General features: G+C 70.3%; 55 protein-coding genes, 1 pseudogene and 1 riboswitch (2 of these 57 running past the window's edge). Of the genes and pseudogenes, 25 read left to right on the top strand and 31 right to left on the bottom strand.

The features are described 5' to 3' along the window. The 12 genes and pseudogenes from ACLNEE_RS08940 to ACLNEE_RS08995 form a co-directional block, all read right to left on the bottom strand. On the bottom strand, positions 1 to 356 hold the 5' end (the start) of the coding sequence (locus ACLNEE_RS08940; protein WP_411421460.1) for an ABC transporter substrate-binding protein. It extends 652 nt beyond the left edge of the window; only the first 356 of its 1,008 coding nucleotides appear in the window; it begins with the start codon at positions 354 to 356; the stop codon falls past the left edge of the window. A 105-nt stretch (positions 357 to 461) separates the two neighbouring features. Next, a complete protein-coding gene (gene glnT / locus ACLNEE_RS08945) occupies positions 462 to 1,874 on the bottom strand; it encodes a type III glutamate--ammonia ligase (protein WP_412007005.1) in 1,413 nt (470 codons plus the stop codon). After that, positions 1,871 to 2,593, bottom strand: coding sequence for a hydrogenase nickel incorporation protein HypB (gene hypB, locus ACLNEE_RS08950; RefSeq protein WP_411421495.1), 723 nt, complete (start codon positions 2,591 to 2,593; stop codon positions 1,871 to 1,873). The genes glnT and hypB overlap by 4 nt, the downstream gene beginning before the upstream one ends. 5 nt (positions 2,594 to 2,598) lie before the next feature. Beyond that, a complete protein-coding gene (locus ACLNEE_RS08955; protein ID WP_411421462.1) occupies positions 2,599 to 3,000 on the bottom strand; it encodes a hydrogenase maturation nickel metallochaperone HypA/HybF in 402 nt (133 codons plus the stop codon). Between the two features lie 3 nt (positions 3,001 to 3,003). After that, positions 3,004 to 4,194: an agmatinase gene (gene speB, locus ACLNEE_RS08960; protein ID WP_411421463.1), complete on the bottom strand. Its 1,191-nt coding sequence runs from the start codon at positions 4,192 to 4,194 to the stop codon at positions 3,004 to 3,006. A 32-nt stretch (positions 4,195 to 4,226) separates the two neighbouring features. Then, positions 4,227 to 4,348, bottom strand: a riboswitch (guanidine-I (ykkC/yxkD leader). A gap of 69 nt (positions 4,349 to 4,417) precedes the next feature. Further along, positions 4,418 to 4,639 (bottom strand): hypothetical protein, encoded by a 222-nt coding sequence (locus ACLNEE_RS08965; protein ID WP_411421464.1) that lies wholly within the window; start codon positions 4,637 to 4,639, stop codon positions 4,418 to 4,420. A 112-nt stretch (positions 4,640 to 4,751) separates the two neighbouring features. Beyond that, positions 4,752 to 6,167: a class II fumarate hydratase gene (gene fumC, locus ACLNEE_RS08970; protein ID WP_411421465.1), complete on the bottom strand. Its 1,416-nt coding sequence runs from the start codon at positions 6,165 to 6,167 to the stop codon at positions 4,752 to 4,754. Then, complete coding sequence (locus tag ACLNEE_RS08975; protein ID WP_412007006.1) at positions 6,167 to 6,766, bottom strand: thylakoid membrane photosystem I accumulation factor; 600 nt, start codon at positions 6,764 to 6,766, stop codon at positions 6,167 to 6,169. The genes fumC and ACLNEE_RS08975 overlap by 1 nt, the downstream gene beginning before the upstream one ends. Before the next feature lie 71 nt (positions 6,767 to 6,837). Continuing rightward, complete coding sequence (locus ACLNEE_RS08980; RefSeq protein ID WP_411421467.1) at positions 6,838 to 8,478, bottom strand: DUF3685 domain-containing protein; 1,641 nt, start codon at positions 8,476 to 8,478, stop codon at positions 6,838 to 6,840. A gap of 36 nt (positions 8,479 to 8,514) precedes the next feature. Then, a complete protein-coding gene (locus tag ACLNEE_RS08985) occupies positions 8,515 to 8,994 on the bottom strand; it encodes a Fur family transcriptional regulator (protein WP_411421496.1) in 480 nt (159 codons plus the stop codon). Between the two features lie 160 nt (positions 8,995 to 9,154). Next, a complete protein-coding gene (hisA, locus tag ACLNEE_RS08990; RefSeq protein WP_411421497.1) occupies positions 9,155 to 9,928 on the bottom strand; it encodes a 1-(5-phosphoribosyl)-5-[(5-phosphoribosylamino)methylideneamino]imidazole-4-carboxamide isomerase in 774 nt (257 codons plus the stop codon). 27 nt (positions 9,929 to 9,955) lie between these two features. Continuing rightward, positions 9,956 to 10,144: pseudogene (locus ACLNEE_RS08995) on the bottom strand (TIGR02450 family Trp-rich protein); the annotation flags it as partial. Between the two features lie 48 nt (positions 10,145 to 10,192). Here ACLNEE_RS08995 and ACLNEE_RS09000 point away from each other — a divergent pair. The 3 genes from ACLNEE_RS09000 to ACLNEE_RS09010 all read left to right on the top strand — a co-directional run bounded on the left by ACLNEE_RS09000 (position 10,193) and on the right by ACLNEE_RS09010 (position 13,137). Next, a complete protein-coding gene (locus ACLNEE_RS09000) occupies positions 10,193 to 11,098 on the top strand; it encodes an AEC family transporter (protein WP_411421468.1) in 906 nt (301 codons plus the stop codon). Between the two features lie 180 nt (positions 11,099 to 11,278). After that, positions 11,279 to 12,124, top strand: coding sequence for an EAL domain-containing protein (locus ACLNEE_RS09005; RefSeq protein ID WP_411421469.1), 846 nt, complete (start codon positions 11,279 to 11,281; stop codon positions 12,122 to 12,124). Positions 12,125 to 12,216: 92 nt separating this feature from the next. Beyond that, positions 12,217 to 13,137: an NAD-dependent epimerase/dehydratase family protein gene (locus ACLNEE_RS09010; RefSeq protein WP_411421470.1), complete on the top strand. Its 921-nt coding sequence runs from the start codon at positions 12,217 to 12,219 to the stop codon at positions 13,135 to 13,137. Positions 13,138 to 13,146: 9 nt separating this feature from the next. Here ACLNEE_RS09010 and ACLNEE_RS09015 read toward each other — a convergent pair whose 3' ends face one another. After that, positions 13,147 to 13,647 carry a CDP-alcohol phosphatidyltransferase family protein gene (locus tag ACLNEE_RS09015; RefSeq protein WP_412007007.1) on the bottom strand — a complete coding sequence of 167 codons (501 nt, stop codon included), beginning with the start codon at positions 13,645 to 13,647 and terminating at the stop codon, positions 13,147 to 13,149. Positions 13,648 to 13,713: 66 nt separating this feature from the next. Between ACLNEE_RS09015 and ACLNEE_RS09020 the strand changes: the two genes are divergently transcribed. After that, positions 13,714 to 14,178, top strand: coding sequence for a CBS domain-containing protein (locus ACLNEE_RS09020; RefSeq protein WP_411421472.1), 465 nt, complete (start codon positions 13,714 to 13,716; stop codon positions 14,176 to 14,178). Here ACLNEE_RS09020 and pdeM read toward each other — a convergent pair. Beyond that, the gene (gene pdeM, locus ACLNEE_RS09025) at positions 14,135 to 14,824 is read right to left on the bottom strand and encodes a ligase-associated DNA damage response endonuclease PdeM (RefSeq protein ID WP_412007008.1); all 690 of its coding nucleotides are present in this window, start codon (positions 14,822 to 14,824) and stop codon (positions 14,135 to 14,137) included. The genes ACLNEE_RS09020 and pdeM overlap by 44 nt on opposite strands. A 496-nt stretch (positions 14,825 to 15,320) precedes the next feature. On the opposite strand from pdeM, the gene ACLNEE_RS09030 reads away from it, so the two are divergent. Beyond that, positions 15,321 to 17,459 (top strand): 4Fe-4S binding protein, encoded by a 2,139-nt coding sequence (locus tag ACLNEE_RS09030; RefSeq protein WP_411421475.1) that lies wholly within the window; start codon positions 15,321 to 15,323, stop codon positions 17,457 to 17,459. A 7-nt stretch (positions 17,460 to 17,466) separates the two neighbouring features. Here the strand turns inward: ACLNEE_RS09030 and ACLNEE_RS09035 are convergent, their stop codons facing one another. From ACLNEE_RS09035 to ACLNEE_RS09055, 5 genes are all read right to left on the bottom strand, one after another. Next, positions 17,467 to 17,769 carry a hypothetical protein gene (locus ACLNEE_RS09035; RefSeq protein WP_411421476.1) on the bottom strand — a complete coding sequence of 101 codons (303 nt, stop codon included), beginning with the start codon at positions 17,767 to 17,769 and terminating at the stop codon, positions 17,467 to 17,469. 29 nt (positions 17,770 to 17,798) lie between these two features. Further along, entirely contained in the window at positions 17,799 to 18,176 is a 378-nt protein-coding gene (locus ACLNEE_RS09040; RefSeq protein ID WP_412007009.1) for a gamma-glutamylcyclotransferase family protein, read from the bottom strand. A 169-nt stretch (positions 18,177 to 18,345) separates the two neighbouring features. Next, positions 18,346 to 20,322, bottom strand: coding sequence for a sensor domain-containing diguanylate cyclase (locus ACLNEE_RS09045; protein ID WP_411421478.1), 1,977 nt, complete (start codon positions 20,320 to 20,322; stop codon positions 18,346 to 18,348). A gap of 38 nt (positions 20,323 to 20,360) precedes the next feature. Further along, positions 20,361 to 22,937 carry a ligase-associated DNA damage response DEXH box helicase gene (locus tag ACLNEE_RS09050; protein WP_411421479.1) on the bottom strand — a complete coding sequence of 859 codons (2,577 nt, stop codon included), beginning with the start codon at positions 22,935 to 22,937 and terminating at the stop codon, positions 20,361 to 20,363. Positions 22,938 to 22,951: 14 nt separating this feature from the next. Further along, positions 22,952 to 23,161: a DUF350 domain-containing protein gene (locus tag ACLNEE_RS09055; protein WP_411421480.1), complete on the bottom strand. Its 210-nt coding sequence runs from the start codon at positions 23,159 to 23,161 to the stop codon at positions 22,952 to 22,954. 93 nt (positions 23,162 to 23,254) lie between these two features. Here ACLNEE_RS09055 and ACLNEE_RS09060 point away from each other — a divergent pair, with 93 nt between their 5' ends. From ACLNEE_RS09060 to ACLNEE_RS09075, 4 genes are all read left to right on the top strand, one after another. Then, positions 23,255 to 24,340: a hypothetical protein gene (locus ACLNEE_RS09060; protein ID WP_411421481.1), complete on the top strand. Its 1,086-nt coding sequence runs from the start codon at positions 23,255 to 23,257 to the stop codon at positions 24,338 to 24,340. Between the two features lie 16 nt (positions 24,341 to 24,356). Further along, positions 24,357 to 24,587, top strand: a complete 231-nt coding sequence (locus ACLNEE_RS09065) for a hypothetical protein (RefSeq protein WP_411421482.1) — start codon at positions 24,357 to 24,359, stop codon at positions 24,585 to 24,587. Further along, on the top strand, positions 24,584 to 26,125 hold the full coding sequence (locus tag ACLNEE_RS09070; protein WP_411421483.1) for a polyamine aminopropyltransferase: 1,542 nt from the start codon (positions 24,584 to 24,586) through the stop codon (positions 26,123 to 26,125). Before ACLNEE_RS09065 ends, ACLNEE_RS09070 begins: the two co-directional genes overlap by 4 nt. A gap of 77 nt (positions 26,126 to 26,202) precedes the next feature. Then, the gene (locus ACLNEE_RS09075; protein ID WP_411421484.1) at positions 26,203 to 26,790 is read left to right on the top strand and encodes a DUF4178 domain-containing protein; all 588 of its coding nucleotides are present in this window, start codon (positions 26,203 to 26,205) and stop codon (positions 26,788 to 26,790) included. Positions 26,791 to 26,809: 19 nt separating this feature from the next. Here the strand turns inward: ACLNEE_RS09075 and ACLNEE_RS09080 are convergent, their stop codons facing one another. The 6 genes from ACLNEE_RS09080 to ACLNEE_RS09105 all read right to left on the bottom strand — a co-directional run bounded on the left by ACLNEE_RS09080 (position 26,810) and on the right by ACLNEE_RS09105 (position 33,147). Beyond that, positions 26,810 to 27,889, bottom strand: a complete 1,080-nt coding sequence (locus ACLNEE_RS09080) for a mechanosensitive ion channel family protein (RefSeq protein WP_411421485.1) — start codon at positions 27,887 to 27,889, stop codon at positions 26,810 to 26,812. 67 nt (positions 27,890 to 27,956) lie between these two features. Beyond that, positions 27,957 to 29,648, bottom strand: a complete 1,692-nt coding sequence (locus ACLNEE_RS09085; RefSeq protein WP_411421486.1) for an ATP-dependent DNA ligase — start codon at positions 29,646 to 29,648, stop codon at positions 27,957 to 27,959. After that, positions 29,627 to 30,214, bottom strand: a complete 588-nt coding sequence (locus ACLNEE_RS09090) for a DUF4334 domain-containing protein (protein WP_411421487.1) — start codon at positions 30,212 to 30,214, stop codon at positions 29,627 to 29,629. Before ACLNEE_RS09090 ends, ACLNEE_RS09085 begins: the two co-directional genes overlap by 22 nt. Further along, entirely contained in the window at positions 30,214 to 31,104 is an 891-nt protein-coding gene (locus ACLNEE_RS09095; protein ID WP_411421488.1) for a DUF547 domain-containing protein, read from the bottom strand. The genes ACLNEE_RS09090 and ACLNEE_RS09095 overlap by 1 nt, the downstream gene beginning before the upstream one ends. Next, positions 31,101 to 32,435 carry a glycosyltransferase family 87 protein gene (locus tag ACLNEE_RS09100; RefSeq protein ID WP_411421489.1) on the bottom strand — a complete coding sequence of 445 codons (1,335 nt, stop codon included), beginning with the start codon at positions 32,433 to 32,435 and terminating at the stop codon, positions 31,101 to 31,103. Before ACLNEE_RS09100 ends, ACLNEE_RS09095 begins: the two co-directional genes overlap by 4 nt. A gap of 4 nt (positions 32,436 to 32,439) precedes the next feature. Beyond that, on the bottom strand, positions 32,440 to 33,147 hold the full coding sequence (locus tag ACLNEE_RS09105; protein ID WP_412007010.1) for a glycosyltransferase family 2 protein: 708 nt from the start codon (positions 33,145 to 33,147) through the stop codon (positions 32,440 to 32,442). Positions 33,148 to 33,304: 157 nt separating this feature from the next. Between ACLNEE_RS09105 and ACLNEE_RS09110 the strand changes: the two genes are divergently transcribed. Beyond that, the gene (locus ACLNEE_RS09110) at positions 33,305 to 33,832 is read left to right on the top strand and encodes a hypothetical protein (RefSeq protein ID WP_411424032.1); all 528 of its coding nucleotides are present in this window, start codon (positions 33,305 to 33,307) and stop codon (positions 33,830 to 33,832) included. Positions 33,833 to 33,850: 18 nt separating this feature from the next. Then, positions 33,851 to 34,417, top strand: a complete 567-nt coding sequence (locus ACLNEE_RS09115; RefSeq protein WP_411424033.1) for a PAP/fibrillin family protein — start codon at positions 33,851 to 33,853, stop codon at positions 34,415 to 34,417. A gap of 9 nt (positions 34,418 to 34,426) precedes the next feature. On the opposite strand, the gene ACLNEE_RS09120 is transcribed toward ACLNEE_RS09115, so the two are convergent. Next, positions 34,427 to 35,992 (bottom strand): serine hydrolase, encoded by a 1,566-nt coding sequence (locus ACLNEE_RS09120; RefSeq protein WP_412007011.1) that lies wholly within the window; start codon positions 35,990 to 35,992, stop codon positions 34,427 to 34,429. A gap of 148 nt (positions 35,993 to 36,140) precedes the next feature. On the opposite strand from ACLNEE_RS09120, the gene ACLNEE_RS09125 reads away from it, so the two are divergent. The 3 genes from ACLNEE_RS09125 (at position 36,141) to ACLNEE_RS09135 (ending at position 40,029) form a co-directional block, all read left to right on the top strand. Beyond that, the gene (locus ACLNEE_RS09125; RefSeq protein WP_411424035.1) at positions 36,141 to 37,826 is read left to right on the top strand and encodes a SulP family inorganic anion transporter; all 1,686 of its coding nucleotides are present in this window, start codon (positions 36,141 to 36,143) and stop codon (positions 37,824 to 37,826) included. A gap of 25 nt (positions 37,827 to 37,851) precedes the next feature. Then, entirely contained in the window at positions 37,852 to 38,523 is a 672-nt protein-coding gene (locus ACLNEE_RS09130; protein ID WP_411424036.1) for a phosphoribosylanthranilate isomerase, read from the top strand. Positions 38,524 to 38,607: 84 nt separating this feature from the next. Beyond that, a complete protein-coding gene (locus tag ACLNEE_RS09135; RefSeq protein WP_411424037.1) occupies positions 38,608 to 40,029 on the top strand; it encodes an NAD(P)/FAD-dependent oxidoreductase in 1,422 nt (473 codons plus the stop codon). Positions 40,030 to 40,074: 45 nt separating this feature from the next. Here the strand turns inward: ACLNEE_RS09135 and ACLNEE_RS09140 are convergent, their stop codons facing one another. From ACLNEE_RS09140 to ACLNEE_RS09150, 3 genes are all read right to left on the bottom strand, one after another. Further along, positions 40,075 to 40,425, bottom strand: a complete 351-nt coding sequence (locus tag ACLNEE_RS09140; RefSeq protein ID WP_411424038.1) for a hypothetical protein — start codon at positions 40,423 to 40,425, stop codon at positions 40,075 to 40,077. After that, entirely contained in the window at positions 40,422 to 41,045 is a 624-nt protein-coding gene (locus ACLNEE_RS09145) for a hypothetical protein (RefSeq protein ID WP_412007012.1), read from the bottom strand. The genes ACLNEE_RS09140 and ACLNEE_RS09145 overlap by 4 nt, the downstream gene beginning before the upstream one ends. Before the next feature lie 180 nt (positions 41,046 to 41,225). After that, positions 41,226 to 42,008, bottom strand: a complete 783-nt coding sequence (locus ACLNEE_RS09150) for a hypothetical protein (RefSeq protein WP_412007013.1) — start codon at positions 42,006 to 42,008, stop codon at positions 41,226 to 41,228. Between the two features lie 193 nt (positions 42,009 to 42,201). Here ACLNEE_RS09150 and ACLNEE_RS09155 point away from each other — a divergent pair, with 193 nt between their 5' ends. Beyond that, positions 42,202 to 43,416: a M20 aminoacylase family protein gene (locus tag ACLNEE_RS09155; protein ID WP_411424041.1), complete on the top strand. Its 1,215-nt coding sequence runs from the start codon at positions 42,202 to 42,204 to the stop codon at positions 43,414 to 43,416. On the opposite strand, the gene ACLNEE_RS09160 is transcribed toward ACLNEE_RS09155, so the two are convergent. Then, complete coding sequence (locus ACLNEE_RS09160; protein WP_412007014.1) at positions 43,364 to 44,662, bottom strand: MSMEG_0569 family flavin-dependent oxidoreductase; 1,299 nt, start codon at positions 44,660 to 44,662, stop codon at positions 43,364 to 43,366. The two genes, ACLNEE_RS09155 and ACLNEE_RS09160, sit on opposite strands and share 53 nt — an antisense overlap. A 187-nt stretch (positions 44,663 to 44,849) precedes the next feature. Between ACLNEE_RS09160 and ACLNEE_RS09165 the strand changes: the two genes are divergently transcribed. From ACLNEE_RS09165 to ACLNEE_RS09195, 7 genes are all read left to right on the top strand, one after another. Further along, positions 44,850 to 45,332: an MSMEG_0572/Sll0783 family nitrogen starvation response protein gene (locus tag ACLNEE_RS09165; RefSeq protein ID WP_411424043.1), complete on the top strand. Its 483-nt coding sequence runs from the start codon at positions 44,850 to 44,852 to the stop codon at positions 45,330 to 45,332. Positions 45,333 to 45,368: 36 nt separating this feature from the next. Beyond that, positions 45,369 to 46,358 (top strand): Nit6803 family nitrilase, encoded by a 990-nt coding sequence (locus ACLNEE_RS09170; protein WP_411424044.1) that lies wholly within the window; start codon positions 45,369 to 45,371, stop codon positions 46,356 to 46,358. Further along, positions 46,351 to 47,478 carry an MSMEG_0568 family radical SAM protein gene (locus ACLNEE_RS09175; protein WP_411424045.1) on the top strand — a complete coding sequence of 376 codons (1,128 nt, stop codon included), beginning with the start codon at positions 46,351 to 46,353 and terminating at the stop codon, positions 47,476 to 47,478. The genes ACLNEE_RS09170 and ACLNEE_RS09175 overlap by 8 nt, the downstream gene beginning before the upstream one ends. Positions 47,479 to 47,495: 17 nt before the next feature. Beyond that, positions 47,496 to 48,128 (top strand): MSMEG_0567/Sll0786 family nitrogen starvation N-acetyltransferase, encoded by a 633-nt coding sequence (locus ACLNEE_RS09180; RefSeq protein WP_411424046.1) that lies wholly within the window; start codon positions 47,496 to 47,498, stop codon positions 48,126 to 48,128. Then, the gene (locus ACLNEE_RS09185; RefSeq protein ID WP_411424047.1) at positions 48,125 to 49,132 is read left to right on the top strand and encodes a sll0787 family AIR synthase-like protein; all 1,008 of its coding nucleotides are present in this window, start codon (positions 48,125 to 48,127) and stop codon (positions 49,130 to 49,132) included. Before ACLNEE_RS09180 ends, ACLNEE_RS09185 begins: the two co-directional genes overlap by 4 nt. A gap of 64 nt (positions 49,133 to 49,196) precedes the next feature. Further along, positions 49,197 to 49,475, top strand: a complete 279-nt coding sequence (locus tag ACLNEE_RS09190) for an MSMEG_0570 family nitrogen starvation response protein (protein WP_411424048.1) — start codon at positions 49,197 to 49,199, stop codon at positions 49,473 to 49,475. A gap of 72 nt (positions 49,476 to 49,547) precedes the next feature. Further along, positions 49,548 to 50,015 carry a nuclear transport factor 2 family protein gene (locus ACLNEE_RS09195; protein WP_411424049.1) on the top strand — a complete coding sequence of 156 codons (468 nt, stop codon included), beginning with the start codon at positions 49,548 to 49,550 and terminating at the stop codon, positions 50,013 to 50,015. Between the two features lie 7 nt (positions 50,016 to 50,022). Here the strand turns inward: ACLNEE_RS09195 and ACLNEE_RS09200 are convergent, their stop codons facing one another. Further along, a complete protein-coding gene (locus ACLNEE_RS09200) occupies positions 50,023 to 51,156 on the bottom strand; it encodes a serine hydrolase domain-containing protein (RefSeq protein WP_411424050.1) in 1,134 nt (377 codons plus the stop codon). Positions 51,157 to 51,322: 166 nt separating this feature from the next. On the opposite strand from ACLNEE_RS09200, the gene ACLNEE_RS09205 reads away from it, so the two are divergent. The 3 genes from ACLNEE_RS09205 to ACLNEE_RS09215 all read left to right on the top strand — a co-directional run. Next, positions 51,323 to 52,087, top strand: coding sequence for a patatin-like phospholipase family protein (locus tag ACLNEE_RS09205; RefSeq protein WP_411424051.1), 765 nt, complete (start codon positions 51,323 to 51,325; stop codon positions 52,085 to 52,087). A 40-nt stretch (positions 52,088 to 52,127) separates the two neighbouring features. Further along, a complete protein-coding gene (locus ACLNEE_RS09210; protein ID WP_412007015.1) occupies positions 52,128 to 53,420 on the top strand; it encodes a DUF3376 domain-containing protein in 1,293 nt (430 codons plus the stop codon). A 147-nt stretch (positions 53,421 to 53,567) separates the two neighbouring features. Beyond that, positions 53,568 to 53,886, top strand: the 5' portion of a protein-coding gene (locus ACLNEE_RS09215; protein ID WP_412007016.1) for an HPP family protein. It continues 200 nt past the right edge of the window; the window shows 319 of its 519 coding nt (coding positions 1–319); its start codon is at positions 53,568 to 53,570; the stop codon falls past the right edge of the window.

Genomic DNA, 53,886 nt, shown 5'->3' on the forward strand with positions numbered 1-53,886 from the left:
CCGGTGGAGTTGTCGTTGGTCAGCACCACCTGCAGATCCGCCCCGCCGGCGATCGAGCTGATCGTGTCGTTGAGGGTCTGGCTGTTGCAGTCCAGCTGGCCGGCGTTGAGGGCGTTGATCGAGTCGAGGTAGCCGTCGAACCACTGCAGGGTCACCGGGATGCCGAACAGGCCCTTCTCCTCGGTGACCTTCCAGGGAATCCAGCCGGGCCAGGCGCTGTAGCCGACCCGCACCGGGGTGTCGGAGCTGCCGCCGCCCTGCTGGCTGCAGGCCGAGAGGGCACCGGCACCCAGGCCGAGCAGCAGCAGGGTGGCGAGCAGGCGTTGGCGGGTTCGGGGCTTTCGGGTTGGGGTCATTGGAGGGGGATGGGAAAAAGGTTGGAGAGGGAAAGGTGGGGGCGCGGCAGGCGGGGCCGGAAGCGCTCAGGGGGGAATGGGGCGGCGGAACCTGGGGGCCATGGCTCAGAACAGCTCCAGGTAGCGCTCGGTTTCCCAGCGGGAGATGGTGCCGTGGTAGCTGGCCCATTCCTCGCGCTTGAAGGCGATGAAGGCGTCGGCCATGGCCTCGCCGAACACCTCGCGGGCGAGCGGATCCACCGCGAACGCCTCGATCGCCTCGCCCAGGGTCCGAGGCAGGGTGGTGAGGCCCCGGCGGGCGCGTTCCTCGGGGCTCAGCCGGTAGGCGTTCACCAGGTTGGGTTCGCCCGGATCCAGCTCCTCCCGGATGCCCTCCAATCCGGCCGCCAGCAGCAGGGCGGCGGCCAGGTAGGGGTTGCAGGCGCTGTCCGTGGCCCGGCACTCCACCCGGCTGCCCGCACCGGGGATGCGGAGCATGTTGGTGCGGTTGTTGTTGCCGTAGCAGATGAACACCGGTGCCCAGGTGAAGCCCGACATGCTTCCCTGCACCACCAGGCGCTTGTAGCTGTTCACCGTGGGGGCGATCACGGCACAGATGGCCGGGGCGTGGCGCAGGATGCCGGCGATGAACTGGCGGCCCAGGGGGCTCACCCAGCCGGCCCGTCCGTCCTCGGGGGTGAACAGGTTGCTGCCGCTGGCCAGGTCTGCCAGGGACATGTTGAAGTGCGCCCCACTGCCGGTGCGGTCGCCGAAGGGCTTGGGCATGAAGCTGGCGATCAGGCCATGGCGGCGGGTGATCTCCCGGGCCATCAGCCGGAAGAAGGTCACCCGATCCGCGGTGATCAGACCGTCGGCGTAGCCGAAATCGGTCTCGAACTGGCCGTTGCCGTCTTCGTGGTCGAAGGAGTAGACGCCCCAGCCCAGGCCGTTCATGGCCCGCACCAGCTCATCGAGCCAGTCGAGGTTGTCGAGCAGGCCGCGTAGGTCGTAGCAGGGTTTCTCGAGGGTGTCGGCCGCGCTGGCCGGCATCAGTTCGCCGTCGGGGCCGCGCCGCAGCACGAAGAATTCCGTCTCCACGCCGAGGTTGAAACGCAGGCCCATGCGTGCCGCCTGGTCGCGCACCCGGCAGAGGATCGTGCGGCTGCAGGCCTCGAAGGGCTGGCCGTGGAGCTGGAGGTTGCTGGCCATCCACACCGTGTCAGGCCGCCAGGGCAGCACGGTGGCCGAGCTCAGATCGGGCAGGGTGGCGACTTCGTCGTCGCTCACGTCCTGAGGCACCCCGTCGAGGGCGGCGCCGGTGAACAGTTCCGAGCCGGCCAGCATGGCGGGCAGGTGGTCGATCGGCACGGCCTTGGCCTTGCACACCCCGTGCAGGTCCACGAAGCTGGCCAGGGCATAGCGAACGCCCTGGGCCTGCAGCTGGGCCTGGGCCTCCTCGCCGGTGAGGCCGGCCCGAAGCTGCAGGGCCGGCAGGGGGGGCAGGGCCGTGGCTCCGCCCGGTACGCCGCCGCCGCTCATGACGCCACCAGGACGGGGACCGCGCCCTCCGCCTGCCGTGCGCTCCGGAGCATCTCCAGCTGCTGGTTCAGCCAGGCATGCCACGCCTCGAGGCCCTCGCCGCTGGTGGCGGAGACCCGGATCACGGCACAGCGCGGATTCACCTGGCGGATGTGGGCCTCGATCCGCTCCACGTCCACCGGCAGGTAGGGGAGCAGGTCGGTCTTGGTGATCAGCACGCAGTCGGCCTCCCGGAACATCACCGGGTACTTGAGGGGCTTGTCTTCGCCCTCGGTGACGCTGAGCAGGGCCACCTTGCGGTGTTCGCCCACCGCGAATTCGGCCGGACAGACCAGGTTGCCGACGTTTTCCACCCAGAGCACATCGAGGCTGGCGGGATCCAGCCGTTGGCGCAGCAGCCGCAGCCCCCCGCTCACCATGGCCGCGTCGAGGTGGCAGGCCCGCCCGGTGGTGATCGGCACCACGGGCACCCCCACCGCTTCGAGCCGTTCCGCATCGAGCTGGGTGGTCATGTCACCTTCCAGCACCGCCATGGCGTGGCTGCCGGCGAGCTGCGCCAGGGAGCGCTCCAGCAGGGAGGTCTTGCCGGCACCGGGGCTGCTCATCACATTCAGGCAGAGCAGATCCCAGCCATCGAAGTGTTCGCGGTTGTGGTCGGCCTGGTGCTGGTTCGCGGCCAGCAGGTTGAGGCCGAGGGTGTCTTGCAGGGGCATGTGCATGGCGATCAGCAGCAGGGGGACAGGGAGGGACTGGCGGGTTCGAGGCTGCAACCCTCGAGGCTGTAATCGACGGAGCGGATCTTCAGTTCCCGGCCGCTCACGATCTCTTCCATCGGGTGCTGGCAGCAGGGTGAGCGGTAGGCCTCTTCCGCGCTGGGCTGGTAGGTGGCGTTGCAGGCCACGCAGCGGCCCACCAGGGCGACCGGTTCGATGGCGAGTTCGGCCCCGGCCAGCCAGGTGTTCTGCACCGCGGCCTTCCAGGTGAAGACCAGCTGGTCGGGTTCGACGCAGGTGAACGCACCCACCAGGAGATGCACGGTGCCCACGCGGGGAACCGCCGGGCTGTGCCGACGCTTCCAGTCCTCCATCGCCAGCAGCAGACATTTGGTCATGTCGACTTCGTGCATGGCTCACCTCCAGGCCTGGTCGACCTGCATGTTGCAGGTGCTGCTGATCCAGGACGGCAGCGCTTTGCGGGGCAACTGGCCGCTCACCACCAGGTGGGCCATGGTGTCGCAGATCACCCGGGTGGCCATCAGGGAGGTCATGTCGCTGATGTCGTAGGGGGGGGAGACCTCCACCACTTCCAGGCCACAGACCGGCACGTTGCGCACGATCAGTTCCAGCAGTTTCAGCGCTTCCCTCGGCAGCAGCCCGCCGGGCTCAGGCCAGCCTGTGCCGGGGACGAAGCCGGCGTCGATGCAGTCGATGTCGAAGGAGATGTACACACAGTCGGTGCCATCGGTGGCGCGTTCGATCGCGAACTTCGCCGCCGCCTCCAGGCCCATGTCACAGATGTCGGTGACGGTGAGCACGTTGGTGCCCCGCTCCCGGCAGACCTTGACGCCCTCCCGGGGAACCTGCCAGCCACCGATGCCCAGTTGCACCAGGTTGGGGGCCGGCGCGTTGGCCATGTTGGTGGCATGGAACCACGGACAGGTGTGCATCCGCTCGTCCAGGTCGATCTCCTGGGTGTCGACATGACGGTCGAAATGGATGATGCCCACCTTCTTGTCACCCAGATGGCGGCAGACGCCCCGCACGGTGGGAAAACCGATCGAATGGTCGCCGCCGAGGATGATCGGGAAGGCGCCGCTGCTGAACACGTGGGCGACCCCCTTGGAGATCTGGTCGAAGCTCTTCTCGTTGTTGGCGGGAATGGTGAAGATGTCGCCCACGTCGCAGAGCTTGATCTGCTCGCGCAGATCCACGCCCATTTCGTAGTTGTAGGGGGTGTAGAGCGCCGAGATGCGGCGGATGCCCTGGGGGCCGAAGCGGGTGCCTGGCCTGTAGGTGGTGCCGGAATCGTGGGGCACCCCCAGGATGGCCACGTCGAACTCCCCGACCCGGTTCACATCCTCGATGTACGGGGCCTTCATGAAGGTGTTGATGCCCGCGTAGTGGGGCAGCTCACCGCGCGAGAAGGTGGAGATGCGGCGATCCACGATGCTGTCGGCCGCTTCCAGGCCGTAGCGGTGGGCCTGATCCACCTCCTGCTGCCAGCCGGTGAGCGGGAGCGCACGCTCCTTCTCAAGGGCACGCATGCCCTCCGTGGGATGCAGCCGTTCGAAAGCGCCGTCGGCGCCTGAGGAGGAGGTCATGGGGGGTGCCTGGAGAGTCTGGAGATGGAGCGGTCTCCCGGGCTTTTGTCCCTCCGTGCACCGGCGTGGCCGGTGGGGCTCTCTTGGACCAGTCGCCCTGGCACCGGGTGGAGAACCACCGCGGTGACGGGCCGGAACCCTAGAACCTGTCCGCTCGTGAAGTGTGTGCGAAGCGGGCTCGGCGCTCGGTGCCGATGACTACCAACTCCGCAGCTGACGGGTTTCAGTGCTGGTGATCGTGCCCGTGCTCAGCGCTGTTCTGCCCTTGGTGGGAGCTGTTCTGGCCCTGCTGGGTGGGCTGGTGATGGTCCGGGTGGGCCAGGGCGGAACCGGCCTGCAGGCCCAGCAGACCCAGGGCGGCCAGCAGGACCATGACGCTCTGGCCCAGGGGACGACGACGGGCGAGGGGCCGGGTGTGGGCCCGGAGGTGGGGCGATGGGGTCATCGGAAGGGGCATCGGGGCAGGGGGACCCAAGGACCGTATCCAGCGCCGGGGGGCATCCCGGTAGCCGACGACACCAAGCGCAGGGCAGGGCGGCGCAGGGCGGTGGCCAGGCTCAGGCTCCGCCCGGCGGTTCCACCATCCGCTCGGGTTGCACCCACTGGTCGAACTCCTCGGCGCTCAGTTCCCCCAGCACCAGTGCGGCCTCCCGCAGGCTGAGCTGGTGGTGGTGGGCATGCTTGGCGATGGCACAGGCCCGGTCGTAGCCGATGGCCGGGGTCAGGGCGGTGACCAGCATCAGGCTCTGGTCCAGCAGGGTCTCGATGCGGGCCTCGTTGGCCTGCAGCCCCTCGATGCAGTGCGTGCGGAAGCCGGTACAGGCGCCGCTGAGCAGCTCGATGCTCTCCATCACGTTGTGGGCGATCAGCGGCTTGAACACGTTCAGTTCGAAGTTGCCCTGGCTGGCGGCCATCTGCACGGCACCGTTGTTCCCCATCACCTGCACGGCCACCATGGTGAGGCTCTCGCACTGGGTGGGATTCACCTTGCCGGGCATGATCGAGGAGCCCGGCTCGTTCTCGGGGAGCACCAGCTCGCCCAGCCCGCAGCGGGGGCCGCTGGCCAGCCAGCGGATGTCGTTGGCGATCTTCAGCAGGGATCCGGCCAGCACGGTGAGCGCCCCGTGGGCGGCGGCCAGGGGTTCATGCCCCGCCAGGGCCTGAAACTTGTTCGGGGCACTGGTGAAGGGGAGAGCGAGGCGCTCGCGCAACCTGGCGGCCACCGCCTCGCCGTAGCCGTGGGGTGCATTGAGGCCCGTGCCCACCGCCGTGCCCCCGATGGCCAGCTGGTGCACCTGGGGAAGGGTGGCGAGCAGGCTCTCGAGACCTAGCTGCAGCTGGGCGGCATAGCCGCCGAATTCCTGCCCCAGGCTGAGCGGAACCGCATCCTGCAGGTGGGTGCGGCCGATCTTGATGATCCGGCTGAAGGCCCTGGCCTTGGTGCTGAGGGCCTCGATCAGGGCCGTGACGGCGGGAATCAGTTGCCCATCCAGCGCCACGGCGACCGCCAGGTGGAGGGCAGCGGGAAAGGTGTCGTTGCTCGACTGGCTGAGGTTGACGTGGTCGTTGGGATGCACCGGCTGCTTGCTGCCCAGCACCCCGCCGACCGCCGCGATCGCCCGGTTGGCGATCACCTCGTTGACGTTCATGTTGGTCTGGGTGCCGGACCCCGTCTGCCAGATCCGGAGGGGGAACTCGCCATCCAGCTGGCCCGTGGCCACCTCTTCGGCCGCCGCCACGATCAGGTCCGCCAGCTGGGGGTCGAGCCGCCCCTTGTCCCGGTTCACCTCGGCGCAGGCGGCCTTGAGCTGGCCGAAGGCATGGATCACCGCCAGGGGCATGGCCTGGCCGAACGGGAAGTGGTGCAGGGAGCGTTGGGTCTGGGCGCCCCAGTAGTGGTCCGCCGGCACGGCGACCGCGCCCAGGCTGTCGGTCTCCCGGCGGGTGGGCGGCGCAGGATCGGCGGGCGTCATCAGCGGCTCACCACCTCCGTGTTGAGCTCGTTGAAACTCATGGTGCCGCTGGTCTTGAACCCCTCCGGCAGGGGGATGCCCGTGGCTGTGCTGACGGCGTCATTGATCCGCTCGATCGCCACCTGCCCCTCGGCATCCAGCAGCACCTGGCCATCGCCGTCGAGCACCACCACCTGGGGCACCCGTCCATGCCAGTAATGGGCCGGGTCGCGGGCCCCCCCGTCGCCCCTGTTCTGCAGCGGGTCGGTCACCAGGGGGATCAGCTCGACGCTGTTGCCCCAGAGGCGCTGCAGCTCCGAGACCACCGGGGAGAACTGCTTGCTGCCCGCATCGTCATCCAGGTAGAAGACCAGCAGGGCAGGTCGGTGTTCCTCCAGGGTCTGGGCCAGGGACGCGCGCGGCGGGACGAGGGACCCGTTTCCGGCATAGAGGGCGTAGATGTTGCCGTCGTAGGTGTTGTTGGTGAGGGCGGCGGCGGCGGGCTGGCTGCACAGCCCGAGCGCCAGCAGGAGAGCCAGAACGGGCATCAGCCGCGCCCGCCAGCGCCGGATCAGGGACAACGGCGCCCTGATCGGCGACCTGTTCGCGGTGCAGCCCATGCCCTTCGCCTCAGCCCTTGCCTGGTGGCGCCATTGTGCAGCCAAGCCCCGCCGGCCTGGCGTGCCGGCATCTAGGGACGGCTCACGCCGCGGCCCAGCCCCTGCAGGATGCCCCGCCCGATCAGGCCGATGGCCCGCCCCACCACCTGGGTGAGCAGCACCACCACCAGGTTCCCCACCCCCTGGATCAGCTGGCGCAGCTGGGGGGCCAGGGCGTCTCGGGTTTCCAGCGCCAGGGTCACCAGCTGCTGCAGGGGGCGCAGGCGGCGGAGTTCGGCATCGCGGGGTTCCAGCAGGTTCACCGCACCGATGGTTCCGGCATCGACGCACAGCAGCCGGCGGCGGCTCTCGTAGAGCGCGATCGGCCGCTCGAACCAGTCGCTCCAGCGCTGCTGGGCGTTCAACTGGTTGCGCAGCCGTTCCAGATTGCGGGTCGAGAGCAGGTCGGCCCTGAGCAGGTAGCGGCGCAGCTCGGGCCAGGGGCCGCAGCAGGCCAGGACCTCGGCGGCCAGCAGCTCAGCGGTGCGCACCAGCCAGTTCGCCACCAGCCGCTCCAGCTGGAGGATGGCCCGCAGTTCGTCGGCGGCCAGCAGCTGCCCGTCCACCAGCAGGGGTTGGGCCATCACGAGCGTGGCCAGCATCGGCTGGGCATCGGGAAGTTCCGGATCGTCGACCGCCAGATCGCTGGATTCGATCAGCGTCCTGGCCACGGGCTGGAGGGCTCCCTGTCGGGGCAGCTGGACATAGGGGCTGGCCATGGCCCGCAGGGCCTGCTCACGGAGCTGGGGCTGGAGGGAGACCCAGCGCTCCCTCAGCACCGCCGGCGACGCCGGCTCGGCGGCCAGCTGGGCCCGCAGCCCTTCCAGCTGATCGAGCAGGGCCAGCAGCAGATCGGCGCAGCGGGCGGGGCTCAACCCTTCGATGGCCAGCAGTTGTCCGCTGTGGTTGGCCAGCCCTGCCGCGATGGAGCTCTCCAGCCGGCCGCGGACCGCCAGCCAGATTCCCTCGGCGTTGCGCTGCTGCAGGGTGAGCTGGGTGCCCCGGGACGCGTCGGCAGGATCGTGGGCGGGCGCAGGGCTGTCCTCGGGCAGCCCCCAGGCGAGGCTGAGCGGCCCCCAGAGCAGCAGGAGCAGTTGGCGGGCGCAGGCCAGTTCCCGCAGCCGACCTTCGAGCATCCACTGGTGAAGGGGATTGGCGGGCGGCGGGTCGAGCAGGCGGCGGCACTGGGCGCGGACGGTCTCGATCTGCTCCAGCCCGCCCACCAGCAGCCACTGGCCGAGGCCGACGCCGGACGCGGGGGGAGGGGGGGACGGGGAGGGGGTGCCGGGGGAGCACAGCTGCACCACCCGGCCGCCGGAGCGGAGGGTGGTGACGGCGTCGATGATCTGCTCCGGGCTGGGGGCCTCCAGCAGGCCATGGGCCGGAAGATCCAGAAGGGCGGAGGCCGCGAACCGGTGCCCCGGCGGCAGCAGGATCAGCAGGGGAGCGGGTTGCCACCGCTCGCGCAGCAGCAGGGCCTCGCGGCGCAGCACGCTGGCATCGCTGCCGTTCTCAGGGCGCCAGATCTCCGGGCGCCAGATCACCAGCTCGGGGGCACCCTGCAGCGCCGACGCGGCCGAAATCACACCCATCCCCTCGAGCTGATCCTCGAGCAGGCGCTTCAGCCCGTTCGCCACGAGCGGTTCAGCGAACAGCAGAAGCTGCGGACTCACACACCCAGGCCATGGTGATGGCCCAAGGTAACGAGCTCAGGCGGGTTTCTCCAGCTCGGATGTGACGGGGCGTCCGCTGAGGTGGAGGGTGTACCCCTCGATCCGGTAGCCGGTGCTGCGCTCGATCTGGCGGAGCAGGTCCGCAGGCAGGGCCACGTCGAGGTCCTGGATGGCGCCGGAATCGAGACAGGTCAGGTGGCTGTGGGGGTCGCTGCGGTACCCGTAGAGGCGGCCATTGGCGCGGTCGAGGCACTCGATCACCCCAGCTGACTGGAGCGCCTCGAGGTTCTGGTAGACGGAGGTGTGGCCGATGTTGCGGCCCAGGTTGTTCAGCTTTTCAAAGATGTCGCGCGCACTGAGGTGGCTCCTCTCGGCCCAGAGCAGATCGAGCACCATGCGCCGCTGACGGCTGAGCCGCATGCCGAGGTCGCGGCAGCGCCGGTAGACGGCTTCGACGTCGGCGACCGGTGCGGCGGGCTCGGCTGCACGGGCCGATGCCTCTGGAGGAACCGGCAGCTCCGAGAGTGGCAGGCCTGCTGCGCTCAACCGTGGCACCGTTGGGATCACATTCTGTTATAGGGGAAACCGCAACCGATCCGGCTACGGTCTGGCCAGGGTCGGGCGGCTGGTCGGGCGGCTGGCCACGCGGCGGCGCCCCCCGGCGGCGTCCCCCGGATCAACCGATGCAGGCGGAGCTGGCGGTGGGACCGACGTCCTGGAGCCGCCCTTCGCCGATGGCCTGGATGGCTTCCGGCAGATCGATGCGGCCGTCGTACAGGGCTCTCCCCACGATCACGCCGCTCACCCCGAGGGGCTCCAGCGCCAGCAGCGACAGCAGGTGCTCCAGGTGGCCGATGCCGCCGGAGGCGATCACCGGCACGCTGCTGGCCATCGCCATCGCCCGCAGGGCCTCGAGGTTGGGGCCGGCCAGGGTGCCATCGGTGGCGATGTCGGTGCTGATGATGGCGGCGATTCCGCTGGCGCTGAACCGCTGGGCCAGGGCCGTGGCCTCGGTCTGGCTCTCCTCCAGCCAGCCGCGGGTGGCCACCTTGCCGTCCTTGGCATCGATGCCCACCACGATCCGGCCCGGATGCCGCGCGGCCAAGGTGTCCACCAGGTCGGGCTGCTCCAGGGCCACGGTGCCGAGGATGACCCGATCCAGCCCGAAGGCCAGCAGGTCGTCGGCCCGCTCCAGGGTGCGGACCCCGCCGCCCAGCTGCACCGGGATCGCCAGGGCGGCTGTGATCGCCCGGACGGCGGCATCATTCACCGGGGCGCCGCTGCGGGCGCCATCCAGATCGACCAGGTGGAGGCGCGTCGCCCCCTGCTCCTGCCAGGCCAGGGCCTGGGCGACGGGGTCATCCGAGAACCGGGTCACCTGTCCGTAGTCCCCCTGGTGCAGCCGCACGCAGTGACCGTCCAGCAGGTCGATGGCGGGGATGATCTGCATGGGACGGCGCAGCTGCTGCCAGCCAGGCTGCCAGAGCCGCCTGTCGCGCAGCTCGGCCAGGGGCACCACCAGCCGCAGACCCGGCGCGAGCACGGCGGCCAGCTCGGCGGCCCGCGTCCTTCCCCTGCCCCGCTGGCCGACCACGCTGAAGTGCCGGTGGCCCTGGGACCGCACCAGCACGGGGGACTGGGCCGTGTAGGCCTGGCCGAGGCGCATGGGTCGTCAGCGAAGGCCGCCATCCTGGGGGCAGGGTCTGGATGGGTCGTGGCCTTTCTGTTCGAGCTGGTGCCCGCCCTGCTGGCCGGGTTGCTGCTGGCGCGCCGCTGGCCCGGTCTGGCCACCCGTCTGGCCCCCCTGATGGTGCGCTACGGGGTTCCCTTCAGCGTGATGGGCCTGCTGCTGCGCGCCGGTGTCGACTGGCGCTTCGCCGACGTGCTGGCCCTGGCCCTGGGGATGGTGGCGGTTGGTCTGCTGCTCGTGGGTCGCTGGCTGCGCGCCCCGGTGGAGCAGCTGGGGGCCGTGGTGGGCAACACGGCCTACTTCGGCATCCCGGCGGCCCTGGCCCTGCTCCCCGCGGACGTGATCGGCTACAGCGTCAGCTACGACCTCGCCGCCACCCTGCTCACCTGGAGCCTGGGGCCGGTGCTGATCGGTGCTCAGGGCCTGCGGCCCCGTCTGCTGATCGCTTCGCTGCTCTCCAGCCCCGCCATCCGGGGGCTGGCGGCGGCGCTGCTGGTGCAGCTCACCCCGTGGCGGGACCCGCTGGCTGCGCTGGTGTGGTGGCCAGCCCGGGTGATCGTGGCGCTCTCGCTGGTGATGGTGGGTCTGCGGATGGCCCCGGCGCTGACGGTGCCCCTGCCGCCGCGCCTCTGGCCGGCGGTGGTGGTGAAGCTGCTGCTCTTCCCCCTCCTGGCCCTGGGGGTTCTGCAGCTGCTCCATCTCCCTGCCCCGGCCCGGGCCGCTGTGGTCCTGCAGGCCGCGACCCCCACAGCCGTCTCGGTCCTGCTGCTGGCCGAGGCGGTTCAGCCCGGCGGCGACGGGGCGGAGGACCCCGTTCCAGCCACCGGCGGCGACGGGGCGGGTGCGGCGGATGCGGCGAGTCTGGTCCTGTGGAGCACCCTGCTGGCCCTGCTCACCGTGCCCCTCTGGGCGCGCCTGCTGAGGGGCTGAGCGGCCTGCGGCCTGGGTGCGGTTGGAGAGCTGGAAGGCCTGCGGTGGCCGGTTCGGCTTCGCTGCTGTTCGCTTGGAAGGCCTTGTCTCCCGGCATCCCCATGGCGAGCGAGCGCCATCGATCAGGCCATCGGCCTGGCCCCGGGCCCTGGGCCCTGCTGTCCTGACGGGTCGTGCACCATGGCAGCTGACCATCTTCGCGGCGTGGACTCCCTCTCCCTCGGGGCCAGTCCCGTCCCCCCGTCCCTGGCTCGCCTGCAGGCGGTGCAACGGCTCAAGGGGATCGTGGGCGAGGGTCTGCTCAATCCCCATGCCCAGCCGATCGTCGATCTCCGGCTCGATCGGATCGTCGCCCTCGAGTTGCTGTTCCGGGTCTCCCCCATCGCCGGACTCTCGGGCATCCGGCCGGATCAATGCATTGCCCTGGCGGAGGAGACCGGAGGGATCGACCGCATCGGCCTGGCCATGTTCCAGGCCGCCTGCACCTTGCTGACCGACCCCGTGATCCGGCAGCGGGAGCTGGCGATCAACGTCAACCTCTCGGTGCTGCAGCTCCGCTCCCCCAATCTGCTGCCCCAGCTGCGCCGGGTGGTGCGTCAGGCGGGGGTGCCGTGCGACGCGATCTGCCTGGAACTCACCGAAAGCCACAAGCTGGATGCGGATCCCGACCTGCTGCGGCTGCTGCACGACCTGGCCGACTGTGGTTTCCGTCTTGCCCTGGACGACTTCGGCACCGGCTATGCCTCCCTTGCGGTCCTGCGCTCCTTCCCCTTCTCCCATGTGAAGGTGGATCGCTCCTTTGTGGCCGACATCGAGCACGCCCCCCGCTCCCGGGCCCTCTGCCAGGTGATGCTCCAGATGGGTGAGGCCTGCGACCTCACCGTCACCGCCGAGGGGGTCGAGACCAGGGAGCAGGCCGATCTGCTGATCGCGATGGGCTACTCCAGGCTTCAGGGCTTTCTGTTCGGTCGTCCCCGGCCGATCACCGAGCTGGAGGCGTTCTGGTCATCGCCGAGCGCGGCCTGAGGCTCCAGGACCCGAGAGCCCATGCGCAGCGGCTGCTCCGGGTCCGCTGCCCCTGAACCCTGAGAATGGCGCCGCAGGCGTCAGGGGCATCGATGCGAATTCTCGTGATGGGGGGGACCCGCTTCGTCGGCAAGCCCCTGGTGGAGCAGCTCCAGGCGGCGGGGCATGCCCTCACGCTCTTCACCCGGGGGCGTCATCCCGTTCCCCCCGGCCTGGAGCACCTGGTGGGTGACCGCAGCAGCTCCGCCGATCTGGAGGTGCTGGCGGAGCGTGCCTTCGAGGTGATCGTGGACAGTTCGGGCCGCACCCTGGCGGATTCCCGTGCCGTGATCGAGCGCACCGGGCCGCCGAGCCACCGGTTCGTGTATGTGAGCTCGGCCGGTGTCTACGCCGATTCCGAGCTCTGGCCCCTGGATGAGGAGAGCCCGACCGACCCGGCCAGCCGTCACGCCGGCAAGGCCGAGACGGAGACCTGGCTCCAGCAGCAGGGGATCCCCTTCACCAGCTTCCGGCCGACCTACATCGTGGGGCCGGGCAACTACAACCCCGTGGAGAGCTGGTTCTTCGATCGCATCCTGCACGGCCGACCGGTGCCCCTCCCTGGCGATGGCACCACCATCACCCAGCTGGGCCATGTCCGGGATCTGGCCGCGGCCATGGCCCGCTGCATCGAGGTGGATGCGGCGGCCAACCGGATCTACAACTGCACCGGCACGCAGGGCGTGACCTTCCGGGGGCTGGTCGAGGCCGCGGCGCGGGCCTGCGGGCGGGACCCCGGCGCGGTGGAGATCCGCAGCTTCGATCCTGCCGGACTGGAGCGGAAGGCACGCAAGGCCTTCCCCCTGCGCATGGCCCATTTCCTCACCGACACCCATCGGGTGCGGCGCGAGCTGGCCTGGGAGCCGGCCTTCGACCTCGAGGCCACCCTCGTGGACAGCTATGACCACGACTATGCCCTGCGCGCACCCACCACGCCGGACTTCGGCACCGATGCGGTCCTGCTGGGGGCCTGAGCCACCTGGTCAGGCCTGGCGCAGGTAGCCCCAGGCCGAAGCCAGGGCCAGGGCCAGGGACGGCCAGAACAGCCACCAGCCCAGCTGCATCAGCACCTCCCTTCCCGCCCAGGGCCAGAGCAGCAGCAGCAGGCTGGCGAACTGGAGGACGGTCTTGAGTTTTCCGGCGAGGGAGGCGGGCCCTCCGCTGCCCTGCCCGCTCCGCCAGCCCGAGATCAGCAGCTCCCGGGCCAGGAGAAGCCAGACCGCCAGCAGCGGCAGGATGCCCTGGGCTCCCAGCCAGAGGAGTGGGGCACTGATCAGGATCTTGTCGGTGAGGGGATCCAGGCGGGCCCCCCACACGGATCCACCGCCGGCTCGGCGGGCGATCACCCCATCGGCCCAGTCGCTGAGGCCCCCCAGCAGCAGCAGCAGCCAGGCCAGGGCGCCCCGGTCAAGCAGCAGGGCGAGCAGCAGGGGCAGCCCCAGCCAGGCCCGCAGCAGGGTGAGGCCATCGGCCAGGCGTCGCATTCTCTCCGGCCCCACGGCGCCTCCCAGGCTCAGGCTCAGAATGCCTCCATGCCGTCGTCCTCGCCCGTGGTCCAACAGTCCGTCTCCGCCGTGATGAGCAGCCCGGTGCTGAGTGTGGGTGTCGACACCCCCCTGCAGGAGGCGGTGAAGCTGATGAGTGAGCACCACGTCAGCGGCCTGCCCGTGCTCGATGCCGACGGCAGCCTGGTGGGGGAGCTGACCGAGCAGGACCTGATGGTGCGGGAGAGCGGCTTCGATGCGGGCCCCTACGTGATGCTGCTCGATGCGGTGATCTACCTGCGCAACCCCCTCCAGTGGGACAAGCAGGTGCACCAGGTGCTGGGCAGCACCGTGGGGGAGGTGATGGGCCGCCATCCCCACACCTGCGCGGGCGATCTTCCCCTGCCCGGGGCGGCGAAACAGCTGCATGAGGCCAGCACCCAGCGCCTGTTCGTGCTGGATGAGGCGCGGCGGCCCGTGGGGGTGCTCACCCGCGGTGACGTGGTGCGCGCCCTCGCCGCCGATGGGTGAGGGAGGGGGCGCAGGGCCAGGCCAGCACGGATCCCTCGGCCACGAGCCACTGTTCCTCCCCGGGCGGCAGCGGATGGCCGCCGGTGAGCTGCCCGAAGGCCGGCAGGGCGAGCCTCTCCTGCCGGCGGCAGTAACTGAAACAGGGCAGGCGCAGCCGGTCGGCGCCGTTCCCGACGACGGCCACCGGATGGAGATGGCCGCAGAGGTTGAGATGGCCTGGCAAGGCCTCGGGCTCGTGGCTGAGCCACCAGGGCCCGAGGGCCTGGGAGGGCTCCTGGGGCAGATCGGCGATCCAGCTGCCGCGTTCGTGGTTGCCGCCCACCAGCCGCAGCGGACAGCCCAGCAGCTCCGGCAGGGCCGCCAGCTTGGCGCGCAGGGTGGCGGTCAATCCCAGGCGGCTGTGAATCAGATCCCCGAGCACGATCACCTGGCGCGGGCCCAGCCGATCGGCCAGGCCGAGCAGGGCGTTGAGGGTGGCGGCATCCCCATCCGTGGGCAGGGGAACGCCATGGACCTGGAAGGTCTCGGCCTTGCCCAGGTGCAGGTCGGCCAGCAGCAGGGTGCGGCGATCGGGATCCCAGATCGCCCGCCCGGCCAGCAGCTCCAGGCGATGGCCCTGCCACTGGAAGGGGACTGCGTCGCTCATGGCTGAACGGGGGCTGCGCATCCGTGGCGCACGAAGCCATGCTGCGGTGCCAACCCGCGGCGCTTTGGCGGTTTCGCCATGGGTTTTGCCATCGGTTTCGCCATGGGCTGAGGGGCTGTCCCAGGCGCCCATGGTGTGATCAGAGCTGCAGCCATTCGCGATCAGGTGCGCCCACTCCCCAAGGCGATCACGGCCAGATCGAGCGGCTGGAAGTGAAGTGGCAAGGCGTCAGAACGGTCCTGTTGATCATCAGGCGCTGCTGATCTTGCTCCGGTGCACATCAGGCCCAGGCTGCACCGGGACATGGAGACTCAATGCTGAGCCATCGCCGAATGCTGAGCCATGAGCGAGGGAATCGTGCAGGCCGATGGCGGAGATTGGGAAGCCTGAAGACCATGCTGGTCTGGCGGCGGGCCGATCCGGCGCAGAGCTTGTCTGTTGCAGCTCTGTCGCGGGCTGCAGCCTTCAGAATCGGCTGTGCTGTGGCGGGTGTGCCGTGCCCCCTGATTCCCAGGCCTGCCTGCTGAAGCTGGCCCCCCATCTGGTGGCGCGTTCCCGTCGGGGCATTGTCGGCACCAGCCGCTATGCCCAGCGGCTGCGCGACCAGATCCGGGCCGCTGCCGCCGACCCCGAGGCCCGGCCCGTGCTGATCAGCGGCGAGCCCGGCCTGGAAAAGGACAACATCGCCGCCCTGATTCACTTCGGTTCTCCGGCCCGGCGGCAGCTGATGGTGCGCGTCGATGGCGCCACCCTGCGTGCGGATGGGGGGACCCTTTTCGGCAGCGCCAGCTCGGATGGGGAGGGTTCGCTGCTCGACTGTCTGCAGGAGGGGGCCCTGCTGATCGACAAGCTCGATCAGGTGTCGGCTGTGCTGCAGCAGCAGCTGCTGGAGCTGGCCAGCACGGGCCGCTGGCGCTCCCCGGGGGCAGATGGCTCGTGGCGCCAGTTCCATGGCCGCGTCTTCTTCACTGCGGAGTGCTCCCTGCCGCGTTTTGATGCGGCCTGCCGGCTGATTCGGGTGCCGCCGCTGCGGGTGCGGCGCCAGGACCTGGGTGATTGGCTGCGCTATCTGGTCCGCCAGCGCGCGCGCAAGCTGGGCTGGAGCCCTTTCCCCGACGTCAGCGACACGGTGGTGAAGCGGTTGCAGAGCTACGACTTCCCCAACAACCTGCGCGAGCTCGATGAGCTGGTGTACCGCGCCCTGCAGCAGGTGCGGCGCCAGGGAACCGAGCGGACGATGCGGGCCGCCGGTGGGCCCCGGCTGCTTCCTGACGATGTCTTCTGGACGCCGTCGCGGGGGCTGCGGCTCCGGTTCGACCTGTGGCGCTGGAAGCCCCGCCTGCGGGAGCTGATGCGTTCGCCCCGCCTCTGGAACGGTCTGCTGTTCGGTGTGGTGAGCTGGCTCTTCGTGCTGGTGAACCTGTGGTTGTGGCTCGGCCCCCAGGACCGGGGCCAAAGCGGTGCCCTCAACCTGTTCTGGGCCTGGTGGTGGCCGCTGATCCTGCTGGGCTACCCGCTGGTGGGGCGGCTCTGGTGTTCCTTCTGCCCCTTCATGGTCTGGGGTGAGATCGTCCAACGGCTGGCCGGTCGGCTGGGCTGGCAACCCCGCCCCTGGCCGCGGGGGGACACCGATCGCTGGGCAGCCCCCGCGCTGGCGGCAGGGTTTGCGGCCATTCTTTTCTGGGAGGAGCTCTGGAACCTCGAGGACACGGCCTGGTTGAGCAGCTGCCTGCTGCTGCTGATCACCGCTGGGGCCGTCGTCGGCTCCCTCGTTTACGAGAAGCGGTTCTGGTGCCGCTACCTCTGCCCGGTGGGAGGCATGAACGGGCTGTTCGCCAAGCTTTCCGTGCTGGAACTCCGGGCCCAGGTCGGCACCTGCAGCGGCAGTTGCAGCACCTATGCCTGCTTCAAGGGTGGCCCCGCCGACGGCGAAGGGCTGGCCACGGCCGGCTGTCCCCTGGGGACCCACCCGGCCCACCTCAGCGACAACCGCAACTGCGTGCTCTGTCTCACCTGCGCCCAGGCCTGTCCCCATCGCTCGGTGCAGCTGCGGCTGCGGCCTCCGGCCGCGGATCTCCAGCGGGACATGGACCCGCCCGCCGGGGAGCTGGGCCTCATCCTGGTGCTGGCCGGCGGTGTCTGCCTGCACCACTGGCAGCGGCTGCTGGGGTGGTGGTCCCTGGCACCGGATGCGCTCCAGAGCGGGCCGCTGCTGCCGCGATGCGCGTTCGGGGCGCTGGCGCTGGCGCTGCCTTCATTGCTCTTTCTGCTGGGCGGCCTGCTGCTGCCGGCACCGCGGCAGCGGCTGCTGACCTATGCCCTGCTCCCCCTCCTCTGGGCGGTGCTGCTGGCGCGCCATCTGCCGGTGGGCATGGCCGAAGCCGGCCGGCTGTTGCCCGTCAGTGCCGCCGGCCTGCCGCCAGCGTGGCCGGCCGCGCCGCTGCTGCCCCTGGCCCAGTGGAGTGCCGATCCCCACGTGGTGGGCTTCTGCCAGACGGGGGCCATGCTGGTGGGCGCCTTCGGTTCCGCTGTGCTGCTGCTGCGGCTGCTCCAGCCAGGGCTCCGCGGGCGGCTGCTCGGCGGGGGGCTGGTGCTCACGCTCGCAGTCGCCGGGCGCTGGCTGGTGGTGGGCTAGGCCCCCTTCACGATCGCCGGCACAGCCGCAGGATGTCCGCGGTGGTGTAGAGGCTGCGCCCTGAGCCTGGATCGGACTCGGCCAGCCGGTGGATCTTGGTGAGTCCGTTGCGCCGGCCGAGCTCGTCGGCGAGCGTCGCCCGCTCCGGGCCGCGGCTGCGGGCCCACTGCAGACACTGTTCCCGGTTTCCCTCCGCAGCGTGGGCCGCGCGAGGCCGGAAGGGCTGGACCACAGACGCCGGGATACCCCCCGCCAGGCCCACCATCAGAGCGCTGGCCAGGGCCAGGGCCCCGAGCAGAGCGACGCCCATGCCAGCTGCTGCCGCGTTTGGTGGCTGGCTCATCGCTGCGCCGCTGCTCCGCGCCAGCGGCCATCGGCCAGGCGCGGTGAGAAGCGCACCTGGTGGGCCTGGCCCAGGTACACCCAGGCGCGCTGGTGGTTGCTGAGTTCCAGCCAGTGGCGCTGGTACAGCCGCGGCACCCCTTCGAACCGATCGAGCTGGGCCAGGGTCGCCGGCTCCACCCTGAACAGTTCGCCGTGCACCTGCGCCTCGGGCTCCTCGGGTGGTGCCGGAACGGCCATCGGAAAGGGGCCCAGATCGTGGAGCCAGGCCCCCGACAGGCTGGCCTCCCCCTGGAACGCCGCCCCCCCGAGCCTGTGGTGGGCACGCATGCCCCGCTTGAGCGTGCCGTAGACGAACACCGCAGTCCCGCTCACCGACAGCTCCCCCCCGTACGGCAGCCTCCCGTGCCGCCGCCTCCCGGGCCGCGGCCATAATCCTGCTGACTCCTGGCCTCGACCATGACCCTTGCCCTGTTGGTGGCCCTGGCGGCTTCCCTGGCTCTGATGGCGTTCATAGTGAAGAAACTGGAAAAGGCCTGACGGTTCAGAGCGGGGCCTGCTGCCGCATCTCCGCCAGCTGAACGTGAATTCCCGTCCGCCGTTTGGCGGCATACATGGCCCGGTCGGCGGCACCGATCAGTCCATCGGTGTCGAGACCATGGTCCGGGAAGCGGGCGATCCCCACGCAGGCCGACAACCGGATGCGCGGATCCAGACCCTCCACGGGCTCGCGGGTGGTGGCCACGAGCTTGCTCGCCAGGGTCACCAGTTCATCCGGTGTGCCGGCGTCGGGGACCACCACCACGAACTCATCTCCCCCCTGCCGGCAGAGCAGGTCGCTTTCCCGCAGCACGTTCTGGAGACGCTCGCCCATCACCTGCAGCACGCGGTCACCGGTGGCGTGGCCGTAGCGGTCATTGACCAGCTTGAAGCCGTCGAGATCCAGGTAGAGCAGCCCGACGGAGCGTCCGTGGCGCTTGGCCAGGGCCAGATCGCGTTCCAGCTGCTGCATCATCAACGCCCGGTTGGCCAGGCCCGTGAGGGAGTCGTGCAGGGCCTGGAAGCGGACGGTCTCCTCGGCACGGTGCCGTTCGGTGATGTCCTGCAGGAACCCCACGTAGTAGCGGGGGGAGAGGTCCTCATCCCGCACCGTGGAGATGGCCAGGTGCAGGCGCCGCAGTTCCTCGCTGCGGATCCGGTTCCAGAGATCGCCCTGCCAGTAACCCCGTTGCAGCAGGGTTTCGCCGATGTCCCGGTAGAAGGCCTCGCTGTGCTCCCCGGACAGGAGCTGACGGGGGTGCTGGGCCTGGATCTCCGAGAGCCTGTAGCCGGTGAGCTGGGTGAAGGTGTTGTTGGCCATCAGGATCCGGCCCTGGTGGTCCGTCACCACGATGCCCTGGTCGCTGGCATCGAACACCGTGCTGGCCAGGGCCCGCTCCTGCGAGGCGGCCTCACTGAGAGCCAGCGCCTTCCGGGTGGTGAGCTGATTGCGGGCCAGCAGGTGAGCCCCCATGGCGGCCAGCAGGGTGGTGCCCAGGCCGGAGCTCAGCACCAGCCAGAAGGATGGGGTGATCCCCAGCCGGCTCCACTGACCCGGAAGGAGCGTCAGCTGGATTGTCCAGCTCCTCCCGGCCAGCTGAAGGTTCTGCCGGCTCCCCCTCGCTGAGGCGCGTGCGGGATCGCCGCTCTCGGCCGTGCTGAACAGCAGGCTGTTCGGCTGTCCCGGTGTGGTGTCGTGCACCTGGATCACGGCACCGGGCAGGGCCGGATCGGCGATGCCGCTGAGGGCGCTGGTGATCAGCTCGTCCATCCGGAGCGGCGAGAAGGCCCATCCCTCGGGCCCCTCCAGCTCCGCGGGGCTGGAAGGGGGACTGCTGCTGTGGGAGAAGACCGGCAGGACCAGCACCGCGCCGCTCTGGGCGCCCGGAGCCCGCTCCGCCAGCAGCTCCACGGGCCCGGTCAGGGTGGCCTGGCCGGTCCGGGCCGAGCGTTCCAGGGCCTCCCGGGAGTCGGGGTCGGCATAGAGGTCGAGCCCCACGGTGCGCCGGTTGCGCAGGTTGAAGGGCTCGAGGAAATCCACCACGGCATGCAGAGGACCCTGGGCCGTGGGATGCACGCTGAAGGATGGGTCACCCTGCCCCTGCACCTCTGCCACGAAGCCGGGAAGGTCCTGCGGCAGCAGACGCCGTGCAAAGCCGATTCCCTGAACACCGGCGAGCTCTCCGCTGTGGGCGGCCTGGCTGGCGATGGAACCGTAGAAGCTCCTGAATTCCTGGCGATCGACCGCGCTGGAGGCGTCGAACAGCCCTACCACGGCAGAGAGCAGGGCGATGTTGACATCAAGCTTCGAGCGCACGGCCTTGGTCATCTGGGTGAGCAGGCCCTGCTCGATCCGGATGTGTTCGGTCACGCCGAACCTGCGGGTGAGTTCCGCCACCCCCGTGGTGAGCACAAGCCCGGTCGCCAGCACGGCAGCGGAAAGGCGCTTGATCTGCCAGAGATGGGGTCCCGTTGCCAGCATGGCGATGGGCTGGCCTCTCCCTGCGATGGAGTCCAGTCCTAGCAGTGCTCCACCCGCTCGGCTTCCTCGCGCAGCCGCGTCAGTCGCTCCAGCAACGATTCATTGCTCATCCGGTTGTTGAGTCGCTCGGCAAGAAGGGGAAAGGCGAAGGGGCCCGGCCGGGCGGTGCGCACCAGCAGGAGGCGGCAGCTGAGCAGCCGCTCCAGGGCGGTGGCGATCCTCGGCAGTTCCAGCTGATCCGCCATCACCTCGGCCCGGGCCTGGGCCAGCAGCTGGTTGGCCGGTTCATGCCGCTGGAACACGTCGAAGAGCAGGGCGGCGCTGATCTGCAGCTGAGCGCCTTGCTTCGCCTGGCCGGGGTACCCGTTCAGCACCAGGCCGCTGATCTGGGCGATGGAGCGGAAGCGCCGCCGGGTCAGTTCGGAGAGGTTGATGGCCTGCTCCAGGTCGGCCTCCAGGTGGCCCGTCTCCAGCAGGTCATCCCCATGGCACGCGAACAGCTCATCGAAGGGGTAGTTCTGCGGGGCCAGCAGCTCAAATCCGTAGTCGTTCACCGACACGGTGATCGTCGAGGGGTGGTGCCTCGCCAGCCGCCAGGCCCAGAGGAAGCCGATCCCCTCGTGCACGAAGCGCCCCTCGAAGGGATAGGCGAACAGGTGGCTTCCTTCCCGGCTGCGGCAGACCTCCACCAGAAACTGGTCGCTGCGGGGCAGGTGGGAGAGGTCGGCCTGCCGGCGCAGCAGCGGTTCAAGCGCCTGCAGTTCCGCCGTGTCGAGGCGGCCGGTCCCGGCGCCGGAGCCGTCAAGGGCCCGGGCGCAGCGGTCCACCTCGTCGCGCAGGTGCCGGCTGAGCAGATCCGAGATGGCCATCTGGCCGCCGGCCCAGGCCGGCACGGCGCTGCTGCGGCGGCGGGTGGCCTTCACGTGGGCGACCATCTCCCGCAGGCGCACGAACTCCAGCTGGCGGCCGGCGAAGAAGAACACATCCCCTGGCCGCAGCCTGCCGATGAAGGCCTCCTCCACATGACCGAGCACGGCCCCCCGCACGAACCGCACCGTCACGGCCCGGTCGGAGGTGATCGTGCCGATGTTGAGGCGATGCAGGCGGGCGATGGGCGCCTGCCTGACCCGCAGCCGTGTCGCGTCGCCCTCGCCGTCGCGCTCCAGCTTGCGAAAGCGCGGGTAGGCCCCCAGGCAGTCGCCGCCATGTTCCAGAAACCGCAGGCACCAGTCCCAGCTCGCCTGATCGAGCTGCTGGTAGCTCCAGGCGCTGCGCACGGTGGCCAGCTCCTGGTCCGGATGGAATCCCGGTCCGCAGGCCAGGGTGGTGAGGTGCTGGAGCAGCACGTCGATGGGGGCCTGCGGCGGCCGGCGCGTTTCCATCACCCCCTCGGCCAGGCCGCGGCGCATGGCGCTCACCTCGAGCAGTTCGAGGGCGTTGGTGGGCAGGAACAGCACCTGGGAGGTGCCGCCTGGAGCGTGGGCGCTGCGGCCGGCCCGCTGCAGCAGCCGCGCCAGGTTCTTGGCGCTGCCGATCTGCACCACCCGCTCCACCGGCTGGAAATCGACGCCCAGATCAAGGGAACTGGTGCACACGACCCAGCGCAGCAGGCCCGATTTCACGCCGGCCTCGATCGTCTCGCGGCTTTCCCGGTCGATGGCGCTGTGGTGGAGGGCCATGGCGTCCTCCATCTCCGGGCAGGCGTAGCGGAGGCACTGGTGCCACCGCTCGGCCTGGTTGCGGGTGTTGGTGAACAGCAGGGTGGAGATGGCGGGATCCAGGGCCGCCACCAGCTCCTCGTACATGCGGAGCCCCAGGTGTCCGGCCCAGGGGAAGCCATCGATCTGGTCGGGCAGCAGGCTGCGGATGGCGGTGGGCCGTTTCAGCCGGGCACGGATCAGCACCGGCGAGGTGGTCTCCGTCATGGTGGTCTCCACGGTGGTGGTCTCTGCCGTGGTGGTGGGCCCTGCGGCGGCTTCGACGCCTGGCGGAGCTCCCACGGCGCACCGCGCCGCCTCCTCGAGGTTGCCGAGGGTGGCGCTCACCGCCCAGGTGCGCAGGCCTGGTCGCAGGCGCCGCAGCCAGCTGAGGCAGAGCTCGCACTGGCTTCCCCGCTTGCTGCCCAGCAGTTCGTGCCACTCGTCGAGCACCACCGCCTCCAGCGCGCCGAACAGTTCGGCCGCCCGGGGATTGGCCAGCAGCAGGCTGAGCGACTCCGGGGTGGTGATCAGGATGTGGGGTGGGGTGCGCAGCTGGCGGGTGCGTTCAGCGCTCGGGGTGTCGCCGTTGCGGATGGCGACGCGCAGGGGCCAGCCCATGGCCGTGATCGGGGCCTGGATCGCCTGGGCCAGGTCGCGGCTCAGGGCGCGCAGCGGGGTGAGGTAGAGGAGCCGCAGGCCGGGGCTGGGCCCCTGGGATCCCTCGGCCAGCAGGGCGGCGATCGGTCCCATGACCGCGGCATAGGTCTTGCCGGATCCCGTGGGCACCTGAATCAGGCCGCTGCGGCCCTCCAGATAGGCCCGCCAGCACTGGCGCTGGAAGGGAAGGGGCGTCCAGCCCTGCTGCTGGAACCAGGTTTCGATCGGACCCAGCTGGGTCCGGATGGATGGAGGCACCCCGGGGCTGCGTCTCAGGTGGCCAGCACGGTGACGACCACGGCGGCCACGGCCAGGATCACCGCGGCCAGCACCAGGCCGGCGGCCACGTTGCCCTTGCGGATCTCAGCCCGGTAGTCGATCGGTGCCAGGCGGTCGAACAGCACGGTGCTGCCATAGACGAGCAGCACGCCCACCACGGTCCAGCCCACGGTGTAGAGCAACTGGCGGAACGGAACGGGCATCGGAATCGGGCGGGTGGCGGCAGCGGCCCTGGGGCCGGAGGACCCATCACCCCGTAGGGTACCGAGACGCGAGATCCTGGCCTGGAGAGCGCGATGCCGCCGCCATCCCAGCCAAGCGTCGCCGGTGCTTCAGCCGTGGTGCGCTGGCCCCTGCTGGCCGCCCTGCTGCCGCTGCTGCCCCTGCTGGTGCTGCTGTTGTCGCTGTTGGTGTCCCTCTTGGGTCCTCGCCAGCAGCAGCTGCTGATCCTCGATGGCGACGAGCCTGTCGAAACCCAGCCGTTCCGGCTCGAGGACGGCTGGCTGGGCAGCCCGCTCCTCGAGCTGCGCGCCGAGATCCCTCCCAACAGCAGCCTGCTGCTCGACGTGGATCTGCTCGACGCGGCCGGCCAGCCCGTGCTCCAGCTCTCCAAGGAGGGCTGGCGCGAGGTCGGCACCTGGCAGGAGGACGGGGAGAGCGGCACCTACGACGAAGGGGACGGTGCCGTGGAGCTGGCCCTGCGGCCGCGCGGCAGCGGCACCTACCGGTTGCGGCTGGTGCGCCAGGAGCTGCTCGGCGCCAGCGGCGACGTGCTGGACGGGCCCCTGCGGGTGCGTCTGCGGATGGAGAACCACAGCGTCGACCGCACCCTGCTGCTGGTCACCGCCCTGGTGGCGGCCGTGCTGGTGCGGATGCTGTGGATGGCGGTGTACGGCGACTGCCGCCTGCGCCGGCGCCTCCGGCGGGATGAGGGGACGGTGGCGGAGCGGCTGCTGCTGGGTGGTCCCGGCCTGCTGCGGCTGGGGGTGCGCGCCCGCTACGAGGAGCCCGACGACCCGCCGCTCCGGCGCGACGCCCCACCGGCGGAGGTGCCGATGGAGCTCAGCCTCAGCGACAGCCTCGGGCGCACCCTGCTGCACGAACGCCAGTCCCTGCGGCTGCACCATCACGAGGGCTCCGACGATGCGTGGTGGACGGTGGTCTCCCGCTCCCACCTGCGCCTGGCCGAGCCCTGCAGCGTGCGGGTGCGGGTCAGCCTGCCGGAAGCACTGGCGGGCGGTGGACTCGAACTCGAGTGGCTGGAGCTGCTCGTGGAGGATGGCGTGGTGACCCCCTGGTCGGTGGAGGCCCGGTCCCTGCCCCCACCGCAGCCTGCTCCCCTGCCAGCGTGGGTGCCCCCTCCGGCGGCACCCTCCGCCTGAGACCGCCGCAACCTGGATGGAACGTCAGCTGATCCTCGGCCTGGTGGTGATGGCGGTGCTGCTGGGGACCGGCCTGGCGATCACCCGGCCCTTCCTCTACCGGCTGGGGCAGGAGGGTACCCCCACGGCCTCCCGTTCCAGCGGCGTCAGCCACCGCGGTGCCTACGTCGGCGGCCGCTGGCGGAGCCGCACGCCCAGCCGCGACTGGGACGGTTTCCAGGGCCGGGGGCCGGGTGGGGCGAAGTGAGGCCGCTGCCACCGCTCCGTCCGCTGCAGGTGAGGCTGCTGCTGGCCAGCGCCGCCCTCTCCTCCACCGTGGGCCTGGTGCTCGAACTGCTGCTCGTCACTCAGGCCAGCTACCTGGCCGGGGATGCGGCCCTGGCCACCGGCGTGGTGGTGGGAACCTTCCTGGCGGCGATGGGTCTGGGGGCCTGGCTGAGCCAGTTCGTGGCCAACGGTCTGCGGCCGCGCCGACCGCTGCTGCGCTGTTTCGTGCTGGTGGAGCTGTGCCTCAGCCCGCTCTGCCTGCTGGGACCGCTGGCCCTGTTCGCCCTGTTCGCCGCCGACGGCCCCCTCTGGCTGGCCGTGGTGGTGCTGACCCTGCTGGTGGGGGTGCTGGGCGGCATGGAGCTGCCGATCCTGACGCGATTGCTGGAGGGCCAGGAGCAGCTGCGCACCGCCCTGGCGCGGGTGCTGGCCCTGGATTACCTCGGGGCGCTGGTGGGCTCCCTGGCCTTTCCGTTGCTGCTGCTTCCGGCGCTGGGGCTGCTGCCCACGGCGGCCCTGCTGGCCCTGGTGCCGCTCCTCTGCGGCTGGGCGCTGTGCTGGGGCTTCCCCGAACTCCGTCGCTGGCGCTGGCCGGTGAGCGCCGGGCTGCCCCTGGTGGGGGCCCTCGCCCTCGTGGTGGCCCCCCTGGGCGACCGCATCGAAGACCGGCTCTACGAGGATCCGGTGGTCGGTCGGCTGCAGACCCGCCACCAGCGGATCGTGCTGACCCGTCGCCGCGACGACCTGCGCCTCTTCCTGGACGGCAATCTGCAGTTCTCGAGCCTGGATGAATACCGCTACCACGAGGCTCTGGTGCACCCCGCCATGGCCCTTCACGGCCGGGCGGCACGGGTGCTGCTGCTCGGCGCCGGGGACGGGCTGGCCCTGCGGGAGATCCTGCGCTGGCCGGGCGTGCGTCGGGTGGACCTGGTGGAGCTGGATCCGGCGGTGGTGCGGCTGGCGCGGCAGCACCCCTTCCTGCGCCGGCTGAACCGCGACAGCCTGGAGGACGGCCGCGTGCGGGTTCACCTTGGGGATGCCTTCGCCCTGGTGGACGCCCTCCCAGGCCAGTACGACGTGGTGATCGCCGATTTCCCCGATCCGGCCACCCCGCCCCTGGCCCGCCTCTACAGCGTCGGTTTCTACGGCCGCCTGCTGCGCAGGCTGGCCCCGCAGGGACTGGTGGTGACCCAGGCCTCCACACCCTTCTTCACGCCGAAGGTGCTGGCTTCGATCCAGGCCACCTTCGCGGCGCTGGATCTGGAGACCCACCCCTACAGCGTCGATGTGCCCAGCTTCGGCCCGTGGGGATTCGTACTCGCCCGTCGTCCCGGACCGGCGCAGCCCCCGGCCGTGCTCCCCTTCGAGGGGCGCTGGATCGACAACGTCCAGCTCGCCAGGCTGTTCGAGCTGCCGCGGGATCTGCGCCCGGGGCCCGGTGAGCCGGTGCGCGCCAACCGGCTGACCCGGCCGGTGCTGGTGGATTACCAGCGCCAGAGCCGCTGGCGGGCCGACTGAGCCCTGGCCAGTCGCCCAGCCGCCGGCGGTCCGACGCGGCACCGATAGCCTGCGGTCTCGCCGCTGCCGGGGTCCCGATGGCCGTTCTGGTGCTGCTGGTGCTCCTGGCCGTCGGCGTGGTGCTGCTGGTCGTGCAGCGCTCCCGCCGGCTGCGCCCCCCCCGCTCCGGGACGCTGGCGCTGCGGGAGCGCACCCTGTTCGACCTTCAGCTGGGCGACATCGTGCAGGCCGACGGCCGGGACTGGGTGGTGGAAGATCGCCTGCTCTACGACGACGAGGGCTTCCAGTGGCTCGAGTACCTGCTGCGTGATGGGGAGGTCGCCCGTTGGCTGGTGGTGTGCGAGGACGACTGGCTGGAGGTGAGCTGGCTGGAGTCGGTGCCGTTCCGGCCGCCCCTGCCCCTGCCGCGGCAGCTGAGCTGGCAGGGGCGCGCCTACACCCTGCAGGAACAGGGCAGGGCCAGCGTGACCGCCACCCTGCGCAGGATGAACCGCCGTCCGGGCAGCTGCCGCTACGCCGACTACACCGCCGAGGACGGGGATGTGCTCTGCGTGGAGCTCTGGGGCAGCGGGGAGGATCAGGAGGCCGAGGTGACCGCCGGCAAGCGCATCGACCCCGCCAGCCTGGGGCTGCTGCCGGGGGACGGGCGCTCCGTGTACCGCTGAACGGCGGCGTGTCTGTGGCTCAGGCCAGCGCGGGCCGGACCAGTTCGCCCCGGGTCTCGCCTGGTTGCTCGAGGAAGAGGGTCTGGGTGGGGTAGGCGAAGTCGATGGCGTGGCGCTGGAAGACTTCCATGATTCCGATGTTGATCTTCTGCTGAAGGTCCAGGTACAGCACGATGTCGGCGTTGGGAACGAAATAGACGAATTCGAATTCCAGGCAGCTCCCTGCGAAGCGGGTGAAATGGCAGCGGTCGAATTCAGCAGGGTGATGCTCCTGAATCACGCTTTCAATCAGAGCGGGGATGGACTTCAGCGTCGCTACCGGGGTCTGGTAGACCAGCCCAAGGGTTGTGGAGATCCGCCGCTTGGGAAGATCTCCATAGTTCTGGATGGTCTTGCCGAGGAGATCCTCGTTGCTGATCACAATCCGCTCACCGCTCAGACTGCGAAGGACGGTGGAACGGATCCCCACACCCTCAACCGTTCCATGGAAACCATCGAAACAGATGAAGTCGCCGATCCTGAAGGGTTCATCCAGCAGGATCGTGAGGTAGTTGAGAAAGTTTGAAATCGGACCCTTCAGGGCCAGGCCAATCCCGATGCCCGCGCCGGCCAGGGAGGCATAGATGGCACCCATCTGCACGCCCTGGTTCTGGAGAAACACCAGCAGCCCGAGGATCCAGACCAGCGAGCGGATCATCGGATCGAGCCCCCGCAGCAGGTCCAGCTGGTTCTCGTGGCCGAGCCGCACCAGCGCCCGGTCGAGCAACAGCAGCAGCACCCGGTTGATCAGACGCACGATCAGCACGATCGCCGTCAACTGAACCGCCCCTTCAATCAGCCGATTCGTCCAGTCTCCGGATCTGAACACATCGAAATCCTCCGCCAGGGACGTCCATCCCCACCACAGCGCGCCCAGATAGCCGATCGGGCCTGCCGTGCGCAGCACCGCGCTCACCAGGCGGTCATCGGTCTGGGTGCCCGTGCGGCTGGTCAGGCCTCCGAGCCAGCGGCGCAGGGCCCTGAGTGTCACGAACACCAGACCACAACCGAGGATCACTTTCCCCAGAGCCACGACAACGAGGAGGCCGGATTCAGACATCGTCAACTGCTAAAAGTGGCGTACCTTAACGACTTTTTTGCAGCCGCGGGTCGTGGCTCTCAGGTGGTCAGTCGGATGGCACGTGGGTGTGCCTGTCGGCGTCACGCAGCAGCTCCAGGGCGCTGGCGAGGCAGTCGGCTTCGGCGGCCGGCTTGTCCCGGCGCCAGCGGCTGATGCGCGGGAAGCGCACGGCGATGCCGCTTCGGTGCCGTTTCGAGGGCTGCAGGCCTTCGAAGGCCAGCTCGAACACCTGCAGGGGCTCCACCGCCCGCACCGGCCCGAAACGCTCGGACGTGTGGCTGCGGATCCAGCGATCCAGGGCCGCGATCTCCTGGTCGTCCAGTCCGGAGTAGGCCTTGGCGAAGCTGACCAGCCGCCGTTCCCCGCCGGCGGGGGGGGCATCCCAGAGGCCGAAGGTGTAGTCGGTGAAGAGGTTGGCGCGGCGGCCGCTGCCGGCCTGGGCGTAGAGCAGCACCGCATCGAGGCGGTAGGGATCCCGCTTGTGCTTCCACCAGTCGCCGCGGCGGCGACCCACCCGGTAGGGGGAGGCGGCCGCCTTGAGCATCACGCCCTCGGCGCCGGCACTCTCGGCCTGGCGGCGCAGCTGCTCCAGCTCCTCCCAGTGCGCCAGGGGCAGCTGGGGGGAGAGCCGCAGGAGCCCGGCTTCAGGAGCCTCGGCCGCCGCCGCGAGGCTGCGGTGCAGGGCCTCCAGGGCGGCGCGGCGCCGGTGCAGGGGCTCGGCCCGCAGGTCGCGGCCCTCCCCTTCCAGCAGGTCGTAGGCGATGAAGGTCGCCGGGCAGGCGGTCAGCAGGCTGCGGCCGGGGGCGCGGCGGCCCAGGCGGCGCTGCAGGCTGGCGAAGGGGGCGGGCCGGGCGGCCTCCGCCGGCCAGACGACCACCTCGCCGTCCAGCACGGTGCCGGCGGGCAGCGTGTCGGCCAGGGCGATCAGCTCCGGGAAGGCGGGGTTGATCAGCTCCTCGCCGCGGCTCCAGAGAAAACTGCCGGCGGCGCGGCGGATCAGCTGGCCGCGGATGCCGTCCCATTTCCACTCGATCAGCCAGTCGTCCGCGGCACCCGGCAGGGGCGGCTGGGTGGGATCGTCCGGCGGCACCAGCGGCGAGGCCAGGAAGAAGGGATAGGGGCGGCTGCCGGGCCCCTCGCCCTCCACCGCTGGGGCCAGCAGGGCCTGCCACGCCTCGGCGCTGGGCCGGAAGTCCCCCATCAGCCGGTGGGCGAGCTGGGTCTGCTCCAGCCCGCTGAGGCGCGCCAGGGCCCGCAGCACCAGCCCCTGGGCCACGCCGATCCGGAAGCCACCGCTGAGCAGTTTGTTGACCACCAGCAGTTCAGCGCTGTCCAGGCCCCGCCAGAGGGCCCTGACGGCTTCGGCCTGCTCCGCTCCCTCCAGGGCGGCCAGGGCCGGCAGGCGCCGTTCCATCCAGTCCTGGAGGGGGGCGGTGGGCTCCTCCCCAGCCTGGGGCTGGTGCTGACGCCACAGCAGGGCGATGGTCTCGGCGGAGTCGCCGACCTGGGCGTAGCAATCCTCGAACAGCCACTCCGGCAGCCCGGAGGCCTCCAGGCAGATCTGACGCAGGCGGCGGCCGGTGATCAGCCTGCGGCGCTGCTTGCCCAGCAGGCAGTGCAGGGCCCAGGCCGCATCCGCGGCAGGGGCCGCGCCGAACCAGGCCTCCAGCACCGCCACCCTGGCGCTGGTGCCGCTGGTGTGATCAAGGACCTCGATCAGTGCGGCGAAGTCGCGCATGGCGTTCGGTGCGGCGCGTCGGCCCGCCGCAGCAGGAAGAAGAAGGGCTGGGCCATGCCCTTGCCATCCATCAGGCCGAGCAGGGTGTCGTCATCGATCCGGCGGAAGACATCCAGGATCGGCAGCTGGTCGTAGACCATCGTGGCGCTGGTCCGGTCGCGGTGGCGGATCATCCGCAGCCGGGAGCGGGAGTGGCTGGTGCTCAGCAGCGGGGTGCAGAGCTGGAACAGCCGGCCGGCCAGTCCGCTCCTGGGCATCGGCACCCGGGTGGCCAGGGCCAGCAGCGGGCCGATCCTGCCGGGGTCGAGGGCGACCTCCCCGCCGCCCGGTCCCGTGAACACTAGGGGGTGGCCATCCTCCGGACTGTCGAAGCGCTTGCCGCGCCAGTGGAAGGCCTCCAGCAGACCATCCAGCGGATGGCCGGTGGGGAAGCCCTGGCCCTCCCAGCTGCCGAGCATGGCTTCGACCTCGACGACCGGCAGGGCATCGAAGAGCTCCAGGGCGGCGGCGGTGGTGGTGCCTCCGGCCGCCAGGGCCTGCTGCACCTGTTCCCGGGGGCTTCCCATCAGGATCCGTCAGGTTGGCTGTTCAGGGACCAGTCGTACTCCAGGACGCTCAGGCGGTAGTCGCCCCGGCGCAGCAGGTCGCGATCCGCGGCGCTGACGTAGCCGCTGATGAAGTTCAGCACCGCCCGGCGGTCCCGATGCCGCCCGAACCCGTGATCGGTGGCGTAGCGGCGCTTCCAGTCGTCCCCGAACCACTGGAAGATGGCCGAGATCCCCACCGTGCCGGCGGCCCGGTCGATCTGAAGGCCGTGGCGGCTGCGCAGCCAGCGGCGGGACTGGTCTTCGAGCTGGTGCTCCAGGCTGGCCCCCCGGAAGGGCTCCTGGCGCAGGGGGGGACAGCTGATCGCCGCGCAGACCAGGGCCGCATGGATCCGGGGCTCGTCGTAGCGCCGGCGCAGGATGCCGTGCTCGATGTGGTCGAGGGTGACGGCCTCTCCGGCCACCCGGTGCCGGGTCAGGTTCCAGACCCCCCAGATGTCGCGGATGCTCGGCCGGATCGGCTCCTGGCGGATGATCGAGGCCAGGGTGAGGGCGTTGTAGGCGTTGATCAGGAACGCAATCTGTTCGGTCTCGTCCCAGGCGGCGAAGCTCGCGGCGGGCACGGCTCCGAGCTCGGCCAGGTAGGTCTCCAGGTCGCCCGGATCCCGTTGCAGTCTCCGGTAGTCGACCAGCCCGTCGCGATCCACGACGCGCTTCAGAACCCTGGCCAGCGCCTGGTGCTCCAGGGGTGGGGTGGGCGTCGCACGGGCCGGCGGTGCCGCTGGAAGTGCCGCTGGAGGTGTTGCTGACGGTGGCGAACCCGCCAGGCGGTTCGGAGCGAGGCCGCAGCCGCTGAGCAGCAGCAGACCCAGGCCCAGGGCCGGGAGGTGGCGGAGCGTCGGTGGGTTCATGGCCGTTCGGGGGGGGAGGGGGCATCGGGCCGGTCGTCGGGCTGGTCATCGGCCGGCGCGCCGCCGGCCGCGAGGGCCTCCAGCGCGAGGCCGGCGACCAGGGGGCCCCACAGCAGCAGCCGTTCGGCGTCGCTGAGCTGCCAGTCGGGCAGGCGGGACGGAAGGACGAAGTACACGAACCCGGAGAGGCTCACCAGCCGTTCAGCCCAGGCCCGCGTCGGCAGCCCGAAGGGGATCAGCCAGCTGAAGTACCAGACATGGACGATCGGTGAGAGCAGCAGCAGGGCGAGCAGATAGCGGCGGCTGAATCTGCCCAGGTCGGCACGGCGTCCGAGCAGCAGCAGGGTCACCGCCGCCAGGGCGAGCAGAAACACCCCGTTGTGCTGCACCGACCAGCTCCACACCCTGCCCACCAGATGGGGCACCAGTTCGGCGCTGCGCCCATGGCGCACGAAGGACGACCCCATCGGCACGAGGGCACAGCGGCGCCGATCACAGAAGGCCAGGGAGGCCGCGGCCATCGGCAGCAGACCGAGCAGGGCCATGGCGAGGGCCTGGCGCCAGCGCCGGGCCCGGAGCGGCTGCCAGAGCTGGTGGGCGAGCATCGGCAGGGAGATCCATTTGATCGCCACGCTGAGCCCCACCAGCAGGGCGGCGGCCAGCCGCTGCCGCGGACCCAGGGTCCAGGCGGCCGCCAGGGGCAGCAGGAACCAGCTGTCGAAATGCCCCCCTCCGGCAAAGCTCACCAGGATCAGGGGGTTCCAGCCGTAGAGCAGGCTGCGTCGGCGGCCGAAGCGGCGCACCAGCAGGGCACAGACGCCCAGGTCCGCGGCCACGAAGGCCAGCTTGAACACGAGCACGCTCGGCCCCGGCAGAGCCAGCAGCCGGAACAGCAGCTGGGTGAGCGGCGGGTAGATCGCCGTCACATCGGGATGGTTGATCAGGGCCCACCAGGGCGGGCGCCACGCCGCCAGAGCGGCGTCGGCGGGGGGCAGCTCGAACGGGTTGAAGCCGAGCAGCTGGATCTGCCCCTCCCAGAGATACCGCCAGATGTCGTCGCTCGGCTCCATCGGCAGCAGCAGCAGGCGGGCGGCCAGGGCCACCCCCCAGAACGCCCACCGTCCCACCGCCTCCAGCCGCCAGGAGAGGGCGAAGCCCCCGGCCATCACGGCCGCCGCCGGCCAGAACCGCCCCAGCACCAGCGGATCGGTGAGCTGGCCATGGGGGGCCATCAGCAGCGAACCGCCCACCAGCAGCAGGGCACTGCCGATCAGCACCCAGGTCGGCTGGCTGCGCTCGGGATCGCTCGGGATGGACAGCGCCGTGACCATCAGCTCAGTGCCGCTGCGGCCGCTGGAGCAGACGCCGCCCGTACAGCCTTCCGAGGGTGCCCAGGATGCCGAGCCCTGCCCGCAGGCTGCCCCCGATGGTTCCGGAGATCTTCGAGCGGCCGCCGCGGCGGGGATGGTGGGCGACCGCACATTCGCGGATGCGCAGACCCGCCTCGAGGGCCTTCACCTGCATCTCGATGGTCCAGCCGAAGCCCCGATCCCGCATCCCCATCGCCTCGAGGGCCTGACGGCGGACGAGCCGCAGGGGGCCCAGATCGGCATAGCGATGCCCCCAGCCCAGACGGATCAGGGTGGTGGCCAGGTCGTTGCCGAACCGCTGCACGGGGGTCAGCAGGCGTCGGCCGGCGGCAGTGGCCTGGCGGTTGCCGAGGATCAGATCCGCCTCCGGCATCAGTGCTCTCCAGCCACGGATCGCCGCCAGGTCGTCGCTGCCATCGCCGTCGCAGAACAGGATCCAGCGGACCGTGGGGGGCAGGGCGCTCAGGCCACGCCAGCAGGCACGGCCGTAGCCGGCCCGGGGTTCCCGCAGCACCTCGGCGCCGTTGGCTCTGGCCACGGTGGCGCTGGCATCCCGGCTGCCGTTGTCGACCACGCGGATCCGTCCGACTCCGATCGCCCGCAGGTCGCCGAGCACGGCCGCCAGGGTGCTGGCCTCGTCGCGCACCGGGATGATCGCCAGCACGTCGTCCATCGCGGTGGGGCTCTCCAGGGCTGGGGGGCATGCCGGAGTACCGCTGAACGGCGCTGCTGGATGTTTCGCCGCCCGGGGCGGATCGTCCTCCCTGGCGCTGCGGTTATGACGGGGGCCATTCGGGCCCCGTGCCGATCCACCCCTGCGCCGATCCACCATGCGCCAGCGCCGCTCCTTCGGCAGGTCGTTTCAACGGGCCGCGAGTCTGGCCACGGTGGTTGCGGCGATTCTGCTCAGTCTGGGTTTCTATGCGCTCCAGGTGGCGGCGCAGGAGGGGGCCGAAATCCTGCCGGTCTCGGTGTTCGTCGGTCTGGCGGCGGTGGTCGGCTCGGCGGTGAACCAACCCTTCCGGCATGAGGAGGGCAACCCGGAGCAGACCGACACCGGCCTCTATTTCCTGTGGAAGTGTTCCGTTGCCATCGCCTTCGCCCTGCTGCTGTACCTGATTTTCATGGCAGGGATGCTGCGTGGTGGTCTCTTCCCGGAATTCAGACGTACCGAGGAAATGTTCGTCAGTATCCAGCGCTTTGTGCTCGATATCGACCCCAAGAGCAATGCCGACTTTGCCAAGCTTCTGGTCTGGTCATTCGTGGCAGGCTTCTCTGAGAAATTTGTTCCCAACATCATCACCAAGCTGCAGGGCTCCGGTGATCGTGATGACAGCGATGCCGGTCCCCCGTCCTGAGCCCCCGCGATGCCCCCGATGAGCGCTTCCCCCCGTCAGCAGTTGCTGGAGCTCCTGCAGCACGGCCCCCGCGGCTCCGCCAGCCAGGCGGGGGATCGGGTCCGCGAGCTGATCCTGGAACTCGAGGCGGGCCAGCCGGCCGATCTCCAGGCCGCCGGCGCTCCCGAGCTGCTGGAGGGTGTCTGGGAGTTGCGCTGGAGCAGCAGCCGCCAGCCCTACCTCGCCACCACACCCTGGCTGGAGAATCTGCAGCTGCTGGCACCCTCCAGGGGCCTGGCCCTCAACCTGCTGCGCCTCGCCGGCCCGCTGGGCCCGCTGGCCGGTGTGGCGGTGGAGGCCAGGATCCGCATCGTCACCGACCGCCGCGTGGAGGTGTGCTTCCAGCGCGGCGGCTGGCTGGGGCCGCGGCTGGGCTCCTCCCGGCTGCAGCTGCTGCGAACCGTGCAGCAGCCGTTTCCCGCCTGGCTGGACATCACGGTGCTCGACCAGGATCTGCGCGTCTGCCGCGGCAACGCCGGCACGCTCTTCGCCCTGGTGCGCCGCGGGGACCTGAGCCTGGCTGACCTCTGGCCCGGGCCGTTCTGAGCGGAGGGCTCAGGGGGCTGCGGACCGCTGCAGGGTGCCCAGGCCATGGGTGTTGAGGTTGTCGATCCGCAGCTGCGTGCCGTGCCCCTTGCGGTCGACGCTGAAGCTGACGGCGCTGGGCCCGGCGGCGTTCTCGCCGAAGGGGGTGTAGGCGAAGCGGTGGTTGCCCAGGGAGGTGAGAGCAGCGGTGCGGTTCCGGGGGCCAAGGCTCAGCTGCAACCGGCCCTCCACCAGGTTCACCCGCGCTTCGCCCACGTAGGCATTGCGGTAGGTGCCGGTGTAGCGCTCCAGGGCCAGGGCCGGTGGACGCGGCGGTTCGCTCACGAGCGGATAGTCCGGCCTCAGGATCGAGGCGAAGGCCTCGGCCATCAGGGCGCCGTAATCCCGGCGCACCCTGCCGTGGTCGAGCAGGTCCAGGAAGGAGGCGGTGAGCGACTCGGGCACGCCGATCGGCGTGCCGTTGGTGAGGATGGCGATGCCCAGCCGGCGGGCGGGGAGCAGGGTCACGCTGGTGGCGGCCCCGAGGCTGAAGGCCCCGGAATGGCTCAGCCGCAGGCGGCCACCGGGGTCGTAGCCCACGTTCCAGCCGAGCGCGTAGATCCCGGCCTGATCCCGCACTGGATCGGCGGGGGGCACGCTGATCACCTGGGGGCGGTGGGTCTCGTCCAGGGCCTCCGCCTGCACCACGGTCCGGCCATCGAGGCGGCCGCGGTTGAGCTGCAGCCGCATCCAGCGGGCCAGATCCCGCCCGGAGGCACTCACTCCGCCGGCGGGCGACTGGGCATCGGGCTGCCGCCCGGGGCTCAGCCGCCAACGCGCACCCTGTCGCTGGTGGAGGTCGGCACGGTTCGGGGTGGCGAGGAAGTCGGCGTGGCGGGAGCTGGTGCGGGTCATGCCCAGGGGCCGGTACAGGCGCTGGGCGGAGAGCTCCTCCCAGTCGCTGCCGCCGGCGCGTGCCGCGGCCTCGCCGGCGGCGGTGAAGCCGAAGTTGGTGTAGGCGTAGCTGGCCCGAAAGCGGTTGGCGGTGTCGAACAGGGCCAACCGGCTGAGGATGGTGGCGCGATCGAAGCCGAGATCCTCGAGGTCATCGCCGGCATGGTCGGGCAGGCCGCTGCGATGGGAGAGCAGATCCCGCAGGGTGATCTTCGGGGCGATCGCCGGACCGCCGATCCTCACCTCCGGCAGCCGCTGGCTGAGCGGTGTGTCCCAGCCGATGCGTCCGTCGCCCACCAGGGCCGCGATCACCGTGGTGGCGATCGGTTTGGAGAGGGAGGCCAGCTGGAACACCGTGTCGCCATCCACCGGCATGCCGCTGCCCAGCCGCCTGGTGCCGTATCCCCGCAGCAGAACGACGCGGTCGTCCTGCACCACCACCACCACGAGCCCGGGTACTCCGGTCCGCGCCATGGCCCCGTCGATCAGGGCGGGCAGCTGCTGCAGCGCCACCTCCAGCGCCCTGTCCGCCCCAGCCGCGCTGGCTGGCGAGAGGGGCGCAGCGGGCCAGGCGCCGCAGACCACGGCGAGCAGCGCTGCCATGGCGCCGCTCCGAGGGAAACGCCGGGAGGTCTGGGTCATCACGCCACTGTGGACTGAACGCTGCCCCGCTGGAGGGCGCCGCGGCAGGTGATCCGTCCGGGCCCAGCGCATGGGGTAGAACCCTTCCTGTCCGGTTTCCAGGCCTGCGGCCCCGCCTGTCCGGTTCCCCGATCCCTGCATCCACCGCATGACCATTGCCCCCGCCGCCGCCACGCCGAGTGCTGGAAGGATCTTCAACCACATCGGCCGTCACAACATCCGCGGTGATGTCTTCGGGGGACTCACAGCCGCCGTCATCGCCCTGCCGATGGCCCTGGCCTTCGGCGTGGCCTCCGGTGCCGGTGCGGCCGCCGGCCTGTGGTCGGCGGCGATCATCGGCATGGTCACGGCGCTGTTCGGCGGGACCCCGGCCCTGATCTCGGAGCCCACGGGTCCGATGACGGTGGTGTTCACGGCGGTGCTGGCCAGCCTCACCGCCCGCACCAGCGATCCGGCGGAGGCCCTGGCGATCGCCTTCACCGTGGTGATGCTCGCCGGGGTGTTCCAGATCCTCTACGGGGCACTCCAACTGGGCCGCTACATCACCCAGATGCCCTACACGGTGATCTCGGGCTTCATGAGCGGCATCGGCACGATTCTGATCGTGCTGCAGATCGGTCCCCTGCTTGGCCAGGCCCCGCCGGGGGGGGGCGTGCTGGGGACACTGCAGAGCCTGCCGGAGCTGCTGCAGGGCCTGCGTCCGATGGAATCCCTGCTGGCCGCGCTCACCCTCTTGGTGCTGTGGTTCACACCGGAGCGGCTCAAGCGGCTGGTCCCCGCCCAGCTGGTGGCCCTGATCGTGGGGACCCTCGTCTCGCTGGTGGCCTTCCAGGGGGTGGAGCTGCGGCGCATCGGTGCGATCTCCAGCACCCTGCCCCAGCTCAGCTGGCCCGCCCTGGCCCCCGACGTCTGGCAACTGGTGCTGGTCAATGCCGCCCTGCTCGGAATGCTCGGCTCGATCGACTGCCTGCTCACCTGTCTGGTCGCCGACAGCCTCACCCGCAGCGAACACAGGTCCAACAAGGAGCTGGTGGGTCAGGGTCTGGCCAACATCGTGGCCGGGCTGTTCGGCGCCCTGCCCGGCTCCGGTGCCACCACCGCCACGGTGGTGAACATCCAGGCCGGGGGCCGCACCGGGCTTTCCGGTGTGCTGCGGGCCCTGATCCTGGCGGGGATCATCCTGGCCGGTTCCGGGCTGGCAGCCCGCATTCCCCTGGCCGTGCTGGCGGCGATCGTCTTCAAGGTGGGGATCGACATCGTCGACTGGGGTTTTCTGGTGCGGGTGCCCCAGCTCTCCCGCAAGGGCGCCCTGATCACCTATGTCGTGATCGGGCTCACCGTGCTGGTGGACCTGATGGTGGCGGTGGGCGTGGGGATCTTCATCGCCAACATCGTCACGATCGACAAGATGAGTGCCATGCAGACCCGCGGGGTCCGTCTGGTCAGCACCGGCGACGATGCGGCCGACCTCAGTGAACCGGAGCAGGCCCTGCTCAATGCCGCGGCCGGTCGGGTGCTGCTGTTCCAGCTCAATGGCTCGATGATCTTCGGTGTGGCGAAGGCGATCAACCGGGAGCACAACGCCATCGGCGACTGCGATGCGGTGATCTTCGATCTCAGTGAGGTGGTGCACCTGGGGCTCACCGCGGCGTTGGCGATCGAGAACGCCGTGGAGGAAGCCATCGAGGCGGGCCGCAACGTCTATGTGGTGGGGGCCCGGGGCACCACCCGCCAGCGGCTGGACCAGTTCAAGCTCTACGAGCAGCTCCCGGTGGACCACACCGAGCTCAGCCGCCAGCAGGCCCTCACCCACGCCGTGCAGGCCCTGGCCTGAGCTGACGCCCTTCCGGCCCCGAGACATGTCACGCGTGAAGATCTGCGGCATCCGCTGCCGCCGTGATGCCCTGCTGGCGGCCGCCTGCGGCGCTGATGCCGTGGGGGTGCTGGTGGGTCAGCGGCACCCCAGCAGCGACTTCATCGGCGTGGCGCAGGCGGCGGCGATCCTCGCCGCCCTGCCGCCTTTCGTGCAGGGTGTGCTGGTCTCCCATCTGGAGGACCCCGACGAGCTCAGCGCGCTGGTTGAGCGGACCGGTGCCCGGATCGTGCAGGTGCACGGCGACATGACACCACAGGGGCTGCGCCAGCTGCGCAGCCGCTGCGGCGGGCTGACGATTCTCAAGGCTCTGCACATCCTTGGCCCGGAACCACCGGAGACCGTTGCCGCGATGGCGCCATTGGTCGACGCCGTGGTGGCCGACAGCGCCAATCCCCGCACCGGGCAGGTGGGGGGTACCGGTCTGGTGCATGACTGGGGCGTCACGGCCCGCCTCCGGGCCCGCCTGGAGGTTCCGCTGATCCTCGCCGGAGGGCTCGAAGCCGACAACGTGGGCCAGGCCATCGCCCGGGTGCGGCCCTATGCCGTCGATGTCAACAGCGGCGTCAAGGGTTCCGACGGCTTCAAGGATCCGTCCCGGATGCGGGCCTTCATCACGGCGGTGCGCCGCATGGGGGCGGGCTCGCCGACCGGCTGAACCTGGCATGCACCGGATCGGCTTGCCACGACCAACGCCGATGGGCTCCCCTCGATACGTTGATGCTTTCGGCACGGAGAGGCGATGGCAGCGGAGCGCTTCTTCCTCGAGCTGGACTCTCCCGAGGCCCCCATGCGGGCGTGGCCCCACGTGGTGATCGTGGGCGGTGGCTTTGCCGGGCTCAAGGCCTGCCATGCCCTGGCCGGCAAGCCCGTGCGCGTCACCCTGATCGACAAGCGCAATTTCAACCTGTTTCAACCCCTGCTCTATCAGGTGGCCTCAGGGCTGGTTTCGGAGGCCGACGTGGCCTCCCCGCTGCGCCAGATGGTCGGCCAGGCCCCGAACATCCAGGTGCTGCTGGGGGAGGTGGTCGACATCGATCCGCAGGCCCGGGAGGTGGTGTTCAACGACCACCGCTACGGCTACGACCATCTGATCCTGGCGAGCGGTTCCGGCAGCACCTACTTCGGTCGGGAGGAATGGCGTCCCCTGGCGCCGCCGATGAAGATCCTCGAACACGCCGATGAGATCCGCCGCCGCCTGCTCATGGCCCTCGAGGAGGCCGAGCAGAGCCCAGCCCCCGAGCGCCGACGCTTTCTCCAGACGGTGGTGGTGGTGGGCGCCGGCCCGGCGGGGTGTGAGCTGGCCGGTTCGCTGATCGAGCTGATGCGCCGGGCCATCCGCAGTGATTTCAAGCAGCTGGATCCGGCGCTCTGCCGCGTCGTGCTGGTCGATCCGCTCGAGCGGGTGCTGCCGACCATGCATCCGAAGCTCTCGGCTGCCGCAGCCGGTTACCTGCAGAGGGCCGGCGTGGAGCTGCGGACGCTGGCCAAGGTGGAGGCGCTCGCGCCCGGTCGGGTGACCCTCACGGGCCGGGAGGGGGTGCAGCAGCTCGAGGCCGCCACCATCTGCTGGACCGCCGGCGTGCGGGCTTCCCGGTTGGGGGCCCTGCTGGCCGATCGCAGCGGCTGCCCTGTGGACCGGGGCGGGCGGCTGGTGGTGGAGCCCGATTTCTCGGTGCCGGGTCACCCCGAGATCCATGCCGTGGGCGACCTCTGCGCCTACCACCACACCCGCGACGGCCAGCCCCTGCCCGGCATGGCGGGCCCGGCTGTGCAGATGGGCGCCTGGGTGGCGGCCCACATCCTGGCCCAGCGGCAGGGACGCACGCTGCCGCCGTTCCGTTTCACCGACCTGGGCAGCATGGCCGTGGTCGGCCCCTGGTATGCCGTCGCCGACCTGCGGGGACTTCACGTCACGGGGCTGGCGGGGTGGATCCTCTGGGCTCTGGCGCACCTGGCCTTCATTCCGGACACCGAGAACCGCATCACCCTGTTCACCAAATGGATGTGGCAGATCGCCACCCGCCAGCGCACGGCCCTGCTGATCACGGGCCGGCCTGACCAGCACCTGGGCGTGGATGTGGGGCTCTTCCGTGCCGAACTGCATCCGGAGAACGACCTCGGGGAAGACGGGGTGAGCGAGGACGACGTGCGGGCTGCCTGATCACCACGGCCCAGCTGGCCCCTGGGGGTGTGCGCGGCTCGCCGATCAGCCGCCTGCCCGGCGCAGGTGGATGAATCCCTGCGGTTCCTCGATCCGGGCGTGGCAGGAGGGAGCTTTCTGGCGGATCACCTCCCCGGCGATGCGCTCCAGGATGGCCCGTCGCCGCCCGGCCGCCCAGGGGTGGCGGGCATCCCAGCCGGCGGCCGCCTCGCCCCAGATCACCGCCACACTCTCCGCACGAAGACCGTCCTCACCGCTCCTGTCCTCACCGAAGCTGGTGGCACCACCCAGCTCCCAGTAGAGGCTCAGGGTGCCTGCCGCCTCCTGATAGCGAATCCAGCCGCTGCGACCGCTGCCGCTGACCTCGACCCGCCAGGGCTGCGGCCAGGCGCTCATCGGGCCAGGCCCGGTTCGAGTTGGCCGGGTGAGGGGAGGCCGTCCAGGGCCATCAGCCTGCGCTCGATGGCCGGGCCGTTGGCCTCCAGCCAGGTCGCCATGGCGGGCCCTGCCTGGCGGCCATGCACCCGGTGGCTGTAGATCACGGCACTCCCGATGCCCTCCGTCATCCGGAACCGGGCGAAGGCCACCTCGATGGCCTCCCGGCCGGGGAAGAGCACGACGATCAGATGCTCGGCAGGCCGCTCAGCGGCGCGGGGGACCGACGCGGTGCGCACGACCTGCCCGCTGTTGCTCCTGTAGGTGGCCAGTACCCGGTTGGCGGCATCCGCCAGTCCCTCGCCATCACGGACGGACGGGTAGAGGTTGATGGTGAGCATGTCGGTCCACCGGGACAGATCCTCCTGTCCAGGTGGTGTGAATTCATGCTGGTGGTTCGAGGACCAGCGGTAGAGATAGGGCTGGTCGCCAAACCGCAGGATCTGCCCCGATCGCACGATCCCGGCAGGCTGGGGAGACTGGTCAGCCGCCTGCACGCCGGCGCCGGCCGCGAGCATCAGGATCGCCATCCAGCCGATCCAGCCCCGGCGACGCCGCCGGCTGAGAGGGGAGCTGCGCATCGGCGGGGGAGGGCCGCTGAGTTCCCCCATTCTCCACGCGGCTGGCCGGGAGATTCAGGGTGCTTCGATCGCCGTCAGCCCCCATCTCCGGAATCCTCCATCCGGGAAAGACCTGATTCCCTCAGCATTCCTCGATCCGCCGATTCGGGAGGGGCGCCATCCCGCCAGGCGCTGCCCGCTTCACCCCTCGGCCCGTCGGGGGCCCATCACGTTGACAAGCACGGTCCTTCGGGCCGAAGGGGCCTGGGGGTGGCCGCGGTGGGCGCCGTGCTGGGCGGAGACCACCATGTCACCGGCCTTGGCGAAGATCGGCAGGCTCGTCTGGGAGCCCATCAAGCGGTATTCATGCTTGTTGAAGCCATGCTGTTGATTGAACGCCTGGTTGCGCCGCCGCAGCGATTTGCTTCGATGCGAATGCTTGACGTAGCAGTATGGGCCAATCTCAAGGGAATCAACATCGGTGATGTACACAAAGGTCTTGACTTTCACGCTCTCGCCGTCGCAGTGGTAGAAGCGTGTGTTCTCGACTCCGTGGTTCACGTAGAGGTTCCGGCAAGTAACCTGAAACTTTTTCATGAAAGCGCGCTTGGCCAGCCCTTTCACCAGATCTTCGTGCAGGGCTTCAAGGATGGTGGAACGGGCTTCCGGGATGAGATTTTCCGGATGGAAGATATCCATCATCCCGTCATCATCACCATGCCTGAAGTTCACCACAGGTTTCTCACTCTCCACCAGCGCCTTGTAGCCCCTCAGGACCCGCTCCTGGTCGCGGTTCAGGTAGGCGCTGGGGAGGCTCTCCCCTGGCGGCAGACGGGAGACCTGCTCCCAGGTGGTTTCCGCCATCCTGGCGAGGGTGCGAACGGCTGCTTCGGAGGCGGCGGCTCGGATCACGATGATGCCGGTGCGCGCCAGCGTCAGCGCAGCCAGATGGAAGCGGAGGCCACGCCGCTGCAGGGCCTCCATGCGGAAGGTGATCGCCTCGGTCTGCCGGATGCGATCGTCCCCGGACAGCAGGGTGGGCGGTTCGTACAGCGGCGAAACCTCGCTTGCCAGAGCCATCGGCACCCGCGGCAGTCGGCGTCACAGTAACTGGCCTGGCCAGGACCACGCCCCCGCCTTCGGGGCGGAAACTGGTTCTGCAGCCCTCGCCTGAGTCATGCCGCTGATTCCACGGATTCTGGAACTGGCCCCTGAACTCACGCGCTGGCGCCGGGATCTGCATGCCCACCCGGAAACGGCCTTTGAGGAGATCCGCACCTCGGCCCTGGTGGCCGAGCGGTTGCGCCGTTTCGGCTGCGATGCCGTCCACACCGGCCTGGCCAAGACCGGTGTGGTGGGGCTGCTCAAGGCCGGGAGCTCGCCACGAAGCATCGGCCTGCGGGCAGACATGGATGCCCTGGTGCTGGCGGAGGCCAACAGCTTTGCCCACCGCTCCCGCCACCCGGAGCGCATGCACGCCTGCGGCCACGACGGCCACACCACCATGCTGCTGGGGGCTGCCCGCTATCTGGCGGAAACCCGCCGCTTCGATGGCACGGTGGTGTTCATCTTTCAGCCCGCGGAGGAGAACGAGGGCGGGGCCCGGGTGATGGTGGAGGAGGGGCTGTTCGCGCGCTTCCCGGTGGAGGCGGTCTATGGGCTGCACAACTGGCCGGGCCTGGCCACCGGCCGCTTCGCGGTGATGGCCGGTCCGATGATGGCCGGCTGCGACCGGCTGGAGATCACCCTGCGGGGGCAGGGTTGCCATGCCGCCATGCCGGATGAGGGTGTGGATCCGATCGTCGCCGGTGCGGCCCTGGTGCAGGCGCTGCAGACCATCGTGAGCCGCAACGTGGCTCCCTCCCAGGCCGCGGTGCTGAGCGTCACCCAGTTCCACGCCGGCGACACCTGGAACGTGATTCCCGCGGAGGTGGTGCTGCGCGGCAGCCTCCGCTATTTCGATCCGGCCCTGCGGCTGCGGCTGCATCAACGCATCCGGGCCGTCGCCGCAGGGGTGGCCGCAGCCCATGGCACGGATGTGGCGGTGGATCTGATCGCGGGGTATCCCCCCACGATCAACGGGCCGGAGCAGGCCGCCACGGCCGCGGCCGCCATGGCCGCGGTGGTGGGCGATGACCAGGTGGATCGGGAACTGCCCCCCACCATGGGCGCCGAGGACTTCGCCTTCATGCTGCAGCAGCGGCCCGGTGCCTACGGCTGGATCGGCAACGGGCCCGGCGCGGGAGGGTGCCTGCTGCACAACCCCCGCTACGACTTCAACGACCGCCTCCTGCCCATCGGTGCCAGCTACTGGGCCACCCTGGTGGAGCGGGTGCTGGCTAGGACCCCAGCAGGGCCGTGCACTCCAGCCGCTCGTGGCGGGCATCCGTGAGCTGCAGGCGCAGCCGGATCGTCTCGGCGAGGTGCTCGGCGTCATCGGCGACGCCGCTGAAGCGTGCCGATCCCCAGGTCTGCAGCCAGGGCAGGCCGATGAAATACAACCCGGGGCTGGGGGTGACCCCGCGGTCATGGGCGGGATAGCCGGCACCATCGAAGACCGGCACGTCGATCCAGCGGAAGTCGGCCGCGTATCCCGTGCACCAGATCACCGCCGCGAGGGGTTCCGCGCGCAGATCCACGCTGCCGTCGTCGCTGGCCGGCGGATGCCAGCAGGGCTGGTAGGGGGGATCTTCCGGGGCGTCGATCCCCTCCCGCTCGATGTAGGCGTCGATGCTGGCCCGGATGCGCCCGTACACGGCATCGGCCTGGTCCAGGTTGGCCGCCAGATCGTCGGCGAAGTGAACCGCGTCGTGGCTGATCCCGCGCAACCGACCATGCAGCACCATGCCATGGCGGGCATGACGGCGCAGATCAATCTCCCGGCCCCCATCCCTGCCGGTGAGGTAATGGTTGGTCTTGCTGCGCACCAGCCGCGGTTCCGGGTGCTGGTCGATCGGCATGGCGTAGTACCCCATCCGATCGAGCCAGTCCACCACGTCCTTGCCGCGGTAGCGGCGTGGTGAGCGGGGGGCTGACCCCACGCTGAGATGCACCCGGCGGCCGGCCAGGAACAGATCCTCGGCGATCTGGCAGCCGGACTGACCGCTGCCGACCACCAGCACCGACCCGGCCGGCAGCTGGTCCGGATTGCGGTAGTCGCGGGCATCCAGCTGCAGCACGGTGCTGGCCAGCCGTTCCGCCTGGCGATGGCGCTTCGGCCGGTGGTAGCCGCCGGTGGCGACGATCACCTGCTCGGCCTCGATCTCACCGGCCGTGGTGCGCAACCGGTAGCCGCCGCCCCGGCCGCCCAGCCACTCCACGCCCACCCCTTCACGGACATCGGCCGCGATGGCAGCGGCGAACCGGCGCACGTAGGCCACGACGTGCTCGCGCAGCATGAAACCCTCTGGATCGTCCCCGTCGTAGGGGAAGTCCGGCAGCCGGCACTGCCAGTTCGGGGTGACCAGACAGAAGGAATCCCAGCGCTGATGTTCCCAGGCGTGGCCGATCCGGTGCCGTTCCAGCACGAGGGGCCTGATGCCGCGGCGCTGCAGACAGGCAGCCACCGAGAGGCCGGCCTGGCCGCCACCCACCACCACGACCGGATGGGAGGACGGCAGGGGAGCCTGAGCAGGCAACGGTGCAAAGTCCAGATGTTGCCTCAGTGTGGGCTCCGGCGGGCGATCGGCCGGTAGCCGTTGCCACCTCAGCGCCTGGATCTGAGTGAATGGCCTGGGGCGGGAATTCGGTCGCATCGGCCACATAAAACAAAAGTAAACATGTGGCAGGGTTCGCCCTGGATTCCCTCCAGGACAGCCTCAGCCCATGCCCGAAGTCACCCGTCCCGCCAACCAGCCGGGCGATTTTCTCGTTGATTACGAAGAGAAGGTCTTTCCTGATGTCAAAGCGGAGCCCGGTGAAAAGGCTCTGGTCACCTTTCACACCGTGGCCTTCGAAGGTTCGATCGGTCTGGTGAATCTGCTGCAGGCCAGCCGGCTGATCACCAAGGGTTTCGAAACATCGATTCTTCTCTACGGACCGGGGGTCACCCTCGGTGTCCAGCGGGGCTTCCCCAAGCTGGGTGATGCGGCCTTCGATGGTCATCTGAACTTCAATGCGCGCCTGCAGAAGTTCATGGGCCAGGGCGGAAAGGTGTATGCCTGCCGCTTCGCCCTTCAGGCTCTCTATGGCCATGGCGAAGGGGCGCTGATCCCCGGGATCACCCCGATCAATCCCCTGGATGTGCTCGACATCGTGTTGATGCACCGCAAGGAGGGCGCCTTCATCCTCGACACCTGGACCCTCTGAGGGGCCCCTCTGGGGTCTTTGCTGCGCATGTCTTCCATGGCCAGAGCGATCACCGTTGCGGCAGCGCAGATTCGTCCTGTTCTGTTCAGCCTTGAGGGGTCGGTGGCGCGGGTGCTCGCGGCCATGGCCGAGGCAGCGGAATCCGGGGTCGAGCTGATTGTCTTTCCCGAGACGTTTCTGCCCTATTACCCCTACTTCTCCTTCGTTGAACCGGCGGTGCGGATGGGGCCCTCCCATCTGCTCCTCTACGAGCAGGCGGTGGAGATTCCCGGCCCCGCGATCAGCCGCATCTGCTCGGCCGCCCGTCAGCACCGCCAGCATGTGCTGCTGGGGGTGAACGAGCGGGACGGCGGCAGCCTCTACAACACCCAGCTGCTGATCGACGACAGCGGCACCATCGTGCTGAAGCGGCGCAAGATCACCCCCACGTACCACGAGCGGATGGTCTGGGGCCAGGGTGATGGCGCCGGATTGCAGGTGGTGCCGACGGCCCTGGGGCGGATCGGGGCGCTGGCCTGCTGGGAGCACTACAACCCCCTGGCCCGTTTCGCCCTGATGACCCAGGGCGAGCAGATTCACTGCGCCCAGTTCCCGGGATCGCTGGTGGGCCCGATCTTTTCGGAGCAGACCGCCGTGACCATGCGCCATCACGCCCTCGAGGCCGGCTGTTTCGTGATCTGCGCCACCGCCTGGCTCGACCCCGCCGACCATGCGGCGATCACCCCCGACCCCGCCCTCCAGCGGGCCTTCCAGGGGGGATGCCACACCGCGGTGATCAGCCCGGAAGGGCGTGTTCTGGCCGGACCGTTGCCGGAGGGCGAGGGTCTGGCGATCGCCAGCCTCGACCCCGCCCTGATCACCAAACGCAAACGCATGATGGACAGCGTCGGCCACTACAGCCGCCCCGATCTGCTGGGGCTGCGGATCAACCCGTCGCCGGCGACCCAGGTGGAGCCGATGCCCGCCCCAGCCGGTCCGCCGGCCACGTTGATGGTCCCTGGCGTCGAGGAGGAGTCCCTTGTCTGACCCGTCGAAGACAGGCCCGGCCCGGCAGCAGCTCGGACGGTTCGTGACCGAGCTCCAGGTGCACGGCGTGGTGGATCCTGCCGTGGCCGGCAATCCCGGCCGCCGGGGTGGCGCCGGTCCGTCGGATCACCGCGCCCTCACCATCGCCGGCAACACCGTGATGGTTCCCGTCTACAACGCGGCCTCCCAGGCCTCGCCATTCCGGCTCGAGCAGGCCTGCGACGGCAGCGTGGCGGTGAGCGGCCAGGGCGACGGGGGGGATCCCACTGCGGTGGAGGCGCCGCCGGAGCCCCGCTTCTATGGGCTCACCACGGCCGAGGGCATCCCGTACAGCGCGATCGCCCTGCTGCATGGTCGCGACGTGCTGGCCACCACCCTGCTCCAGACCTGCATCCGCTTCCGGGACCGGAGTCAGTCGTGCCAGTTCTGTGCGATCGAGCAGTCGCTCGAGGATGGGCGCACGGTGGTGCGCAAGACCCCCGACCAGGTGGCGGAGGTGGCCGAGGCGGCCGTGCGCCTCGATGGTGTGCGTCAGCTGGTGATGACCACCGGAACCCCGAACAGCGATGACCGTGGCGCCCGGCTGATGGCCGAGACGGCGGCGGCGGTGAAGGCGCGGGTGGCCCTGCCGATCCAGGGGCAGTGCGAGCCCCCCGAGGACCCCGTCTGGTACCGGCGGATGAAGGAGGCGGGGATCGACAGCCTGGGCATGCACCTCGAAGTGGTGGAGGAGGAGGTGCGCCGTCGCGTGCTTCCCGGCAAGTCGGAACTGACGCTGGAGCGCTACTTCGAGGCCTTCGAGCAGGCGGTGGCCGTGTTCGGCCGCGGCCAGGTGAGCACCTACCTGCTGGCCGGGCTGGGCGACAGCGCCAGCTCCCTGATCAGCTGCAGCGAACGGCTGATTGCGATGGGGGTCTACCCCTTCGTGGTGCCGTTCGTGCCCATCTCCGGCACGCCGCTGCAGCACCACCCGGCCCCGAGCACGACCTTCATGGTGGGCATCTACGAGGCGGTCGGTCGCCTGCTCGCCCACTCCGACATCCGTTCCGATCGCATGGCCGCCGGCTGCGCCAAGTGCGGTGCCTGCTCGGCCCTCTCCCTGTTTGAGACCGCGTCCTGAGCCCCTGGCCTGGTTGCATGTTTTTCATTGATCCCAGCAGTCACGACATCGGCCGGAGCCTCAGCTCCGCACCGGCCGCCTTCACCCCATCGGTGCGCTGGGGCGTGGCCGTCGATGACGAGGATTTCCAGCTCTCCCCGACCGCCAGCTCCGGGGAGTTCTCCTTCCACCTGCTGGGCTCGGCTTCCAGGCTGCTGCCGGGCTACTGGGACCTGCGCAGCCGGATCTTCTGCGAGGAGCAGCACCTCTTCGAGGCGTCCGACCGCGATGAGCTCGATGACGCTGCCTACCCGATCGTGGCCCTGGCCCACGGCAGCCTTCGGGCTGGCGACGTGGTCGGCGTGGTGCGGATCGCTGAACTGAGCCCCGGCGTCTGGCAGGGAGGCCGCCTCGGGGTGGATGCCGGGTTCCGCCGGCACAACCAGATCGGCAAGGGGCTGATCTGGAAGGCCGTGACCACGGCCCACGGCTGGGGCTGCGATCGCTTCCTCGCCACCGTGCAGCGCCAGAACGTGCCCTTTTTCCGCCGGCTGCACTGGCGCTCGCTGGAGCAGCTCGAGCTCCGCGGCATCCCCCATCACCTGATGGAGGCTGACCTGGCCTACTACCGCCCGTCGCGGGAACGCCGCCCGATCGCCCAGGCAGCATGACCCCCGCCGAGCTTCAGGCGCTCACCCGGCGGCTGCGCCAGCACCCCGGCCTGCGGGGCAAGGAGGAGATCCAGGCACCGGCACGCACCTTCCCGCCGCTGCCCTTCCCGGACCTCGGCGCTGCGGCGGCCCTCGGCGATGATGCCGCCCTGCTGCCCGGGGTGAGCGGTCCCCTGCTGCTGGCCGCGGAAGGGCTCGATCCCCAGCTGGTGGAGGAGGACCCCTGGTTCGCGGGCTGGAGTGCCGTGCTGGTGAACCTCAGTGACATCGCCGCCATGGGCGGCACGCCGCTCGCCCTGGTGAACAGCCTCTGGGCCACCGGTGCCGTCCATGCCGAGCCGCTGCTGGCGGGGATGCGCTTCGCCTGCGACAAGTTCGCCGTGCCGATGGTGGGGGGCCACACCAATCTGCACAGTCCCTACAACGCCCTCTCGGTGGCCGTCCTCGGCAGCGCGCCGGGCCCGGTCCTCTCGGCGCGGGCCGCCAGGCCCGGGGACCACTGCCATCTGCTGGTGAACACCCGCGGTCGCTTCCACCGCCACTACCCCTTCTGGGATGCCGCCACCGAGGCCGATCCCATCCGCCTGCGCCGCCATCTCGCCCTGCTGGTGGAGCTGGCCGGGGCCGCCCTGGTGCACGGGGCCAAGGACATCAGCATGGGGGGCCTGGTCGGCACGGCCGCGATGTTCGCCGAGGCGGCCGACTGTCTGCTGGCGCTGGATCTCGATCGGCTTCAGCCTCCCAGCGGTGTGGATCTGGAGGCCTGGCTCACCTGTTTCCCGAGCTACGGCTACCTGCTGGCCGTGGAGCCGTCCCGCTCCGCGGCCCTGCTCGAGGCCACGGCCGGCGATGCCGATCTGCTCTGCTGCCCGATCGGCCGCTTTGAGGTCGGCGACGCGGCTGTGGTGCTGAGCGCGGCAGGAACGCAGACCCGGCTGTGGCATCACCAGGAACCGCTCACCGGGTTTGGCGCCCTGGACGTGCCGGGCCCGGCCAATCTGTGACCGTGGGCACGGCGGTGGCCGTGGCGGCCTGGGACCATGTCCCCGGCCGTCCCCTGATCGCCCGGTGCCCGAAGTCCGCCTCACCCTGCAGTGGCCCGATGGCCTGACCTCCGAGCTCTATTCGCCCTCCACCGTGATCCTGCAGCACCTTCCCCCCGGGGAGACACTCTCGGTGGCGGCGCTGCAGGCCCGGGGGCTCGAGGGCTTGCACCAGGCCTCGGAGCGCGTGCGGGCGCGCTATGGGTTCGCCTGCACCCGCACCGACGAGGAGGCCACGAAGCTCCGGCAGACCCTCTCGGCCTACGGGGCCGATCAGATGGTCACGATCCTGGCCGGCCCCTGAGGCGAGCGCGCCCCTGCCCAGCGCGCCCCTGCCCCGCCGGCCACACGTCCCCCTGCAACCCCTGAGATCGCCGTGACCCTCAAACCGCCGCTCCCCCCCTTCGATCGCGAAGGGGCGATCCAGAAGGCCCGCATGGCCGAGAACGCCTGGAACTCCAGGGATCCCGCCAAGGTCGCCCTGGCCTACAGCGCCGACAGCGTGTGGCGCAACCGGGCGGAATTCATCCGCGGACGCGAGCAGATCGAAGCGTTTCTGCAACGCAAGTGGGCCCGCGAACTCGATTACCGCCTCATCAAGGAAGTGTGGGCCTGGCACGACAACCGGATCGCCGTGCGTTTCCAGTACGAATGGCACGACGACTCCGGCAGCTGGTTCCGCGCCCACGGCAATGAGAACTGGGAGTTCGACGAGCAGGGTCTGATGCGCCGCCGGGAGGCCAGCATCAATGACATCCCCATCCGTGAGTCCGAGCGCCTGTTCCTCTGGCCCCTGGGCCCTCGGCCGGAGGATCATCCGGGCCTGAGCGAACTGGGGCTGTGAGCGCGGCCTAGGCCACGCCCAGGGCGGCGTAGGCCGCCCGCACCAGGTTCGGACCCCGTTCATCGACCCCGTTCACCATCCGGTTCATCACGTAGCTGATCGAGAGGCGACGATCCAGGTCCGCCAGAACGATCGACCCTCCCCAGCCACCCCAGCCGCAGACCCTCCCTTTCGGGAAGTAGTGGAGCGTCTCATTGCGCAGGGCGTAGCCGAGGCCCCACCGCACCGGCACCTCGAGCACCAGATCGATGCCGTTGGCCTGCTCCTGAACGACCCGATCACAGCTTTCGGGCGACAGCCATCGCTGGCCCTCCACCTCGCCGCCGCAGGCGAGGACCGAGAGGATCCGGGCCAGGGAACGGGCATGGCCATGGCCGTTGGCGGCGCCGATTTCGGCCTGGCGCCAGGCGGGGGTCCAGGAGATCTGGGGGGTCCAGGAGGGGGCGCTCAAGGTGCGGTGCTTGACGCTGCCGGGGATGGCACTGTCGATCGGCAGGGGGCCATCGAAGGGAATGACGTTCGCCACCCGGTGCGCCTGAGCCGGCTCCAGGCCGATGTGGAAGTCAGCCCCGAGGGGCCCGGCCAGTTCGCTGGCGACGAAGGCCCCGAGCGTCTTGCCGGTCGTGCGGCGGATCACCTCGCCGATCAGGTGGCCGTAGCTCCGGTCGTGGTAGCCCGATCGCGTGCCGGGTTCCCACCACGGCGCCTGGGCGGCCAGCAGGGCCGCCGAGGCTTCGGTGTCGTAGAGGTCGCTCAGCTGCACTGGCTGCTCCCAGCCGCACACCCCCGAGGTGTGGGAGAGGAGATGGCGCACCTCGACCGTCTCCTTGCCCTGCGCCGCAAACGCGGGCCAGTAGGCGGCCACGGGCTGGAACAGATCGATCACGCCCCGATCGGCCAGCGTGAGCGCGGCCAGTGCGGTGACGGTCTTGGTGCTGGACCAGACGTTGGTGAGCGTGTCGGCCTGCCAGGGGACCGTCCGGGACGCATCGGCCCAGCCTGACCAGATGTCGACCACCATCTGGCCGTCGAGCGTGATCGCGACGGAGGCCCCGACATCCTCGCCGGCCTCAACCGAGGCACCGAGGCGCTCCGCCACACCGTTGAAGATCGGGTCCCAGGAGCCGTTGACCGTGCTCATCGGCTGACCGTGCTCATCGGCTGATCGGGCCCATCGCGGTGGCCTGGCTCGGATCGCCCCATTCTGCTGTCCCGGCCGGGCCGCCAGGCGCCCTGCTGGTGAGGCGCGCAGGGCTGACAGTCCCCGGATCGCCGCTCAGGATGACGGCAGAAGGTCAGGGGATGCGATGGCCAGCCTTCCGGTTCCGGTCACGCTCAACTGCTCGGGAGGGATCGCCCTCGGTGCCTACATGGCCGGGGTGTTCTCCGAACTGGTGAAGGCCTCATTGCGCTGCAGGGCCGATGGCCGTGCTGAGGTGCTCCGCATCGACTCGATCACCGGCGCCTCGGCGGGGGCGATGACCGGCCTGATCGCCGCCCGGTACCTGCTTCAGGATCCCGAGCGTTCCCTGGCGGAACTGGATGACGACCGGGTCACGGATGCTGCGCCGCGCAACGGGTTCCTGCGGGCCTGGGTGCGGCTGGCCGACATCCGGGCCCTGACCGACTACCGGACGGAGGAGCAGTCGCTCCAGGCCACGGCCTGGGGAACGATTCCGCCCCGCCCAAGGCTCGCGCTGCTGAGCAGTGGCAGCATCGCCGCCATCGCCGATCAGGTGGGTGGCGCGTGGGGTCTGGACGATCTGGCGGGCATGCGCCAGGCGCTGCAACGGCGCAGCCTGGCCTTGCTGATGACGGTGACCAACCTGCAGGGGGTGCTGCGGGTCAGCGACAGCGGGCCGCGCAGCGTGAGCCATGCGGAGACGCGGCGCTTTCTGTTCCATCGCGCCATGCCTGATCTGACGGCGGACGATCTCGACGCCCTGAACCGGCGCTGGACGAAGGCCAAGGATTCGGCGCGGGCCTCCGGCGCCTTCCCACTGGCCTTCCCCCCCCCTCTCGAACGACAGCAATCCCCGCAGCATCAACCTGGATCTCAATCTCCCCAGTGAGGCCCTCTACCGGCAGGAGGCGAGCCGCACGGACGACCTCGTGACCGGCGGGGACCCCGACCGCGTCTGCTGGCTGGAGGACCCCCGGGGGACTCCCGATCCGCAGGGCTCCCAGCTGCGTCTGCGCTTCGACTACACCGATGGCGGGGTGCTGGACGGGCTGCCGATTCTCAAGGGCATCGGCCTGCTCAACCAGTTGGCCTCTCTCGATCCCGGGCCGGCGCCGATGCCCGCCGCGCAGGGGGATGGGGCGGATCGGGAGCTGACGACCTTTGCGGCGGACTGGTTCCGCAACCCGCCGGAGGAGGCGAATCGCCGGTTCGTGTACGTGCAGCCCATCCCCGTCACCGACCTGAGGAGCAACGCTGCGCTGCTGCGTCGTTTCTTCGGGGCGCTCGCCAGCGCCCTGGCGGGCCTCACCTACCCGAAGGCCGAGCACGACCATCTGCGCCTCGAGCAGATCGAGACGATCAACCGGCAGGTGGCCAGGCGGGACGACCTGATCCAGCAGGTGGGCCCCGCGAGTCCGGAGGCCGGGCATCTGCGGGAGGTGCTCCCCTTCCGCACGGTCAGCCTCGATCCCATCGATCCGGTGCTCCCCTTTCGCTCGCCGTCCTTCCGGGCCCTGCTGCTGGAGCTGGCCGAGGAGGCGGCCGAGGAGGCGGCGCCCGAGGAGGAGGTGGCCCCGGAGCTGGTGTCCCGTGAGGGGGATCGGCCGGAGGGCTCCCGTGCCTCAGCCCCGTCCGACCGTCAGCCTCCGGCCGATGACGCGGAGGCTCTGGTGCGTTTCGAAACGCTGCTGGGCAGGCCCCGCCCGGGCCAGGACCGGCCGAGCTCCCCGCTCTCGCCGGCCGATCTTCTGGCCAGCGACCTGCTCGGGGCCTTCGGGGGCTTCTTCGATGAGCGCTACCGCCGCCACGACTACCTGATCGGTCGCCTCTCGGGGCTGGCCTGGCTGCTGGAGGAAGGACCCCGCGGGGAGCCGGCCCTGCTGCAGCCGGAGGACCTGCGCGACGCGCTGAAGGATCTGGTGCGGCAGGCCCGCAGCGCCTACCTCCCGGAGAAGCAGCGCAGCAGGTTGCCCTGGAGACACGGGCTCCGGGTGTTGCCCCTGCTGGCCGTACGGCTGCCCTATGTGCTGCTGAGCGACCTGCTGGCGTCCCCCGACAGGCCGCATCAGCCCCTGCCGGCTGGGTTGCGACGCCTGCTCCGCCTGGTGATCGCGCCGCTGCTGGGGGTGCTGGTGCTGCTGCTGGTGCCGCCGCTGCTGGCGCTGGTGGCGGTGCTGGCGTGGTGGCTGGGGGGACTCCTCACCAGAGCGGAGGGTCGCTGAGCCAGGGCAGGCGGCTGAGGCAGGGCAGGCAGCTGAGGCGAGCCGGCCGTCGCAGCAGGGGGCTCCGTGGACCGCCGCAATCGGGCACGCCATGGCGACCCAGCGCTGTCGGGCCTCAGGACTGTTGCGGTTGATACAGTTGCTTCCATGCTGGTGCGGCGGCTGCAGGCGCAACGGGAGCGAGGACGGGCCTTTCAGCCACGCTTCGCCAACGACGAGGTCCTGGCCGCGTGGCTCGGGGGAGCCCTGGCCATCAGCCTGCTGGGCTTGATCAGCGCCTGGAGCCACTACCCGCTGGTGGTGGCCCCGTTCGGCGCCTCCACAGTGCTGCTGTTCGGGGCTCCCACCAGCCCCCTCGCCCAGCCGCGCAACCTGGTGCTCGGCAACACGCTCGGGGCTGTGGTCAGCGTCGCCTGCGTGGACTGGTTCGGGTCGGCCTTCTGGGTGATGGGTCTGGCCGTGGGCC

This window comes from Aphanothece stagnina RSMan2012 (assembly GCF_046764815.1).
Classification (GTDB): Bacteria; Cyanobacteriota; Cyanobacteriia; order PCC-6307; family Cyanobiaceae; genus NIES-981.

Excerpts from the sequence above, each read along its gene's own strand:
- speB (WP_411421463.1), bottom strand. The coding sequence starts at position 4,194 with ATGACCTCCTCCTCAGGCGCCGACGGCGCTTTCGAACGGCTGCATCCC.
- ACLNEE_RS09065 (WP_411421482.1), top strand. The coding sequence starts at position 24,357 with ATGGAACGTCAGCTGATCCTCGGCCTGGTGGTGATGGCGGTGCTGCTG.
- ACLNEE_RS09170 (WP_411424044.1), top strand. The coding sequence starts at position 45,369 with ATGGCCAGAGCGATCACCGTTGCGGCAGCGCAGATTCGTCCTGTTCTG.
- ACLNEE_RS09125 (WP_411424035.1), top strand. The coding sequence starts at position 36,141 with ATGACCATTGCCCCCGCCGCCGCCACGCCGAGTGCTGGAAGGATCTTC.
- ACLNEE_RS08975 (WP_412007006.1), bottom strand. The coding sequence starts at position 6,766 with ATGGGCTGCACCGCGAACAGGTCGCCGATCAGGGCGCCGTTGTCCCTG.
- ACLNEE_RS09140 (WP_411424038.1), bottom strand. The coding sequence starts at position 40,425 with ATGAGCGCCTGGCCGCAGCCCTGGCGGGTCGAGGTCAGCGGCAGCGGT.
- ACLNEE_RS09075 (WP_411421484.1), top strand. The coding sequence starts at position 26,203 with ATGGCCGTTCTGGTGCTGCTGGTGCTCCTGGCCGTCGGCGTGGTGCTG.
- hisA (WP_411421497.1), bottom strand. The coding sequence starts at position 9,928 with ATGCAGATCATCCCCGCCATCGACCTGCTGGACGGTCACTGCGTGCGG.
- ACLNEE_RS09085 (WP_411421486.1), bottom strand. The coding sequence starts at position 29,648 with ATGCGCGACTTCGCCGCACTGATCGAGGTCCTTGATCACACCAGCGGC.
- ACLNEE_RS09185 (WP_411424047.1), top strand. The coding sequence starts at position 48,125 with ATGACCCCCGCCGAGCTTCAGGCGCTCACCCGGCGGCTGCGCCAGCAC.
- glnT (WP_412007005.1), bottom strand. The coding sequence starts at position 1,874 with ATGAGCGGCGGCGGCGTACCGGGCGGAGCCACGGCCCTGCCCCCCCTG.
- ACLNEE_RS09035 (WP_411421476.1), bottom strand. The coding sequence starts at position 17,769 with ATGGGCGTCGCTCTGCTCGGGGCCCTGGCCCTGGCCAGCGCTCTGATG.
- ACLNEE_RS09110 (WP_411424032.1), top strand. The coding sequence starts at position 33,305 with ATGCGCCAGCGCCGCTCCTTCGGCAGGTCGTTTCAACGGGCCGCGAGT.
- ACLNEE_RS08955 (WP_411421462.1), bottom strand. The coding sequence starts at position 3,000 with ATGCACGAAGTCGACATGACCAAATGTCTGCTGCTGGCGATGGAGGAC.
- ACLNEE_RS09045 (WP_411421478.1), bottom strand. The coding sequence starts at position 20,322 with ATGCTGGCAACGGGACCCCATCTCTGGCAGATCAAGCGCCTTTCCGCT.
- fumC (WP_411421465.1), bottom strand. The coding sequence starts at position 6,167 with ATGACGCCCGCCGATCCTGCGCCGCCCACCCGCCGGGAGACCGACAGC.
- ACLNEE_RS09150 (WP_412007013.1), bottom strand. The coding sequence starts at position 42,008 with ATGGAGGCCCTGCAGCGGCGTGGCCTCCGCTTCCATCTGGCTGCGCTG.
- ACLNEE_RS09165 (WP_411424043.1), top strand. The coding sequence starts at position 44,850 with ATGCCCGAAGTCACCCGTCCCGCCAACCAGCCGGGCGATTTTCTCGTT.
- ACLNEE_RS09105 (WP_412007010.1), bottom strand. The coding sequence starts at position 33,147 with ATGGACGACGTGCTGGCGATCATCCCGGTGCGCGACGAGGCCAGCACC.
- ACLNEE_RS09090 (WP_411421487.1), bottom strand. The coding sequence starts at position 30,214 with ATGGGAAGCCCCCGGGAACAGGTGCAGCAGGCCCTGGCGGCCGGAGGC.
- ACLNEE_RS09115 (WP_411424033.1), top strand. The coding sequence starts at position 33,851 with ATGAGCGCTTCCCCCCGTCAGCAGTTGCTGGAGCTCCTGCAGCACGGC.
- ACLNEE_RS09155 (WP_411424041.1), top strand. The coding sequence starts at position 42,202 with ATGCCGCTGATTCCACGGATTCTGGAACTGGCCCCTGAACTCACGCGC.
- ACLNEE_RS09100 (WP_411421489.1), bottom strand. The coding sequence starts at position 32,435 with ATGGTCACGGCGCTGTCCATCCCGAGCGATCCCGAGCGCAGCCAGCCG.
- hypB (WP_411421495.1), bottom strand. The coding sequence starts at position 2,593 with ATGCACATGCCCCTGCAAGACACCCTCGGCCTCAACCTGCTGGCCGCG.
- ACLNEE_RS09205 (WP_411424051.1), top strand. The coding sequence starts at position 51,323 with ATGGCCAGCCTTCCGGTTCCGGTCACGCTCAACTGCTCGGGAGGGATC.
- ACLNEE_RS09120 (WP_412007011.1), bottom strand. The coding sequence starts at position 35,992 with ATGACCCAGACCTCCCGGCGTTTCCCTCGGAGCGGCGCCATGGCAGCG.
- ACLNEE_RS09005 (WP_411421469.1), top strand. The coding sequence starts at position 11,279 with ATGGCAGCTGACCATCTTCGCGGCGTGGACTCCCTCTCCCTCGGGGCC.
- ACLNEE_RS09145 (WP_412007012.1), bottom strand. The coding sequence starts at position 41,045 with ATGCGCAGCTCCCCTCTCAGCCGGCGGCGTCGCCGGGGCTGGATCGGC.
- ACLNEE_RS09180 (WP_411424046.1), top strand. The coding sequence starts at position 47,496 with ATGTTTTTCATTGATCCCAGCAGTCACGACATCGGCCGGAGCCTCAGC.
- pdeM (WP_412007008.1), bottom strand. The coding sequence starts at position 14,824 with ATGAGCGACGCAGTCCCCTTCCAGTGGCAGGGCCATCGCCTGGAGCTG.
- ACLNEE_RS08965 (WP_411421464.1), bottom strand. The coding sequence starts at position 4,639 with ATGACCCCATCGCCCCACCTCCGGGCCCACACCCGGCCCCTCGCCCGT.
- ACLNEE_RS09095 (WP_411421488.1), bottom strand. The coding sequence starts at position 31,104 with ATGAACCCACCGACGCTCCGCCACCTCCCGGCCCTGGGCCTGGGTCTG.
- ACLNEE_RS09135 (WP_411424037.1), top strand. The coding sequence starts at position 38,608 with ATGGCAGCGGAGCGCTTCTTCCTCGAGCTGGACTCTCCCGAGGCCCCC.
- ACLNEE_RS09010 (WP_411421470.1), top strand. The coding sequence starts at position 12,217 with ATGCGAATTCTCGTGATGGGGGGGACCCGCTTCGTCGGCAAGCCCCTG.
- ACLNEE_RS09060 (WP_411421481.1), top strand. The coding sequence starts at position 23,255 with ATGCCGCCGCCATCCCAGCCAAGCGTCGCCGGTGCTTCAGCCGTGGTG.
- ACLNEE_RS09080 (WP_411421485.1), bottom strand. The coding sequence starts at position 27,889 with ATGTCTGAATCCGGCCTCCTCGTTGTCGTGGCTCTGGGGAAAGTGATC.
- ACLNEE_RS09015 (WP_412007007.1), bottom strand. The coding sequence starts at position 13,647 with ATGCGACGCCTGGCCGATGGCCTCACCCTGCTGCGGGCCTGGCTGGGG.
- ACLNEE_RS09130 (WP_411424036.1), top strand. The coding sequence starts at position 37,852 with ATGTCACGCGTGAAGATCTGCGGCATCCGCTGCCGCCGTGATGCCCTG.
- ACLNEE_RS09055 (WP_411421480.1), bottom strand. The coding sequence starts at position 23,161 with ATGCCCGTTCCGTTCCGCCAGTTGCTCTACACCGTGGGCTGGACCGTG.
- ACLNEE_RS09200 (WP_411424050.1), bottom strand. The coding sequence starts at position 51,156 with ATGAGCACGGTCAACGGCTCCTGGGACCCGATCTTCAACGGTGTGGCG.